We start from the raw sequence: 57,365 nt of genomic DNA, 5'->3' as shown, positions 1-57,365 counted from the left end.
GCCGCTACCAGCCGCTGCCGGAGGGGATCAAGCAGGCCATCAGCTTGCTCAATACCCTGTTGAGCAACCCGGCCGCCCCGCTGCCCCGCAACCCAGTCCCCATTGCCCAGCGCCACGATGCCCGTGTCACGCTGATCGTCGAGAAGGACCGGATGAGCGCCATCGCCCAGATAACCGCCGATTGGGGTGGCAAGTGTCTCACCACAGAACAGCTGGAGCTGGCAATCCAGGCCAGCGAGGCCAACCAGGGAATTCAGGATGCGCTCATTGCCGCAGCCATACAGACCGCCAGGGAGGCGGCACCGGGCTCCTTGCTCAAGTTGCCGGTGGCGCTGGGCCAGGCAGCGGTCAATGGCAAGGACACCCATCTGGAGCTGCTGGTGGAGACACCCGCCGAGCGGATACTCAAGCCCCAGGAACAAGATAATGGCCGGGTCGACATGCGGGATCTGGGCACCATAGTCACGGTCAAAGCCGGTGCCCAGTTGATGCGGCGCCACCCTGCGACCAAGGGGGTACCCGGTTTTACCGTCACGGGCCAGGATCTGCCCGCCAAAGATGGCAAAGACAGCGCCATGAGCGCAGGCGATGGCACTTGTCTCTCCCCTGACGATCCGGATTTGCTGCTTGCCAGCCGGGCCGGCCTCCCCTGCAAGGAAAAAGCGGGCATGAAGGTAGATGAGGTCTTGAGCGTCAAGCAGGTGGATGCTCGCCACGGCCATATCACCTTTGAAGGGGGGCTCATCGTCAATGCCGACGTCCAGCCCGGCATGAAGGTCAAGGTCAGTGGCGACATCGTCATCGGTGGTTTTATCGAAGGGGCCGAGATCGAAGCCGGCGGCAGCATAACGGTACGCCATGGCATCATAGGTCGGCGCAACGAGCAGGGGGAATACCTGTGCCGCCTCAGTGCCCAGGGCGAGATCCACGCCAGTTATGCCCAGTACGCCAAGCTGGAAGCAGGGGGCGACATCCAGATCCAGAGCCAGCTCAACCATTGTTACAGTTGCAGCGGGCAAGACATCAAAGTGGGCGACACCAATATGCGCAAAGGGCATCTGCTCGGCGGCACCAGCATTGCCAATCGCCTCATCATGGCCCCCATTCTGGGCGCCTCAGCGGCCAACCACACCAAGTTGCAGATCCTTGGCGGCTACTTCACCCACAAGGAGCAGGAGCTGGCCCTGCGCCAGCGCAAGCAGGAGTGCCGGGATCAGTTGGACAAGCTGCAGGATCTGCTGCTCAAGTTGCTGCAGTTGCCCACCGACAAACGCAACCCCGAGACCCTGCAGAAGATAAAGCTGATCCGTACCAAGCATCTCGAGGAGAGCAAGCTGCTGGATGAGCAGCTGGAGGCAGCCCAGGAGGAGCTGCAAAAGCTGATGGCGGAGATGGATATCATCGCCACCCAACGGGTCTTCTCCGGGGTCGAGGTGGAAATGGCCCACTATCACTGTCGGGTCGATATCGAGCATGGCCCCATCCACTTTGCCATTCGCGAAGATCAGGTGCAACTGACCCCTTACGTACCGCAAAAATGACCCTGGCCGGAGACAACCGGCCCTCTCCTCATTGCCCTTCCACCTTGCGAGCAGGCGCCCAATACTCGGAATCCATCCCGTCAATCCGTGATCCAGACGGCGATTTTCGCTACACTCGGCCTCCCATTGGCCCCATAGGGCGGGCCAGCCAGACTTCAGGTAGTGAGAGATGTACAAGCTGATCGCATTGGATATGGATGGCACCCTGCTGAACCCCCAGGGCCAGATTTCACCCCGCACCCACGCCGCCATTGCCGCCGCCCGCGCCAAGGGAGTGACAGTGGTGCTTGCCTCGGGCCGCCCCCTGGAAGGGATGAGCCGCTATCTGGTAGAGCTCGGCCTCACGGGTCAGGATGACTACGTCATCTGTTACAACGGCGCTCTGGTGCAGCAGGTTGCCGACCAGCGCATCATCCGCAGCCAGCTGCTGACCGGAAGCGACGCCAGCGCCATCGCCAGACTGGCCGACGAGCTGGAGGTGAACGTACACGGCTTCTCGGTCAGTCAGGGCCTCATCAGTCCCAGAGTCAGCACCTATACAGAGCACGAATCCCGCCTCATCGGCATGCCCATCAATCTGATCGATTTTGCCACTCTGGCGGCCGACGAACAGATCATGAAGGTGATGATGATCGACGAGCCACCCCGGCTCTCCCGCGCCATCGAACGCCTGCCAGCCGAACTGTACGAGCGCTACACTGTGGTGCAGAGCGCCCCCTTCTTCCTCGAATTCATGAACAAGCAGAGCAACAAGGGCACAGGAGTCGCCGCACTGGCCGAACATCTGGGCCTTGACGCCTCCCAGGTCATCACAGTGGGGGATGCAGGCAACGATCATCACATGATTGAATACGCAGGACTGGGGGTGGCCATGGGCAACGCCACCGATGAAATCAAGGCGCTGGCCCAACACATCACGGGCTGCAACGACGAGGATGGTGTCGCCCAGGTGATCGAGCGGTTCATCCTGAACGCCTGAGCCAAACAAGGGGCCTCCACCAGGGCCCCTTCTGCTATCCGGCCAACCTGATCAAATGTTTAATATATCCACCACGAGTGTCCCTTCCATACCCACTGCATCCCGTCAAGGCCCCTATAAAAGGGACTCAAGCCTGTGTGTCGCTCATGGCGATTAACATTTCAGTATCATTTCGTTTGACATATTGAACGGCCTTGGCAGACTGAGATCAGGATCCAGGCCGTCATTGCCCAGGCTGACCGACGATTCTGGTACTGCGGCACGACCCTGATCCCACGACCATGTCTTGAGGCATGCCCTTGCCTTCTCGCTGGCAGCAAGGGCCTTCCCAAGGCGCAGGACCGCAAAGGATAGCCAAGGTGAATCATGACTCGCATCCCCCACACCCCGCGTAAACCCGTCGTACTGATGACAATGGGCGCCCAACCCCGCAACGGTCATGCCTATCAGGTAATGACCCACAAATACATCACGCCCCTGGTGGACATCAGTGGCTGCGTGCCACTATTGGTCCCCACCTGCTGCGGAACAGAAGACCTGGCGCAGTATCTGGATCTGGCCGATGGCGTCTATCTGAGCGGCGCCGGATCCAATATAGATCCTGCCCTCTATGGCCAGGAGAACCTTACCCCGGAGAAGCAGCAGGACAGAGACAGGGATCTGTTCGACATTCCGCTGGTACGTGCCGCTCTCGATCGCGGTCTGCCAATCCTCGGGATCTGTCGCGGCATGCAGGAGATCAACGTGGCCCTCGGGGGCGACATACACCAGAAGGTCTACAGCGAACCCGGCTTTGACGACCACAGGGAAGATTCAGACGATCCGGTCGATGAACAGTACGGGGAGAGTCACCAGATTAAACTGGTGCCCGGCAGCTGGTTTGCAGATCTGATGGGGCAACCTGCTATCCCCGTCAACTCGCTGCATGGACAGGGGATCAAGACGCTGGCAAAGGGGCTTGAGCCGCTGGCCCATGCCGAAGACGAGCTGGTCGAGGCCATTCATGCCCCCACCCTCTCCCCCTTCCTGCTGGCGGTACAGTGGCATCCTGAGTGGAAGGCGACCGAAAATCCCCACTCCATCAAGATCTTCCAGGCCTTTGGTGACGCCTGCCGCCAACGCCGTGATGCCACTCCCGACAGCTAGTCACCGAACCCACGCGGCTTGAGCTTGGGCAAGCCACCGCGCTCGGGACGCATAGTGCTGCACACATCCATGCCCTTGAGCCCACGCTGGATATGATCCGGCGTGTGGCCAAACACCATGCCGTTGCTGCGATAAAGATTGTCATCGTCGAGCTCGAACAGCTCGCCACCAATGAGCATCTGTTCACGACCATCCACCACCTTGCCCCGCTTCAGTGGCAGCGTCATGTCGGTCAGCACCTCGCCGGTGGCACACCCCTCAAGCCAGCGGGCCTCGTCGGAGAAAGGGGTAATGGCAATCTCGCGCCAGGATCCATCCCTGAACTCGACCCTGTATCTGTCAGTGAACAGATCGCATCCAGCCAGTGGCAACAATGCCACCAAGCAGATGATTTTCTTTGTTAATTGCACCAAGTCACACTCTCCTGTCGAGACTGACAACAGCATAAATAAATCGTGTCGCCAGCGCACCCTTTACCCTTGTCTAACCAGCTATGCTGGAAATATCCAACGATAAGGGGCTGTTATGTTTAGCGATAATTTCGTTGCCCTACCTACCTTGCAATGGATTGGCGAACACCCGTTCTGGACCCTGCTTACCCTGTTCTTGCTCATCACCCATTTTTTGCGCAGCCCGGGGCGGCGGCGCGAGCTGATTTCCGAGCTCGGCTTCGTCATGATGAGCATGGTCGTGATCCTGCTGATCCAGTTCGAGGGAGGCTGGTTCCGCCTGCCTCTTCCTCACCGCTGGCTGGTGGAGATCTCCAGTCTGCTGGCCGGTCTGGTGCTGGTGAAGATCTGGGGCATACTGCTGTTCCAGTTTCTGCTGCCCCTGTGCCAGATCCGCATACCGCGCATCATAGCGGACATCGTCATCACCATCGGCTACATCAGCTGGTGCCTGTTCAGGCTATACGCTTCCGGCATGGCCCTTGGCGAAATAGTCACCACCTCGGCCGTCATCACCGCCATCATCGCCTTCTCCATGCAGGACACACTGGGCAACCTGCTGGCTGGAGTCTCCATCCAGCTGGACAACTCCATCGCCATCGGTGACTGGTTGCAGGTGGAAGCCATCCAGGGCCGGGTGGTGGAGATCAACTGGCGCGCCACCACCATGGAGACCCGCAACTGGGAAACCGTGGTGATCCCCAACAGCCACTTGCTCAAGCAGCGTTTCACCGTGCTGGGACGGCGACAAAATGCCCCCCTCCAATGGCGGCGCTGGGTCTGGTTCGATCTGACCCTGGATACATTGCCGACCCAGATCATCGCCCTGATCGAGAAGTCCTTGCGGGAAACCAATCTGCCCTGTGTGGCCAAATATCCTCAACCCGACTGTCTGTTGATGAATGTGGAAGGGGGAATTGCCCGTTATGCCGTTCGCTACTGGCTGACCGACCTGGCGCGGGACGACCCGACCGATTCCATGGTGCGCAGCCTGATCGATGCCGCCCTGCGCCGTAACGACCGGCGTCTCACCCCCCCCATTTTCAATGTCTTCATGGCCAAGGAGAAACAGCATCAGGATGCCCGCCACAAGCGCCACACCGTCGAGCGCACCGCCACCCTGCGCAAGTTGCCGCTGTTTGCCATGTTGCAGGAGGATGAGCTGATCCAGCTCGCCGATCAGGTCAAATTCGCCCCCTTCGTCAGTGGCGACATCATGCTGGAGCAGGGGGAGGTTTCCAGCTGGCTGTTCGTGCTGGTCAAAGGAGAAGCTGAAATGCTGGTCAAGGTGGAGGGGCGTGAATTGCCGCTCGGCACCCTCAACACCGGCGACTTCTTCGGCGAGCTGAGCCTGCTCACCGGCGACCCCAGTCCATTCACGGTGCGGGCACTCGGCACCGTTGAAACCTACCGCATCAATCAGGCCATGTTCCAGGAGCTGGTGATGCACAGGGAGTCTCTGGTCGAGCCGCTATATCGGGTGCTGAGCAGTCGCGAGCAGGAGCAGCAGACACTGTTGGCAAGGGAGGCGGAGTCCATGAAGCAGCCGCCGCAACAGCGTGATCTGCTCAATAAACTGATGAAGCTGTTCAGTGGAGGATGACGTAGCATGGGGCACCACATGATGCCGGGAGACCCCACACAATGTTACTGACCGCACTGGCTTTGAGCGCCAGTTTGCAATTTGACTGCCCGCCAGCCATAGACACCCGCCAGCAGCTGTTGAGCCAGCCTCGGGGCTGGCAAGCCGTGGCCCGGAACAACCAGGGAGAAGCGGGCCAGACCCTGAGCCACAGGCTGGATAACCTGGCCCTGTTCGATGGTGATCCGGGCGAGCTTGCCCAGCTCAAACCGGACAATGGTGACAACGACGAGACTCACTACTGGAGTCTGGACAGCCGCAATCCGCGACTATTTTATCTGGTCTGCCACTATGGGGGCACAGCCATCACCTTGCAGCAGGCGCTCCCCCCGGGCATCAACTACTGCCGCGTCAACCAGACCGACCATGACCAGCTGCTCGGACTGATTTGCCGTCAATAAGGGCCGCAAACAGCAGCCGGCAAAAACGTTCAGAGCAGCAGGTCTGCCAACTCTCCCAGTCCGTTCAGTTCCACATCCGGCAACAATGGCAACTGCCGCCAGGAGCGCTGGCGGTCATTGAGCCAGGCGGCGCGAAAGCCGTGCAGGCGGGCGCCCAGCACATCCGTCACTGGATGATCCCCCACGTGCAGTATCCGGTCTGGTACCAGCTTGAGGGCGGCCTGCGCCTGGACAAACATGTCCGGCGCCGGTTTCATCCTGGCACCCGCCCCCGCCTTGCAGACCAGGGTGAAGTAATCATTCAGCCCGGCCTGGGCCAGGTCCAGATTGCCATTGGTGATCACCACCAGCGGATAGCGATCGGCGAGTCGTGCCAGCAAGTCATGGGTCGCGTCACTCACCTCAATCTTTGAGCGTTCGACGAGAAAGCTGGCGAACACCTGCTCCGCCTCGCGACTGGCGATGGCTGCCGCCATGCCTCCCTGCAACATGGCCTCATGAATGGTGCGCTGGCACGCCAGACTGACATCCTGGCGCAGTTCGGGCTGGGCGATCAGCACGGTGCGTTTGAGCTCCAGCCAGCGCGGCTTGTCCAGCATGGCGGTCGCCAGGTATTCGCTGCGCAGATGCTCAAGCATCCACTGCTCGGCCCGTTCAATGGCCGGGCCGTTGTTGTAGAGGGTGTCATCGAGGTCGAACGAGATGGCAGCAACCGGCTGCCAACGGCGATAAAAATGCATTCATGCTCCTTCACGGCGATATAATCAGGTCCCCTTGTTCATCTTCCGGCATATCTGGGTACCCTGGCGGTTTGGATGCTCAGATAACCCCAGACACTCCTTCACAGAGGTCAAGGTCACTCATCTTCCGGCGTGGCAGGATCCCGCTTTGCTCTTGGGTGGGCATTGTCATAGACCTTGGCCAGATGCTGAAAATCGAGATGGGTATAGATCTGGGTAGTGGAGAGATCCGCATGACCCAGCAGCTCCTGCACGGCACGCAGATCGCCGGAGGACTCCAGCATGTGAGTAGCGAAGCTGTGGCGCAGCTTGTGGGGATGGACGTGGGCATTGAGCGCCTGCTTGTTGCCCCAACCATCGAGCCGCTCCTGTACGGAACGGGCCGACAGCCGCTGTTTGCGCTTGGAGACGAACAAGGCGTCAGCCTCGTCCCCCGCCAGCAGAGGGCGTACCTTGAGCCACTTGTGCAGCCACTCCACCGCCATTCTTCCCATGGGCAGCACCCGCTCCCGCGAGCCCTTGCCGGTCACCTTGAGCTGACGGTCATCGAGCTTGATGTCACCCAGATTGAGCCCCACCAGCTCGGCCAGCCGCAGGCCGGAAGAGTACATCAGCTCCATGATGGCCCGATCCCGTACCGCCAGGGGATCCTGCTCGTCTGTGATGTTGAGCAACTGGTACATCTCGTCCACATCCAGATTTTTCGGCAGCGGTCGCCCCTGCTTGGGGGTCACTATGCCGCGGGCCGGGTTGGCGGTGAGCCGTCCCTGGCGCACCTGCCAGTCGCAGAAACTGCGCAAGGCGGAGATCTTGGTAGAAAGGGAGCGGGGAGCGAGCCCGGCCTTGTGCATCCGGGTCACCAGACTGCGCACCTGGCTCGCCTCGAGCCGGGCCCAGTCGCTTACACCCAGCCTGACCAGCTCGGCGGCCATGGCCTGCAGATGGGATTCATAGTTGCTGCGAGTGTGAGGGCTGAGCTGGCGCTCGACCCTCAGGTATTCGATAAAGGCCGCCAGCTCATCGGCCAGAGAGGCTGGCAGAGGCTCGGTGGCAGGGGCAGACGCTTTGGCCGGTTCCCTAGCCATGGGTCAGTTCAGGCAGACGCAACTGCAACAAGCGACCCAGCTGACCCAGCAGCAGGGTATCGTTATGGGGGCTGAAGTGGCTGGGATCGGAACTGGCAAAGGCCAGCACGCCGAGATCGCCGAGCCGCATCAGGGCCACGGAGTTGACCAGCACATCGTGGCCAAACAAGGCCTGTTTCTCACTCTGGTTGAGGCGGCCAAAATAGTAATCCTGCCCCGGCAGCCGTTGACCCAGCAGTTGCTCGAGTTGCTTGCCGTCCGCCATGAAGCGCAGCTGGGGACCGTTCAACTGGAATTTTTTCGGGCTGAGCCAGAGCCGCAGGCCGGTCAGCCGCAGCCGCTGCACGAACGCCTTGCCCATCACGGCGCTCACCTCGAACAGAGACTGGCAACCATAGAGCTCGCCGTAGAGGTCGGCATAGACCCGGAAGATCCGCTCGTTCTCGCTGGCAATCCCCATCAACTCGGTGATCTCCTGCTCCAGCTGCTCGATGCGCTCCCGCTGCCTGTCCATCTGGCGTTCAACCAGAGAGACCGAGCCTTTGCGTTCATGGGGAATGCGGATCCGGTCCAGCATGGCCGCGTGGCGCTGGAAAAACTCGGGATAACGGGCCAGGTACTCCAGCACTGTGGCTTCATCCACCAGTGGCTCCTGCCGCTTGAGTTCGCTCATAAATTGGTTGGTCCATTACAGAAAAAGGGCACTGGGCCCTGACATTATCGCGCAGCAGAGAGGGCTTGCGCCCTCGTCATGCCTATAACTCTATCTGGCCGTCGAATACATGCTCGGCCGGGCCCGTCATATAGACCGGCTGACCCGGCCCCTTCCAGGCGATGGTCAGCTTGCCACCCGGCAGACTGACGGTGACCCGCTCCTTGAGCTTGCCCTGACTGATGCCAATCACCGCCGCCGCACAGGCTCCAGTACCGCAGGCCAGGGTCTCACCCACACCGCGCTCGAATACCCGCAAGCGGATCTCGGTGGCGTTGACCATCTCCATGAAGCCGACGTTGACCCGTTCAGGGAAACGCTCGTGCCGCTCCATGATGGCACCCAGAGTCTCCACAGGCGCATCGGCCACCGACGGAACTTCAATGACGCAGTGGGGGTTCCCCATCGAGACCACACCACACATCACAGTATGCTCTTGTGCCCGCAACAGATAGGTTTTTTCCGCCTTCTGAGCCCGAAACGGGATCTTGCCCGGCTCAAACTGGGGAACCCCCATGTTGACCGTGACCTGATTCTCCCCTTCCAGCTGCAGGCTAATGCGGCCACGGGCCGTGCTGACCGCGATGCGATCCCGGTTGATCAGCCCCTTGAGGCGCACGAAACGGGCGAAACAGCGGGCACCATTGCCGCACTGCTCCACCTCGCTGCCATCGGCATTGAAGATGCGATAGTGGAAGTCGAGTTCAGGGTCATAGGGCGGCTCCACCAGCAACAGCTGGTCAAAACCGATCCCGAAGTGGCGATCCGCCAGCTTCTTGATGACGTCATTGCTGAAAAACACCTTCTGGGTGACACCATCCACCACCATGAAGTCGTTGCCCAGCCCATGCATCTTGGAAAAATCTATCAACATAGTGCGTTCCTGTACCCTTTAGGCAGTAAATGCTCGGCGCACCAGCGATCCGCTCAATCGTGCGTTCCCCTGCTATCAGGGCCGTCAATGCTCGCAACACCGGCAATCGGTCAACTGCTCGCGCGTTCAACGCACACAGAGACGCGTCTGGAAAATCCAGTCGCCGTGGTGCCTTCCTGTGTTCAGGGCAGTAGATGCTCACCACGCCAGAGATCGGCCAACTGCTCGCGCTCTCTGATGAGGAAGGATTGGGTGCCATCCACCAGCACCTCGGCCGCACGCGGACGAGTGTTGTAGTTGGATGACATGGTAAAGCCATAGGCACCAGCGGAGCGTACCGCCAGCAGGGAGCCCTCGGCGATGGCCAGGGTGCGCTCCTTGCCGAGGAAGTCACCTGTCTCGCAGACCGGGCCGACCACGTCATACAGCGCCTTCTCATGGGCCGTGCGGCTGTCCACCTCTATGATGTTCATCCAGGCGCCGTAAAGAGAGGGGCGCAGCAGGTCGTTCATGCCGGCATCGATCAGGGCAAAGTTGCGGGTTTCACCCGGCTTCAGGTACTCCACCCGGGTCAGCAGCACACCGGCGTTGGCGACGATGGCTCGGCCCGGTTCGAACAGCAGGGTCAGATCCCGACCCGCCAGCTTCTGCTTGAGCGCCTCGGCATACTCGGTGGGATGAGGTGGCTGCTCGGCACCATAGTTGACCCCGAGGCCGCCGCCCACGTCCAGGTGATGGATGTGAATACCTTCCGCCGCCAGGGTGTCGATCAGGCGCAGCAGCTTGTCGGCCGCCTCCATGAAGGGGTTGAGTTCGGTCAGCTGGGAACCGATGTGGCAATCCACCCCCTTGATCTCTATGTTGGCCATGGCCGCCGCCTTGCGATAGATGGCAGGCGCCTGCTCGATGGGGATGCCGAATTTGTTCTGCTTGAGGCCGGTGGAGATATAAGGGTGAGTGCCGGCATCGATATCCGGATTGACCCGCACCGAGACCCGGGCCTTCTTGCCCATACTGCCCGCCACCCGGTTCAGACGCTCCAGTTCGGCTTCCGACTCCAGGTTGAAACAGAGGATCTCTTTATCCAGCGCCAGCCGCATCTCGGCTTCGCTCTTGGCCACGCCGGAGAAAACCACCTTGGCCGGATCACCGCCCGCCGCCAGCACCCGCGACAACTCGCCGCCGGAGACGATGTCAAAACCCGAGCCCAGACGGGCCAGCAGGTTGAGCAGCGCCAGATTGGAGTTGGCCTTGACCGCATAGCAGATCAGATGGGGAATATCGCCCGCTGCCTGATCGAAGGCATGCCAGTGGCGTTCCAGGGTCGCACGGGAGTATACGTACAGCGGGGTGCCGTATTGCTCGGCAAGGTGTTGCAGCGAGGTTTGCTCGGCCTGAAGCTGGCCGTCGGCATCGTAGTTAAAGTGATCCAAGGGGGCGGTTCCTTCCTAAATTATTGCGGCGCGGCCTCTGGGGCAGCTTCGACGGTCGCAGGCGTCTGTGCTTGCGGTGTACTCTCGGTCTGGGGCTGCTCGGGAGGCGGCATGTAAAGCGGTCCCGTCAGGCCACACGCGGCCAAACCAAGAGACAGAAGAGTGGCGAGCAGACACTTGGTAAGCTGGGTAATCATAATGGTTCGCTGCGAAAAAATTTTTGGCCCTCTATAATCGCACTCACATTGTTAAAAGCAACAGGATAAACCGATGAAGGATCACGAGTATCACGCCCTGACCGACGCCTTTTTCCAATATGTGGAAGACACTGTCGACGCAGGATATCCGGATATTGACTGTGAACGTGCCGGTGGGGTCTTGACCCTGTCGTTCGAGAACAAGACCAAGGTCATCATCAACAAGCAGGAGCCCCTGCACCAGATCTGGGTCGCCACCCGCGAGAACGGTTTCCACTTCGAGCTGCAAGGGGAAACCTGGATCGACAACCGCTTCGGCCATGAGCTCAAGGCGCTGCTGACCAAGGCCTGTACCACACAGGCAGGTGAGTCAGTGGTATTCCCATGATTGACATTCATCCACAGGACGCCCGCCACGCCGTGATCTGGCTGCACGGGCTGGGGGATTCCGGGGCCGGGCTGGCCCCGCTGGTGGACGCGCTGGACTTGCCTGCCGACCTGCCGGTTCGTCATCTGCTGCCCGACGCGCCCGAGCGGCCCATCACCATCAACATGGGCTACAAGATGCGCGGCTGGTACGACATCAAGAGCTTCGACGATCCAGCGGACCGCGCCGTTGAGTCCCATGTGCGTGAATCCGCCACTCGTATCGCCGCCCTGCTGGACCAGCTGGTGGCCGAAGGGTTTGCCCCAGAGCACATCCTGCTGGCCGGTTTCTCCCAGGGCGGAGTGATCGCCTCCTTCACCGCCCTGCGCCATCCGGTTCGGCTGGCTGGCCTGCTCTGCATGTCCACCTATCTGGCGGCGCCAGATGCCCTGCTGGCCGAGATGAGCGAGGCCGCCCGCAGCCTGCCCATCTGCTACATGCACGGCATCTATGACGACGTGGTGAATCTCTCCATGGGCTGGGATGCCAAGAACCGGCTGGAAGCGGTGGGGCTCACCCTCGAGTGGCACGAATATCCGATGCGCCACGAGATCTGCCGCCCCCAGCTGGATGACATCCGTCACTGGCTGCTGGCTCGCCTCAGTGCCTGATCGGGTTCACGAAGGATAAAACAACGGCCTGCTTCTGCAGGCCGCTTTATATTCGATTTGTTGAGGATGTTCGTGAGGCTGCCTGCCTCCCTTGCGACCCTTCGCCGGGCCACATGAGCTAGCCAGTGGCAGACCCCAGCTCGCGGGCCGGACTGGCGTTGTCACGCATCTGCCCCTGACTGCGGTAGGGGATCACCTCCAGCTCGCCGTTGATCTGCACTATCTCGTAGTACTGGGGCAAGTTGAAGTTGCTGAACTGGCCCGCATCACTGAAACGCTCGTGACTGGAGGCATAGAAACGGTTCACCCCCTGCACCAGCTCATCCTTGTTGCCGGCAAAATGCTGGTAGATCTCCACCCGGTTCGCCTCATCCAGAATATAGATGTTGGTGCCCGCATCCCGGGTATCAAAGAAGAACTGCACCAGCCCTTCACTGGCGTAGGCATCGACTATGTCGGGCAGATGCTGGCTGTGGGTCTTGTCGAGCCGCAGCGGCAGGTGATCCAGCTTGTTGTGGGAAATATGGCGGTAGAAGTCGATGGCGTTTTCCAGCTTCTTGACCGACACCCCGCGCCGTTCGAAGAAGATGCCGTACTTCTCACGACCCAGCGCCAGCGTCTTGACCAGTTGCAGCTTGTCGCGCGCGAGACGCAACTCGATGCACTCGGCCACCAGTTGCTGGAAGCGGGTCCGAATCAGAGAGCGGAAGTGCTGGCTGTAACAGAACACTTCGATCATCTCGGGAGCCGCCGCATCCTGATGCATCTTGCCGAGAATGGTGGTGAGAGCATCCACCACGGCTTCGTCGCCCTGGAAGTGCAGGGTGCGGATCTCGCTCCAGGAGTTGCGATAGACCAGATCCACCGAGCCCACCAGACACTCCTGATTGCGACCGAACGAGAACACATCGGCAGCATTGGCGTCGAACTCGATCACCTGACCCATCCAGTGGCTGGTCGGGTCCGTCTCCAGGTTGAGGAAAATGGAGAGCTGACGGATCTCGCACGGACGGCTGAGGGCCAGGTTGGTGGCGCGGGGATACTTGACCGGGAAGGTACCGGACAGGTCGCGGCAGAACTGGTGCAGATTGTCGATGTGCAGATCCGACCCCTGATTGAACAGGTGCACCCGGGACTGGGGCGTCAGCAGGCCGTTGAAGTAGGCCCAGGAGACCAGCTTGCTGATGTAGCCGTTATATTCGAGCGGCGCCCGGCCAATGATGTCCACCGGATCCAGTGAATGTTTGTAGAGATACCAGCCTGCGCGGTTGAGGCGACCATGGGGCACCTGCACCAGGCTGAGATCCGGCTCGCTCAGATCCGGCGCTATGGTCAGATTGATGCGCTGCACCTTGCCCGGCAGGCTCTCGAACGCGGCGTAGAGCTTGCGTGACAGTATGCCGATGTCTTCCGGGTTGATGGACTCGCTGATGTTGTTGCGCCGGGCAAACTGGATCAGGTTGCGATAGCTCTGCATCAGGGCTTCCAGCAACTCGGCGTGGGCCACCTTGACGTCTTCGACCTTCCACTCCTGGCGGTGATCCAGATGGTGGAGCCGCTCCGGGCTCCAGCCCCAGTAGGAGACCAGCTGGGTCATCTGCTCGCGGCGCCAGGCCGGGGAGTGCTCCTCCTTCGGATGGCTGAGGCCGTCACACACTTTCAGATAGAAGCAGCGGCGCACCAGATCGAGGCGCTGCATGTCACCAATGGACTTGAGGTAGTTGGTCACCTTGTCCAGCATCAGACAGTAGTTGTCGAGCCGGTAGTGCATGCCATCGTTGTGCTGGAACCAGTCGCGACTGGTGACTGACAGCAGACGGGTGTTGGGATACTCGTGAGAGTAAGCCTCCATCAGCACCGACTTGAGCACGGCTTTGTAAGGGGAGTCGATGCCCTTATAGAGCTGCCACAAGGCGGAACCGAAGTACTCCTCGGCAGGAATCCGGTTGAACCCACCCAGATCGAGCCAGTCATCCTGGCTCAGCTTGCCATCGGCAAACAGGCTGTCCACATACTCGTCGTAGTGATCGTCATACTCGGCAGGCACCAGATACCAGAGCAGGCGCTTGCCCGCGATCAGCATGGCACTGCGGTAGAACTCGTCGAGCAGCAGCAGGTGCTGGGCGCTGCCACAGCTCTCTCCCTGCATCTGGGCGTCGTTGCACTGGCGGAACTTGTCTTCGGGGATCAGGAAGAAGTTGAGATCCACTCCCCGCTGCTCGGCCCACTTGGAAAGTTGCTGACACTTGAGATCCAGCAACTCGAGCCGCGCCTGCGACAAGCCGGCCACGTGGCAGACCCAGATGTCGAGATCCGAGTGGCAGCACTGACCGATGGACGAAGTGCTGCCCATGGAGTAGAGCCCCTGGATCGACTTGTCATGGGTAGTGAGGCCGTTCTGGCAGTTGGCGTTCTGGCACAGATCCTGGATGAAGGCCTGCTGGGCCTCGTTGGCGGTAAAACTCCAGATGCCGTGGGGCACATCACCTGCCACATAACCGGGCAACAGGGGATGATTGAAGTGCAGCATGACAGGCAGCAGTTGAAAGACCTGCTGCCCATAGCGACTCATGAGACCTAACGCCCGTTGCGTCTTGAGACGATTGAGTTCGTCGTAGCGCGCCACCAGCGTATCGAGTTTTACCAGCAATGCCCTGCCTATACCAAGGTAAGAAATGACGCACCAAAACGGGGAGACGTCAAAAAAGTGTGATCATGTTAACAATGCAAACAGCGGTGGTAAACAAGCCCGCACTGAATCACCGGATTATTTCTGACAAGCCACTAAACAGTATCAATGGAAAGCAATAAAAATTAATGATTTCATGTAGTTAATAAATTAATCTACCTTAATGAAAATCATTTTCAGCAGCCCTTTTTGAGCTTGGCCCCGCTTTTGCGGGCTGCGCCATGAAAGCCCCTGCAAAGGGTGGTAAGATCGTTTTCCTTCTAAAGATGAAACAACTGATTGATATGGCAGCCCGAACCCTGAAAATTGCCACTCGCAAGAGCCCATTGGCCCTGTGGCAGGCCAACTTCGTCAAAGACCGGCTGGAAGCCCTGTACCCCGAGTTGCAGGTCGAGCTGGTGCCCATGAGCACTCAGGGTGACAAGATCCTGGATACCCCTCTCGCCAAAGTGGGTGGCAAGGGGTTGTTCGTCAAGGAGCTGGAAACCGCCATGCTGGAGGGCCGCGCCGACATCGCCGTCCACTCCATGAAGGATGTGCCGGTGGAGTTCCCGGAAGGGCTGGGCCTGCACACCATCTGTGAGCGCGAAGATCCGCGCGATGCCTTCGTTTCCAACCGTTTCAGCCAGATAGAAGCACTGCCGCAGGGTGCCGTGGTCGGTACCTCCAGCCTGCGCCGTCAGTGTCAGCTGCGGGCCGCCCGCCCGGATCTGGTGATCCGCGACCTGCGTGGTAACGTCAATACCCGTCTCGCCAAGCTGGATGCCGGTGAATATGACGCCATCATTCTCGCCGCCGCCGGCCTGAAGCGTCTGGAGATGGCACATCGCATCACCGCCTTCATCGAGCCGGAGCAGAGCCTGCCTGCCAACGGTCAGGGAGCGGTCGGCATCGAATGCCGCCTCGACGATCACGAGTTGCACACCCTGCTGGCACCGCTGGAGCACGCCGAGACCCGAATCCGGGTGCTGACCGAGCGAGCCATGAACCGCGCCCTGCAAGGGGGCTGCCAGGTGCCTATCGGTGCCTACGCCCTGGTGCAGGGGGATGAGGTCTGGTTGCGCGGTCTGGTGGGCAGCCCGGATGGCAGTCAGGTGATCCACGACGAGATCCGCGGTCCGCTGGCTGACGGTGAGGCCCTCGGCCACACCCTGGCCCAGCGTCTGCTGGCGGCCGGTGCCGACGTTATCCTGGCCGAGGTCTACCGGGCATGATACCCCTGGTGGTGCGCCCGGCCGCTCAGGCCGCCGAGCTGGTGCAACTGCTGCGCCAGCACGGCCACGCACCGCTCTGCTGTCCACTGCTTGAAACGGCAGCGGGCAGCGAACTCCCCCGCCTGCCCGAACTGCTGCCCCAGGCTGACATCGTCATCGCAGTCAGCGTGCATGCAGTTCATTTCACTCATCATTTTCTGTTGCAAACTGGTCAGACCTGGCCAAGTATTGACTACTTTGCGGTCGGCCAGGCCAGCGCGGATGCCTTCGCCGAAGTCGGTATAGAGGCGAGCTGCCCTGACGATCCCCGTAGCGAAGGGCTGCTGGCCCTGCCCGCCCTGCAACAGGTGAGCGGCAAGCGGGTATTGATACTCAGAGGCAACGGGGGCCGGGATCTTATCGCCCGGACGCTGGCCTCACGCGGTGCTCTGGTGCACTATTGTGCGGCCTATGAGCGCCACTACCCCGAACTCGACGGGGACACATTGACTCGCCATTGGCAGGCAGCCGGGCTCGACAGCCTGCTCATTACCAGTGGTGAACTGTTGCAACGGCTGCTGGAGCTGGTGCCAGGCCAGCAGCAGCCCTGGCTTTATGACCGCCTGTTGGTGGTGCCCAGCCCCCGCGTGGCCGACATGGCCAAGATGGCGGGCTTTACCCATATCACGATTGCCCAGGGTGCATCCAACCAGGCCCTGACGGCCGCTCTGGAACTGAGGAAGATGGAATGACTGAACAACAAGAATCCCAGGTCAAGCCCCAGCCGACCGCCGTGGTCAATGGCGGCAAGAGCCGCTCCGGCGTTCTGCTGGGTGGCGTTGCCATACTGCTGGCCCTCGGCCTGACTGGCGGTCTCTACCTGCATGGCCACCAGAGCGCCGTGGCTCAGCAGGGGGAACTGGATCAGCTCAAACAGCAACTGGCCGAGGCCATGAACAAGCTGGATCAGAGCAACAGCAAGGATAGCGAGCAACTGAGTGCGCTGGGCAAAACCCAGCAGCAACTGCAAGAAGAGCTCAAGGGTCTGCAGAATCGGGTGCTGGATCTCAACGACAAGCGTCCCAACGACTGGATGCTGGCCGAATCCGAATACCTGGTACGCATGGCGGGCCGCAAGTTGTGGCTGGAACATGACCTCATCTCCGCCATTACCTTGCTTGGCAATGCCGACGAGCGGATCAAGGCGCTCAACGATCCCAGCCTGATGCCCATTCGCAAGGCGCTGGCGGAAGACATAGCCCAGCTCAAGGGGATGCCGCGCATCGACCGTGAAGGATTGACTCTGAAACTGGCCGCCCTCTCTGACCAGATAGAGCTGCTGCCCCTCTCCACCGTCAGCATGCCGGAAGCCAAGACCGAGCCGGATCAAGCCGTCAGCACCAATCCGGACGAGTGGGAAAGCAACCTGAAGAAGAACTGGGTCAAGTTCACCGAGAACTTCATCACCATACGTCGCCGCGATGGCGCAGTGGAAGCCCTGCTCTCCCCGCAGCAGGAGATCTTCCTGCGCGAAAACCTCAAGACCAAGCTGCTGCAAGCCCAGCTCGCCGTCTACCGAGAGCAGCAGGCACTGTATGACGACAGCCTGGACAAGGCCCAGCGCTGGCTGACCCAGTATTTCGATACCGACAACAGCGCCACTCACTACATGCAGTCAGAGCTGGACAAGCTCAAGAGCGAGCAGATCCAGTTCACCTATCCGGATCGCTTCAAGACCCAAGCCATGCTGGAAGAGGTGCTGACCGAGCGCCTGCAACGCATTCTGGCCAGCAACTGAGGAGGGCACCATGATTCGTCTGATTGTTCTGGTGGCCGTGATGATAGCCGGGCTGATGTTTGGCCCTGAAACATCCGGCAACAAGGGGTATGTGCTGATCGCCCTTGGTAACTATACGGTAGAGTCCTCTGTCACCAGTGCCGTGATCCTGGCCGTGCTCTTCTACGGCGCCCTGCTTGTCATCGAATGGCTGCTGGGCCGGGTATTCGGTCTGCGCCGCAAGACACTGGGCTGGTACGGTTCGCGCCGGCGCCGCAAGGCCAACCAGCAGACGGTGGCAGCGACACTGGCCATGGCCGAAGGTCACTACAGCCAGGCCGAGAAGCTGATGCTCAAGGGCGCCAGCAACAGCGATACCCCGCTGCTCAACTATCTGAGTGCCGCCAAGGCCGCCCAGGCCCGTGGCGACGACGTACGCCGGGATCAATACCTGCAAAAGGCGCAGGAGGAGAACCCCAAGGCCGAGCTGGCACTGACCCTGACCCAGACCCAGCTGCAAATTGAGCAGGGCCAGTACGACACCGCGCTGGCCATGCTGGAATCCGTCTATGCCCTCAACCCGCGCCACCCCATGGTGCTGGATCAGCTGCGTCAGGTACATCTGGCGCGCGAGGACTGGGCGGCCCTCATTGACCTGATCCCAGTGCTGCACAAGGTGGGCAAGCTGACCCCCAAACAGGAAGAAGATTTGCTGCATCGGGCCTGGACCGGTCGGCTCAAGGCTGCCAGTGACGCCCTCGAAACCCTGCGCCCTGTCTGGCAGGATCTGCCCCGCAAGCTGCGCCAGGATCCGGATCTGCTGGCCGCCTACGGCGATCGCCTGCGTGAGCTCGGCGCCGACAGCGAAGCCGCCGAACTCTGGCTGGACGCGCTGCGCAAGCAGGTCTCCCCCCAGTTGCTGGCTCGCCTGCCCAAACTCAAGCTGGAGAGCTACCAGCCGGTGCTGACCCTGTTGCAGAAGATACAGGATCAACCGGGTGTCGAGGCGGCCCTGGCCCAGATCTATCTGCTGGCGGGTCAGCTGGACCAAGCCCAGCGCCTGCTGGAGCAGGAAGTGGCGAAGACACCGAGCGCCGCCATCTACCACGCCCTTGGCCAGGTAATGGACAAGCGCCGGCTCACCAACAAGGCCAACGAGTATTATCGTCAGGCCCTGGCGCTGGCCGACGTCTGACCCTGCTGCCGCTGACGGGTATCACCAAAAAAGAGAGGCCGCGATTGCGGCCTCTCTTTTTTCTGATCTGCTCTGATTCTACGCCGCGGCCGGTTTATGCCGTCTGTCGCTCCAGCTCACCGATGAGCCAGATGGCCTCTTCCCGATGAAAGCCGCACACATCCTGCATGGGTCGAAAACCCCCGCAGACCGCCGGCCGATCAGGCTGGTCGAAGATCTTGCAACCCAGCTGCATGTCGAGCTGTACGCAGGGTACACCGGCCGGCTTGCCGGCGGGCATACCCGGGATGGCACTGCTGATACTGGGGGCAATGCAGCAGGCACCACAACCTTGACGACATTCCATGTAACGCTTTCCTGTGCGTGGCGAACCAGTCTATCAAAGAGCCGTGATTCCCCTTAGCCTTATCCCGGCGCCCCCTGAAATAGCGACCTCCCAGACAACAAAAAGCCCGACGGCAACAGCCGTCGGGCTTTTTCAACAGCAGCGTCAGCGCATCACAGAATGATGTCGCGCACCACGCTGTCTTTGCGCTCCAGGAAGTGGATCGACTTGATGCGGCGAATCGTCCGCGACTTGCCACGGATCAACAGAGTCTCTGTGGTCGCCATGACACCATCGCTGGTGATGCCGTCCAGCAGATCACCCTTGGTGATGCCGGTCGCCGAGAAGATGACGTTGTCATTCTTGGCCAGATCTTCCAGCTTGAGCACCTTGGTCACATCGATGCCGAGCTCCACGCAGCGAGCAATTTCCTGCTCGCCCAGCGCACGCACTTCCGGGCTGTCGCCCTTGACCTGATGACGGGGCATCAGGCGAGCCTGCATGTCACCATCCAGCGCACGGATCACCGCCGCCGAGATCACCCCTTCCGGCGCGCCGCCGATGCCATACAGCATGTCGACTTCGCTGTCCGGCAGACAGGTCAGGATGGACGCTGCCACGTCGCCATCAGGGATGGCAAACACCCGCACGCCCAACCCCTGCATCTCCTTGATCGCCTTGTCGTGACGCGGCTTGGCCAGGGTGATCACAGTCAGGCGGGAGAGCGGCTTGCCCAGCGCCTTGGCCACGGCCTTGAGGTTCAGCTCGAGGGCCTGATCCAGGTCGATGGCCCCCTTGGCCTTGGGACCCACGATCAGTTTTTCCATGTACATGTCGGGCGCCTTGAGGAAGGAACCCTTGTCGCCGACCGCCAGCACGGCCAAGGCGTTGGCCTGGCCCATGGCGGTCATGCGGGTACCCTCGATAGGATCGACCGCGATATCCACGGCATCACCCAGCCCGGTCCCCACCTTCTCGCCTATGTAGAGCATGGGGGCTTCGTCGATTTCACCTTCACCGATCACAATCTCACCATCGATCTGGATCTGATTGAGGATATGGCGCATGGCCGCTACGGCCGCCCCATCGGCGATATTCTTGTCACCACGTCCGAGCCACTTGTAGCCAGCCAGTGCAGCCGCTTCCGTCACTCGGGAAAACTCGATTGCCAGTTCACGTCTCATCGCATATCCAACCTTTGGAGCTCGAAAACGGGCGGCATTCTATCACAAGGGCAAACCTTTGCGCGCAAAAGTGGCGGATGGTCACACAAATCCCGGACCGTCACCAAACTGACATCAAACCGCCATCGACACTTAACGGGATTGTCACCCCGCCGTCATTCCCCCTGCCTAGCATGGCCCCGTCTTTTAAAACAAAAGCTTGCAACAAGGGATCAAGATGAAAAAGCTGACTGTAGTGGCACTGGCTCTCACCGCGGCCTTCCAGGCTCAGGCCGTTGAAGTGTACAAAAACGACACCACGATGGTGGATTTGTATGGACGTATCTACGCTGGCCATTTCTTCGGTGACAAGAAGGAAGGGGTCGACACCGCAAACCCGAATGGCACTCATGACTACAGTGCCAAGCAGGGTGCAAACCAGTTTGTCCGCTTCGGCGCCAAGGTGGATAGCCAGATCAACAGCCAACTGAAGGCGCTGGCCCAGTACGAAGTGCAGATGTACATCAATGACAGCGAGAAAACCATCAGCGACAACTCTGACAACCTGCGTACCCGCCTGGCGTTCGCCGGTGTGGGCGCTGACTGGGGCAACATCACCTTCGGTCGCCAGAAGGGAGCCCCCGGCTTCCTGGCCGACTGGACTGACGTCTCCCTCTCCGATGGCTATGGCAACGAAGCCCTCGGCGCCAAGACCGACACCTTCGCCACCAACCGTGCCGGTTCAGTGCTGAAGTACTCCGGCCTGTTCAACGGCTTTCAGATAGACACCAGCTACAAGTTCGATGGCGGTGATACCGAAGAGACCACCAGCAAGGACAGCGATGCCGCCTACGGTGCCGCCGTGGCCTACACCTTCCCGTTCAATCTGGCACTGGGTACCGCCTACAACGTGGGGATCCGTGACAAGAACGGTGAAGAAGATGCCAAGCTGTGGCTCATCTCCGCCAAATACGACAACAAGGCCGTCTATGCTGCCCTGAGCTATGCCGACGGCACCGACTTCCTGGCCACCGGCACCGACCACACGGGTTGGGAAGCCGCGCTCGGTTACAACTTCGAGAACGGTTTCGGCCTGATGGCACTGTGGAACAAGCAGGAACAGGACAAGGCGGGTACCAAGAAAGACAATCTGGATTACTACACCCTGGGCGCACAGTACAAGTTCAACAAGAACCTGCGCGTCATCGGCGAGTACCGCATCAATAACCTGGACAGCGTTGCCGGTAAAGCAACAGCCAACAAGGATGACTTCCAGCTGGCGGCCCGTTACGACTTCTAAGTCGGGTTTTCAGCAAGAAAAACAACGCGCTGGCTTATGCCGGCGCGTTTTTTTGTGGCCCCCTGTCAACCCGGCATCCAGCCATGACCTAGGCTCAACAGAACCATGAAGAGGAGATCACCATGCTGTTACGCCTGCTTGTCTGCTGCTGCCTGTTGTTCACCTTTCCCGTTCAGGCGCTGACCATCGCCATGGTGCTGTGGCGCGGTGAAACCGATGCCGAGCGGGGCTTTCGTGCCGAACTGATCCGGCTGGGATACAACCCCACCTTCATCACCTTCAACGCCAATCAGGATCGCTCTGCCCTGGCGACACTGCTGCGCCAGCAACTGCTGCCCTCCCTCGCCCAATACGACTATATCTACAGCTTCGGGACCACGGCCACCACCATGGTCAAGAGTCTGATCGGTGAGCGCAAGCCGCTGATTTTCAATATAGTGTCTGACCCTGTCGGGGCCGGGATCCTGTCAGAAGAGCGAAGCGACAACCCCATGGTGGCCGGCTCCAGCAACCTGGTGCCCATGGCACTCCAGCTCGCCAACGCCCGCAAGCATCTGCCCAACAGCAAGGGGCTGCTGCTGCCCTTCAACCCCCGCGAGCAGAACACCTTGCTGACCGCTGAACTGCTGCTGCGTGAAGCCAAGCGCTACCAGTGGGACCTCACGACCTGGCGCATAGCACCGGACAAACGACGGCTCACAAACGAACTCAAGCGCCTGCAGCAAGATGCGAAACAGAGCATCGTCTTCCTTGCCGCCGACAGCTATCTGCTCTCCATCGCCCCCGAACTGCTGGCCGCCCTCAACGAGGCGGGCATCCCCACCATCTGCAGCGCCGAGCAGTTTGTCCAACACGACTGTACCGTCAGCACCATCAGCAGCTATGACACCCTGGGACGAATGACGGCCAGCATCATCCACCGCCACTTGCAGGGCACGCCGCTGCAAGAGATACCATTGCAGACGGATCCGGCTCCGCGACTGGTGCTGGGCAAGCAACTGGCGCCATAGCACCGGACTTTTCTGCCCATACCCTCAACCCCCAGTCACTCGTCCAGCCACACGGGCCTGACATCATGTGCGCTCCATCCGATCCCCCTGCATATTTGCATCACATCTTTATGTTGCAGAGCTAATGAAAATCAATATCATTAGCATCCTCTCAGATGAGAGAAACCAATAATTATAAATAAATCAATAAGTTCAGACCATCAGGTCGCTTCCTCAAGAGTCAACACGCAACATGTACACACCGAATCATCCACGCGCCCTGCTGGGCGTGGCTCTGCTGGCCCTGAGTGCCGGCGCCCGCGCCGAAGACGAGACCATGACGGTCGTCGGCAAACGCAGCCAGCATGAAGAGGTCGCCACCGCGACCCGCACCAACACCCCGGCCAAGCTTGTTCCCCAGGCCATCGACAGCGTCAAGGCCAGCGAACTGACCGCCTTCGGCCAACCCACCCTGAGCGAAGCCCTGACCGGCATTCCCGGGGTCAACGCCAGCGGTGACACCCGCTTCGATAGCGTCAATATCCGTGGCTTCAGTGCCAGCAATGACTTCTATCTGGACGGCTTTCGCGATGACATGCAGTACACCCGGGATCTCGGCAACATAGAGAGGGTCGAGGTGCTCAAGGGCCCGGCGGCGGTGCTGTACGGCCGTGGCAGCACGGGTGGCATCATCAACCGGGTCAGCAAGAAACCGCAGAAGGGCCAGGAGTCCAGCGTAACCGCCCTGGTGGGCAGTTTCGATACCAGGCGCGTGGCCGCCGACCTCAATGCCGAGGCGGGTGAACGGGTGCAGCTGCGCCTCAACCTGGCACAGGAAGACAAGGACAGTTTTCGCAACAACGTGACCAGCAAGCGCACCCTGCTGGCCCCCTCCGTCAACTGGGAGATCAGCGACAAGCTGAACTGGCTGGTACAGTACGAGCGCAATGCCCACGACCGCACCCCGGATCGCGGCATTCCCGGCGTCAATGGCCGTCCGGCCGACGTGCCGAAGGAATATGTCTACAGCGACACCCGCCGCGACTTTATCGACGACGTGGCGCAATCCACTCGCTCCCGCCTCTCCTGGGACATCAATGATCAGTGGCAACTGCGCCAGCAGCTGGGCTACAGCACCCTCGACAGCCAGTTCGACAACACCTATGTCACCAGCGTCAAAGGGGATCAGGTCACCCGTGCCCGCTGGCAGCAGGATCTCAAGGCCAACAGCCTGATCAGCAACACAGAGGCCGAAGGCCAGCTGCAGACAGGCCCCGTCGAGCATCGCCTGCTGATCGGGTTCGAGCAGAACTGGCAGGAGCGCACCCCCAAGCTCTACCAGAACGCCAGCCCCATCCCGGCCGGCAATCTTTACGACCCCGGCTCACTGCCCACCTATGATGGCGCCATGAAGTTATCCAGCGACGCCAACCACAAGGTGCGTGGTTACGGTCTCTATCTGCAGGATCAACTCAGCCTGGGTGACTGGCATCTGGTAGGCGGCTTGCGCCGCGACGACTTCACCGTCACCAGCCGCCGCAACGACCTCAACAAGGAAGAGACCCTCTCGGTCACCAGCCTGAGCCCGCGGCTGGGGCTGGTGTGGAATCCCCTCGAGGATCACGCCTTCTACACCTCCTACAGCAAGACCTTCACGCCGGTTGGCGGGGAGCTTATCGGCATCACACCGGGGGACAAGAACAACAGTCTGGATCCCCAGAACACCCGGCTGTACGAGGGGGGCGTGAAGAGCGACTGGCTGGATGGCCGCCTGGCGACCACCCTCTCTCTCTACCGGCTGGAGATGTACAACAAGCGCAGCAAGGACCCGCTGGATCCCACCAAGGTGACCCTCACCGGTCTGCAGCGCACAGATGGCATAGAGCTGAGTGCCCGCGCCCAGCTGACCGACGAGCTCTACCTGCGCGGCGGCATCGCCATTCAGGACGCCGAGCAGGTGAAGGCAGATGCGGATCTGCAGGGCAAGCGGCCGATGAACGTCTCCCGCCAGAACGGCCAGCTGTTTGCCGGCTATGAGAGCGGCCAGCAGGGTTGGTTCGGCGAAACCGGCGTGACTGCGGTAGGTGATCGCTTCGCCGACAACGCCAACACCACCACCTTGCCCGGCTATGCCCGCTTCGATGCCCGCGCAGGCTACCGCTGGCAGCAATGGGAAGCCCAGCTGAGCGCCGAGAACCTGACCGACCACGACTACTTCGTCAGCGCCACCAGTGCCTCCCAGATCCTGCCGGGCACGCCCCGCCAGCTGAATCTGAGCGCAGCCTACCGTTTCTGATCTTCCTTTCATCACAGATGACCCCTGGCCAGCGATTGCTGGCCAGATTTTTATGAAGCGCAAAATATGAAACGCAAAAAACTCCCCCTTCACAACAACAAATGGGTGCGCCGCATCCATGCCTGGGCCGGCTTTGCCACCCTCACTCTGATGCTGCTCTACGGCCTGACCGGCCTGTGGCTGCAACACAGGGCCGTGCTCCCCATTCCCGGCCCCCATACCGACAAGTCGAGCGAGGAGATAGGGCTGAGCGCGCCGCTGGCCAGCCCGGACGAGCTGAAAACCCTGCTGCAACAGCGCTATCCGGAGGGCTTTGAGGAGGGACGCGCCATGATCACCCCGGCCCAGACCCTGCCCACCCCGGCTGGCCCTCTCACACTGCCGGCCCGCTGGGAGATGCGCGGCGTCACCCTCAGCCAGAGCGTGGCGGCCAGCTATGTGGAGGGGACCCTGCTGGTTCGCACCGAATTGCAGCAGGCCAACTTCGCCGCCAGCCTGAACCGGCTGCATCGCGGCATGGGTACCGGCCTCTCCTGGCAGCTGTTTGGCGATCTGGCGGCGCTGGCCATGTTGCTGCTGGCTCTCACCAGTTTGCTGATGTGGAACAAGCTGCACGGCCCGGCCGGCAGAGGCATAGCCCTGCTGCTGACCGGCGCCGTCGCCACTGTGCTGGTCGCTCTGCTCTAGCCCATTTACCGACACCAAAGCGGGATCAGGCTCTCACGGGCGGTAACCCCGCTCGCCGCCGAAGTAACAAAGGGTAACCGGCTGCCGATGGGGGTCACACTTGTCGGCGCCGTGACTGGATGGGGGCCGCTCGCGACTGTTAGGGTGCGGCCTCGACTCCAGACGGCAGCAGGCATAATGCGCATCTCCAGCATAGAGTGCGGGCGAGTAGTGGCCATCATGGCCGTGATGACCATTCACCTCTCCCCCTTCAGCAATCCGTTCGACCCCACACTGTGGAATGACGCCCTCTACCTCTGGCTGGGGGGCGTCATCAACCAGCTGTGCCGCTTCGCGGTCCCGCTCTTCTTCCTCTGCGCCGGCTACTTCCTGCAACCAGCTCTCGTCGCAGGCAACCCCATGACGGCGGCACTGCGTTACTGCCGCCCCCTGCTGGGACTCTGGCTGGTGTGGAGCCTCATTTATCTGCTGATGCCCTTCAACCCGCTGGCGGCGATTGAGCAAGGCTACCTGCCGGCCATGGCGAGTCAGTGGCAGATGCAGCTGGGGGATCCCCTCAATGCCTGGTGGGTGGGTGGCATGATCCACCTCTGGTTCCTGCCCGCCCTGATGCTGGCCGTCTTGCTGCAGGCACTGTGTCACAGGATTGGGCTGCCCCGGCTGGCGCTGGTGCTCGGTGTCCTGCTCTACCTGCTGGCCCTGCTCGGCGGCTCCTATGGCCAGCCGCTGCTGGGGGGCGAGTGGGCACTGTTGACCCGCAACGGTCCCTTCTTCTCCTCGATTTTCGTGGCGCTGGGCGCCGAGCTGCGGGCCCGTCACTGGCGGCCGGACACCCGGCGCAGCGCCCTGCTGTTGGGCGTGGGAATGGGGATCTATGCACTGGAAGCCTGGGGCTTGCTGTACTTCGCCGATGTGCCCCTCAGTCGTCACGACTTCCTGCTCGGCTCGCTCCCCTGGGGCCTGGGCCTGTTCGGCCTGCTGCTGGCCAACCCTGGCTGGGGCAGGGGCAGCTGGCTGGAACGCCAGGCACCAAGGGTGCTGGGTCTCTACTGCCTGCACATGATGCTGGTGGTGTGGCTGATGATCTTTGGCCCGCAGGGGAAGTTGCTCTGGTGGGAACTGCTGAAGGTACCGGCCTTGATCACCCTCTCCCTGCTCGCCTACCGGCTGCTGGCGGCAACCCCGGCCAGCCGCAGCTTGCTGCGCGCCCGTTGAGGGGGGAAATGTGAGGCTGAGAGGAGAGGAGGCGGGAGCTATGCCGATCCCTCCCTACTCGCGACTGAACGGGTGGTTCAATTTTTATTCATCGCCGACAGATAAACTCCGGTCTCCTTAACGCGAAACCCAACCTGGAGTCATGACCGCATGAAGTTGCTCACCAAGAAGTCGTTTACCAAGCAATACGGCCTTGTCCTCGTTCTGCTCGCCGCCAGCGGCTCCCTCAGTGCCGCCGAGATCGCCAACAACAACATCACTGAAGCCGAGATCAAAGCCGCGCAGGATGCCTGGGGCAAGGCCCTGATCCAGATCAGCGACGACTACCGCTCCGGCGGCATAGAGAAGGCCAAAACGACGGCCACGACAGTGCTCGACAGCGCCTACGGCTACAACAATGGCCCTGTCCTGTTCAAGCCCACCCTGGCCGGAGGCGAACAGACCTTCCGCATCAATCAGGAAGGGGCGCTGGCCTACTTCGTCGGCAACAACAAGGCCTATCCCGCGGACACTGGCTTCGCCCTCAAGAACTGGAAAAGTTACAACTACGACAACGCTGCCATCTATATCAACGGCGACATGGCCCTGACCATGGGCAAGGTTCACCTGACAGACAGGGACAACAAGGAGACCACGGTCGACAAGACCTGGGGCTTCAAGAAGGGGGATGACGGCAAAGTCCGCATAGTGTTGCACCACTCTTCCCTCCCCTACGCCGGTTAAGCGGCAAAAGGCGACCCGCGGGTCGCCTTTTTGTTATGAGGGCGGCACTTTGGCCACCCACAAGGTGACGGCGAGACTGGCGCTGTTACCATGCTCCTTTTGTAACGAATCCAGACGAGACACCCATGCAGATCCACCCCTTCACTCCGTCCGACATGGAGGACGTCCTCACCATCTGGCTGGAGGCCTCTCTGCAGGCGCACCACTTCATCGACCCGGCCTACTGGCACGCCAACCTGGCGCCGATGCGGGAGCACTACCTGCCCGCCGCCGACTCTTATGTGCTCTGGCAAGATGGCACTGCGCTGGGTTTTTATTCCCTGTATGAAGAGACCCTGGCCGCCATCTTCGTTACCACGGCGCAGCAGGGACGGGGCTATGGCAAAGCTCTGCTGGCCCACGCCAAACAGCAACGGCCAGCGCTGCGCCTGCAGGTGTACCAGCAAAATCGTGCCAGCTGCGACTTCTATCTCGCTCAGGGCTTCCATATAGAGGCCGAACAGCAGGATCCCCACACCCACTGCGCCGAATGGGTAATGGCCTGGTCGGCAGCAGGCTAGCCCGGTTCGATAGCCGGTGAGCCCGGGCCATCCCCACTCTGCGCCAGCAGCTCGGCGTGGCTCAACGCCAAGTCGTGCATCTGCTGCAACAGCGGGAGCAGAGCAATACCAAGCGGGCTCAGGGCATATTCCACTCTGGGAGGCACCTGGGGATGGAGAGTGCGAGCGATGACGCCATCGGCCTCCAGCTCCTTGAGCTGTGCGGTGAGCACTTTCTGGCTCACCTCTGGCAAACAGCGTCGCAAGTCACCAAAGCGCAGGGTCTGCTCGCGCAGATGAAACAGGATGGCCGGTTTCCATTTACCGGCGAGCAGCCGCAGCACCCGATAGGCAGGGCAAGGAAGTGAGGACACGTGATGGCTCGTGAGTGGTTACTTTGCGGTAACTATGCCACGAAAAAGTGCCTTCTTGCAGCCAAGATGCCGGCTTCCTATGATGCGGACTCCGTCACTCAATCCGCACCAGAGGTTCATCATGTCCAGTTTGCTGCAAATCCATTTCAACTTTCCCGCCGAGCAGATGGGGGCGGCACTGACTGACGCCGCCATGTCGCTGGCCGAATCCATCACCCGGGAGCCTGGCTTTATCTCCAAGATCTGGACCGAGAACCCGCGCACCGGCGAGGCGGGTGGCATCTATCTGTTCGAGGATGAGGCAAGCGCCCTGAACTACGCCAAGATGCACGAGCAGCGGGTGCTCGCCATGGGCGCCAGCGCGGTACAGTACAAGCTGTTCGACGTCAACGAGCCCCTTAGCCGGATCACCCGCGGTATTGTCTGACACTGCACTCCACAGCGCTGGCAGGCATCAAAACCTCAGGGTCAGGCCGATATTGGCCTGCCACTGGGTCACCAGCTCGCCGCGCACCTTGAACACGCAGTCGTCCGGGTTGCAGAGAAACTGGCTGTTGTCGTTGACCAGGGTGCCGTAGCCGCGCACCTCGGCCCGCAGCGCCAGATACTCGGTCAGGCGTGGCTGCACCCCGAGCGCCAGCGACATGGAGGGAGCCACCTCGCTGTCGTAGGCGGCGAAGCGCGTCGCCCCTATGCCGGCGCCGATGTAGGGAGCCATCAGGTTGTCCGACAGGGTGAGGGCCCCGGCGAAGTGCAGGGTATCCACCGTCAGCCGCTCCGACTGATCCGGGGAGAGGCGGGTGGATTGGTGGCTGTAGAGCAGCTCTATCATGCCGGGGTCATCCACCTCCTTGCTGATGAACAGGCCCCAGCTGCCGGAACTATCCCCCTGCAATGACTCCAGCTTGGTGGAGACAGGCACGGGTTGGGGGTCATCGTTCGCCTCGAAGTCGATGGACGAGCTGTAGCCGAAAAACGGCGTCACCTGCCAGCCAAGTCCTGCCTCGCCGTCGGCGCTCCATGCCTGCCCCAGCGGCAGCAAGAGCCCCACCATCATGATCCCCGCTCGTTTCATCACAGTTCCTCTGCTTGTGCACCAGTGCCCACCAAGCATATCAGAGCCCCCTGACCCCCATCCTAAACCAGGCCTGTATCAACCCATTTTCGCAGGGAGGATCACACTCAGCTGCCGCGACCATATCCCGCCACCACGCCACTCATCGCTGCCGCCGTTATTCATCGGTGATTAACCTCTGCCACGTATGCTGGCGCGCAACCGGGTCATGGGGCCCGATTCCACTCATCAGAAGGAAACTCGGGAATGGTTGCCGCGCAACTCAAGGACCCACAACACAAGCTCTCCGACACATTGCGGGCAACCGCCCACGCCATAGAGGAGAGCCATATCAGCCTGCGTCAGATGCTGGCCCTGGTGGGTGAACAGGGCATGTTGCTGTTTTGCGTACTGCTCACTGTGCCCTTCCTGCTGCCGGTTTCCATCCCTGGCGTCAGCACCCCGTTTGGCCTGCTGATCCTGTTTATCGGTATCGGCATCACCCTCAACCGTGTGCCCTGGCTGCCCGCCATCCTGATGGAACGCCGCTTCGCCGCCGATCAGCTAAAGCCGACCCTGCACAAGGGCGCTGACTTGCTGGCCCGCATCGATCGCTTCATTCGTCCACGCTTCTTGCTGCTGACCGGCAGCAGTGCAATCAACCGCTGCAACGGTCTCTTGCTCATGCTGGCCGCCCTGTTGCTGATGCTGCCGCTGGGGGCAATTCCCTTCACCAACGCCATGCCCGCCTGGGCCATTCTGCTGCTGGCCATCGGCATGCTGCAGCGAGACGGCCTGTTCGTCGCCAGCGGTTACCTGCTGGTCAGCGCCACCCTGGTCTGGTTCAGCGCCCTGGCCATAGGCCTGCTGATGGCGGGGCAGAGCGTCTCGACCCTGCTGGGTTGACCCGTCACGCAGACGAAAAAGGGGCGACCAGGTGGTCGCCCCTTTTGTTTCACGCGGCATGCAGGCCGTCAGATCAGGTCATAGATCAGCGCAGAGATGGCGAGCAGACCCACCACCATCACGAACAGTGTGCTCGCGCCGCGATAGCCCTTGAGCGCCGGCAGACGATAGATGGCGTAGGCGGGCAGCAGGAACAGGATCACCGCTATCAGGGGGCCGCTCACCTTCTCTATGATATTCAGCACATTGGGGTTCAGATAGGTGATGACGCCGGTCACCACGAACAGGATGACGGATGAGACCCTGGCTATGGTGACCTCCCCGAGGGAGAGCCCCAGTCCCCGGCAAGCGCCGCTCACCATGCTCACAGTCCCCTCGTTCACTCCCATGGAAGTGCCGAGGAAGGATTTGGACATGGCCAGAATGGCAATGAGCGGACCCACATAGGCGATAAGCGGATTGGAAAATTTGTTCGCCAACGCCGACAGCACGGAAATATTGTCGGTGCGAGCCAGCGCCATTTCCGCCTGGCTCAGACTCATCACACAACTGATGACAAAAAACAGCACGCTGCCGCAGATCAGCAGGCTGCTCCACTTGATGATGCGCTGGCTGCGCATATGGGCGCTCACATGGCAGCGCTTTTTCTGGGCGGCGGTAAAGGAGGAGATAATGGGCGCATGGCTGAATGAAAACACCATCACTGGCACTATCAGCCAGAGGGATTTCCAGACGGCGGGATCACGCCAATCCACGGCCTGACTCTCGGTGAAATAGGAGAGGCTCCACTGGGGCAACAGGTAGAAAGAGATACCCAGCAGGAAGGCGATCATCGGCAGCGCCAGCACACTGATGGCAGAGACCACCACCTGTTTGCCGGTCAGCAAGATCAGGTGCAACCCCAGCATCACCGCCAGCACCAGCCAGCCACGGCTGACCATTGCGCCGCCCATCTGATGCACCATGAAGCTCTCGATGGCATTGGTGATGGAGATGCTGTAGACCAGAATGATGGGGTAGAAGGCCATCAGATAGACCAGCATCAGCAGCTTGCCTGCCCTGGGGCCAAAATGTTCCTCCACCACATGAGTAATATCCCCTTCCCGATGGGAACTGGATAACACGAAGCGACTCAAGGCTCGGTGGGAATAATAAGAGAGCGGAAATGCTGCCAATAAAATAAACAGCAGTATGATCGGAGCATTACTGCCGACTGTAATGGGGAGAAAAAGGGTTCCGGCACCGACGGCTGTGGCATACAAGCCCATGGTCCATACCGAATCACTTCTCTCCCATTTCAACTTTGAGACTGAATTATTCTTTTCAGCAATAGCTATACTCATTGCGATATACACCTTATTTATCTGTCACATTATTTTATTGGCCCGTGTAATAGGCAGGTGATATGTCTGCGCACATCGTACTCATTTTTTAGAAAACACAAACCCGTCAGCGGTCAACAGGACAGCCAATATGAAACGGATATGCCACGCTACCATCGTTGAAAACGCAATCAAGGTCAAGGTTAATAATTCATGACTGTTTGAATAACTTTGTTTGAAATGAAAACAGAATGTGTCATTTCGACCAGAATACAACCGCTTGATTTCAGAATCATAACATCACGGCAAACGATACATTAATCAGCCGATCATATAAACATGACCAACAATCCATCTGGTAATATCAAAAATATAGATAATGGTTTTGTGAAAAACAATTATGCCGTCTTCTTAATTAATTGACTTGAACAATAACAAGACTGCGTTCTGAATATCCTTCACCCCGGCCAGCAGGGCCTGCGGATTGTGATGCGGGGCCGAGCACTATCCCCGGAGAAGCCGATCCCGCTCACACTGCACACAGGCAAGTGATTGTTTCGCTGGGGCAGTTCCTTTAGGCTGACCATCTTGAGTCTATTGTCACCCCATCAGCCGCCCAGGGACGCCAGCTCAGCGCCAGCAAGCGAGGACGGCCGTCAACCGGAGAAGGAATATCCAGATGAAGAGAACCATAGTCACCGCCAAATTCGATGCCGTGAGCCTGGAGGGCGAACAAGTGACCCTGAAAATTGCCATCGACGCCCCGCAACCCGACCCCAAATCCACCAGTGGCGACTATCGCTGCAAAGTGAAGCTGGCCGGGCTTGGCGACAAGACCTTTATCCATGGCATAGACGCCTTGCAGGCCCTGAGCCTGGCCCTGAAATTTGTCGAAAGTGAGCTGCGCGCTTTCTCCGACGCCGGCTGGCACTTCTATCTGCCCGGCTGCCCGGATCAGCCCGTCGATATCGCCGCCTGCTATTTTCCAGAGATTTGACAATGCAACTGACTGCCCCTCAACCGCCAGACACAGCAGAGTTCGACGCCCTACGCTGCGGCCTGAATCAATTCAATGAAGCCATCACAGGCCCATTAACCCGTGAGCGAATTGCCAGCTTTATCAAGGATGAAGAGGGCCTGGTGCTGGGGGGGATTCTCGGCGAGATAAAATGGGGCTGGCTGCACATAGAAGGGCTCTGGGTCGAGGACACCATGCGCCGCGACGGTTGGGGCGCCCGCCTGCTCGCCACCATGGAGCAGTACGCCCGAAGCAAGGGCATCACCCACTTTAATCTGGAAACCACCAGCTTCCAGGCCCTGCCCTTCTATCAGAAGCAGGGTTATCAGGTCTTTGGCGAACTGCCGGACATGCCACCCGGGCATACCACCTACTTTCTGAAAAAGCAGGTATGAGGCCGCTGTCGCCACTCACCACCGAGCGCAAAGCCAAACCCAAGCTCCTCAGACCGGCCTTGGGTGCACTGTGTCTGTTGCTGACCACAAGCCAGAGCGCCGTGGCCCTGTCGTTGCACGATCTGGATCCGGCATTTGCGCGTTGCGAGGCAAGCAAGGCCCGCCACAAACCCGTGTTGCCTCCCAAGGAGGATCGCTTCTGGTCGCTGGAAAGGGAACAGCAGGTGACGGTGCTTGTCTACCTGCATGAGAAGAGCATGGAACGCTGCACCGCCGCAGAGGTAGATGCGCTGGCGATCAAGGCGTTCCATCAGGCAGTCGCCGGAGACCGCGCCTTGCTCGATGCCCTGATCAAGGCAAGATCCACGACGCTCACGCCAGCTCAGCAGGCACAGTTACAGCAAGTTGGACAGACAGAGCTGGACAGGCTGGCCAAGCTGACAGGCTTTGCACACCCTTTCTCGCTGCTCGATTACCTCAACCTGCTGGCCCCGCCCAAAGCGTGAAGGGCTGACAAACCTGTCAGCCCTTCGGCATCCTTAGTGGCTGGCGGAGCGGCTGCCGTTCCAGAGCAGCTCGCCACTGCGCAGCTCCATCAGGCTCATGGTGAGCCGATAGCGACTCCCCTCGGACACCAGATCCCCATAGAGCATGTAACCGGCCCCTGTCTGGCGGCCGAGCCGCACCAGGGATGCCGGGTTCATGCCACCCTGCTGATACTCGAGCTGCCCCGTGATGGCGGCCACCTGACCAGGATCGACGAAACGAAAACCGCTTTTGGACTGGATCCGCTTGCTCATGGCCGCCACCATGGTGCGGGTATCGATCTCGTCATTGGTACCGTCTCGGGGCGGGGTGAGCAGCAGCACGGGATTGCCGCTCTTCACCAGCTCCCGCACCTCGGGGGCCTGCACGAAGGCATCCGCCATGGCCAGCGCCAGCCCGGTCGGGGCCACCGGCTTGGGCAGGGGCGCCCCCGTATCCGGCTTGGTAACCGGTTTGTCCGGCTGGCTCACTGGCTGGTCCAGTTCACTGACCGGGGCCTGAGTGCCACCGTAGGGATTGACCGCACAGCCGCCCAGCAGCAGGGCCCCTACCATCAACAAGGAACGCAGCTTCATCTTTTCTCTCCGCCAAAAGTCCGTAGGACGGACTTCACCAAAAGCCCGTGGCGGAGCCCTTGCCCCGCATCGGCTCCATGCTAGAGACAAACCCGTCCCGGGTCGATACGCCAGATGACACGGGACGACAGAGCCTGGCCAACCCGCACCCGACCAGTGCTGCACTACAAAAAGGTGGCATGCCATCATCAACTTCCTTTACGGTAGTGTGCTGACAGATTCGAAAGGAGAGCACCTTGCACGGACCCGATCCCGCCAATCCACACCCCATGAAGGGCTTTCCCCAGGTGTGCTTTATCAAGAACACCATCAAGGGGCCCAATATCGAGGTGGGCGACTACAGCTATTACGACGACCCGGAAGACTCGGCAGGCTTTGAGCGCAACGTCCTCTATCACTTCCCCTTCATTGGCGACAAGCTGATCATCGGCAAGTTCTGCGCCATCGCCCGCGGGGTCAAGTTCATCATGAACGGCGCCAACCACCAGAGCTCCGGCTTCTCCACCTACCCCTTCTTTATCTTCGGCAATGGCTGGGAGAGCGCTGCCCCCGCACCGGGCACGCTGCCTTACAAGGGGGGTACGGTGATTGGCAACGACGTCTGGATTGGCTATGACGCGCTGATCATGCCGGGCGTAAACGTCGGCAACGGCGCCATTATCGCCGCCCGCTCGGTGGTCACCGCCGATGTACCCGCCTACGCCGTGGTCGGCGGCAACCCCGCCAAAGTGATCCGCTACCGCTTTGATGACGACACCATTGCCCGCCTCAATGCCCTCGCCTGGTGGGACTGGCCAGTAGAGCAAATCAGCCGGAATCTGCTGTTGATCGGTGGCGGGGAGATAGCAGCACTGGAAGCCGCGGCCCGATAAACACCATCAAGCAGGAAGTCAGATGCAAATAACCGCCCCCCTTGCCAACGCCAAGATAGTGATTCGCCCCTTTGAACCGGGCGATGCCGATGAGTTTGTTCGCGCAGCGCACGAATCAATCAAGACGGTCGGCACCTGGATGAGCTGGTGCTCCCACTCATTTACTCGGGACAGCGCGCTGGAGTGGTTTTCCAGCTGCGATCAAGATCGCGCGGCGGGACGCGCCTTTGACATGGGCATTTTCTGCGCCACCACCGGCCAACTGCTGGGTGGCGCCGGTATCAATCAGCTGGCCCCCCATCATCGTTACGGCAACATTGGCTATTGGGTGCGGCAATCCCGACAAGGCCAAGGCATAGCCCGGCAGGCAGTCGCCCTGCTGCGTGACTTTGGTTTTGAAGTTATATCTCTTTGGGCTGGAGTTGGGTGATAACTAGATCTATACATCATTATTACATCTGTAAGAACGCCTATCGTGCAGATGATGCCAAGCATTTTTATTTCATAGAAAGAAAAATGCTTTCAGAATGGCTTTTTATGGTAACAGATATGAGCTTGCTTTGGCTTACCATGTAATAACGAAGCTTCCATTAAGTTTAGCTTTCACTGAGGCTTCTTTTCCTTTTCTTCTGAGCCGCTCTATTTCTTCTTTAACTTTCTCTACATCTTCTGGATGAAGTCGTTCAAGCCGTACGGGATCAACCTTTTTCAATGCCTCTCTTTGCTTTTCATTTAGATAAACATTGAACTGAACTCTTCCTCGTTGAAAATCCGCAATGTAGTGATTGAAAACCGCTTTAACTAACTTATACCCTTTCTCGATTGAACCTGCGGAAAAACCTTCTTTACCATGTATCTTGCTCAATTCTGCTGAGATCTCAGTAAAACGTAATAATGTCGAAAGACCATCTTCATTTTTACCCCACGAAAATATCATAGGAGTAGATGACATATCGACACGAACAAAATGTCTATAGAGCACAATTAGACCACAAAGATATGCTTTAGCTTGGGATGGTGAATTAAGCTCAGGCAATGTTACTTTGTACAATCGTTTGAATTCTGTATGCTCCATACGTTTTAAATCTTTGGTATTATACGCCTGAATCAAATCAGCCTCACTTTCAGCGAGTATCATGCTTGAAGCCGAATTTAAAAATTGCCTATAAGATATAATTGCTCTCCAGTTAGCTAGTGTTCGATCTAAAATTTTATCCGTTAGAGGTTCCGATAGATCGATATGAAAGCAGATCTCATCTGTTTTTATAACTGACTCTCTTGGTTGTTCACCTAGATGAAAAAGCATTGAGAAAAGAGCCTGCACCGCATCATCACAACTACAATCAAATGAATTTCTTTTAGATAAAGCTGTCTCTGGAACATTAATCTTAGACTCAACATACTCTACTTTTTCTATCACTCTATCTTCGTAAGGAAGAAATGACTTATATGGTGCTTGATTAACTGAGATAGTATTTCCTTTTACTTGCGTTCGGTAATATAACCCATGAAAATATGCAAGCGCCTCACAATAATCATATTGATAACATAAAATTCTTGGCGGGAATTTATGTGGCATATCAACATCATTGTCAATATTATTTAAGAACAATTTGCGGGCTACATTCAGAGCAGCCGTCTTTATTTCAAGTTCATGTTGTTCAACATTGAATGATGCATTCGAATTGTCGTTGACATCTAAACTATCTATGGTGTTTTCAGATTTAGGCATATTAATATTGCTAATATACAAGGCTCTATTAACATATTCTTCAAACTCAGATTCATTTGCTTTGCTTGCAATTAAGTCTACCAAAGTATCTCTAAGCTCTTCTAACTCATAATCGAGACCTTGTCCAAATAGGTGCTCTAGACTACTTGTAATAGACCACGCCAGGGTGCAAATCCAACGACATTCATTAGGATATTGCCTGAGCAGTGCAAGTCTATAAATTTCTTGTGCGATAAAATTTGTGATCTCTGACAAGGCATTGCAAGACTCTTGCTCCGCTCTTAATGAATCAAGTTTTAGGCCCATGATGCCTCTGTCTGCTTCGATAGTTGAATTAAACTCGTAGTATACATGAGCAAAAATAAAATAACAGGTAGCGTTTTTGGATAATTTTTCTACCTACAATTGCATTTCGTCATAGGTATACTGGCTTTCGAAATGCGCACTTATCAATAAGCACCGATTGAAAGAGTCCGTTTCAGCTAACTAGCCTGTAATTTATATTATTTAGGAGATTGAGGTGGGCGAATCAATACAATGTCCCGTTTGCCGTGGGGAAGGTGAATGTAACTATACATGCCAAGCATGTGGTGGTTCTGGCTACGACCCGACAGAAGATAATGCATTTGCTCAGTGTCATACTTGCTACGGTGAAGGTGAAGCAACTCAAACCTGCTTTAAGTGTGGCGGCAGTGGCGAGATCTACGAAGACGAAGACGAAGACGAAGACGAAGACGAAGACGAAGACGAAGACGAAGACGAAGATTATAGTTAAATCCAAGTGAAGAGTTGAAAGGTCGTAATTTTATACCAACTTTATCATGGTACTATATCAAAAAGTAATGTTGCTTGAATGTAATTAACTGGGGGAGGTGGGTAGATGCTACCCACCATCCTCTCAAGTCAATATTACGGTAAAGGAATTTCACCTCATCTTAAATTCACATAAATCAAACCAACTTATGGGTAATAGTTATCCGCCCACTTTTTTAGTTAATGCAGACACCATGCTGCCTGCCCCAAAAAAACAACAATTAATAACACCTCGAATAAGTTCAACCATCAAAATGTTGTTCAGCACAATTAAAGAATCATGATGAAAAACTCCTTGCCTATAATCTCAGGAATATTAATTTATAGTGAGCCCGTGATCTCAAGATGAGTATTTTAGGTGACATCATATTAATTAAAATTAGTAAAAACTTTGACTCATCCGAAATTTTGGCGGCTCAGTCGAGACGACTCCTAGCCTAACTGATGGAACAGTCCAAGAACCTATTCCTGTGTTCTGCACAACTCTCTGTAGAGGCGCCTAGAAATTGGAACATTCAGCATTTTGAGTGCAGCCTAGCTGCCAGAAGCTCGATGCGTTTCCCCATCAAGTTCGAGTGAGTTCGGTCTTGGTTCCCCCTCCAATCCACCGAGGGGAAGGGCAAGGTCAGGAGCGCCATCAGGGATGATGGCGCAGACGCAGCCGGCACAGGGATGTGCCGTCTGCGGCGCTCCGTCCGACCTTGTACCTGACCCGAGGGAAACCGCGTAGCGGTCGGATTTGTGGGGGAGAAGACCTTTGGTGACTTTGGGTCTTTCCAAAGTCACTCGCCCCAGCCCGAAGGGCGGGCGAAACCCCGTCGAGGCCAGCGGCCTCGCGTCCTGCACGGCGAAGCCGTGCCACCACACAACGGCTCCTGCCGCCAACGCCATACATCGGAACGGACGATTACACCTGACGGCTAATCGACCCTACGATTGCGCGGCGCAGCCGTGCCTGCTCGCCACAGGCACAGCGTCTGGCTGGACGCCCGGATGCCACCGGCAAAGGGGGCGTGGCCGCCCCTATCGGCCCAAAAACGGTTCCCAATCCTTGAACACCGGCTGCAACCCCGCCTGCCTGACGGCATCGGCGACCTCACCCAGCGGGCGAGCGTCATGGATGGCGAACTGCTCCAGCTCCTCCTTGTCCCCTTCGGCATAGCCGCCCGGCTGAGTGCGCGACTCCGCCGACATCTGAGTGATGCCGAGGCGCAGGGCGCCGTTGCGAAACGCCGGGGATTCCCGGGTGGAGAGCGACAACTCCAGGGTCGGCGAGAAGAGGCGCCAGGCGCAGATAAGCTGCACCAGCTGCCTGTCCGACATCACCACCTCGGGCTGCAGGCCGCCGGTGCAGGGGCGCAGGCGCGGGAACGAGAGCGAGTAGCGGCTCTGCCAGTGATGGCGCTCGAGCCAGCTCAGGTGCTCGGCCACGAAATAGCTGTCGGCACGCCAATCCGAAGAGAGGCCAATCAGCGCCCCCAGCCCAATCTTGTCGATGCCGGCCCGGCCCAGCCGCTCCGGGGTGGCGAGCCGCCACGCAATATCCTGCTTGTTGCCACGCAGATGATGGCGGGCGTAACTGGGGGCGTGATAGGTCTCCTGATAGACCATGACGGCATCCAATCCCAGGGTTTTGAGCTCGGCGTAATCGGCCTGCGAGAGGGGCTGCACCTCCATCGCCAAGGCGCTGAAATGGCGGCGGATCTGCGGCAAGTGCTCACGAAAATAGGCCATACCCACCTTGCTCTCGTGCTCGCCGGTCACCAGCAACACGCTGTCGAAACCCCGCGCCTTGATGGCCAGACACTCGCGCTCAATTTCCTCTGCATCCAGCGTCTTGCGCTTGAGGCGGTTGCTCATGGAGAAGCCGCAGTAGGAGCAGTCGTTGGCACAGAGGTTCGACAGATAGAGGGGGACATAGAAGCCCACCGTATTGCCGAAACGCTGGCGGGTGAGGCGCTCGGCCTCAGCCGCCATCTGCGGCAGGAAAGGCTCGGCGGCTGGCGAGATCAGCGCCATAAAGTCGGCCAGGGTGCGGCGCGGACTGGCCAGCGCCCGCTCCACATCCCAGGTCGTCTTGGTGCGGATCTGCATGCCGATATCGTCCCACTCCAGCTCGCGCCAACGGCTGATAAAGGAGGGGGGTGCCTCCACGTCCCTCACCTCTGATACCCTCCCCCCCACCCCCTCTCCCAATCGGAGCGGGGCGCATACAGACGCCACATCTTGCCCCATGCCCTGAGTCATAGCGCCTCCAGAAAGTCGGTGAGCGGGCTGGAGGCGCTGGCTTGCAGGCCGCGCGCGCCGAGGCCCGCCTCATAGGCGCTGCGACCTGCCTCACAGGCGAGCGCGAAGGCACGGCCCATGGCGACCGGATCCCGGCTCACAGCGATGGCGGTGTTCACCAGCACGGCGTCGGCGCCCAGCTCAAAGGCGGCGGCGGCGTGACTCGGCGCACCTATCCCCGCATCCACCACCACGGGCACCCGCGCCTGTTCGATGATGATGGCGAGGAAATCCCGGGTCACCAGCCCCTGATTCGAACCAATCGGCGCACCGAGCGGCATCACGGCGGCGCAGCCCACCTCTTCGAGCCGCTTGCAGAGCACGGGATCGGCCCCGCAGTAGGGCAGCACCACGAAACCCTCTTTCACCAGCTGTTCGGCGGCCTTGAGGGTCTCTATGGGATCGGGCAGCAGGTATTTGGGATCGGGGTGGATCTCCAGCTTTAGCCAGTTTGTGCCGAGCGCCTCCCGGGCCAGATGGGCGGCAAACACCGCCTCGGCGGCCGTCTTGGCGCCCGAGGTGTTGGGCAGCAGCTTGACCCCGAGTGCCAGCAGCGGGGTGAGGATATCGTCGTGGCGCTTGCCGGGTTCGAGGCGCTTGATGGCCATGGTCACCAGCCGGGAGCCGCTTGCTTCGATGGCGGCCGCCATCAGATCCGGGTGGGCAAACTTGCCGGTGCCGGTAAAGAGACGGGACGAAAATTCATGGTCGGCTATGGTCAGCATCTCAGCCTCCGGCGATGGCAGTGAAAAGGTGGAGTTCGTCCCCGTCATTGAGTCGGGTGTCAGGCCAGCGGCTGCGCGGCAGCACGGCGCCGTTGAGGGCCACCGCTACCCCCTGCGGGGCAACCTCGCGGGCCGCCAGCAGCTCGGCCACGCTGATCTGGTTATCCGGGCTGGTCGTCAGCACCAGTTCGCTGTCGTTCAATCTGATCTTCATTGCGCATCCTCCATGGGATTGGCAAAGGTAGTGGCGCCGCACACGGAACAGGCTGGATCGGGGGACAACCCCAGGGTCTGCCACTCGTGGGTCAGGGCATCGAAACGGCGCAGGGTGCCCGCCACCGGACTGGGCTTGCCCAGCAGCAGCCGCAAGGCTTCCAGCGCCTGCAAGGCGCCCATCACGCCCACCAGAGGGCCGGTGACGCCGCTGCTCTGGCAGCTTTCTGTGATGTGGGTATCCAGCGGATAGAGGCAGGCATAGCAGGCATGTTCGGGGGCGGTTCTCACCATCAGCTGCCCCTGCCAGCCGACGGCGGCGGCGGAGATCCACGGCTTGCCCTGCCCTACACAGACGGCGTTGATGGCGTGGCGACTGGCCAGGTTGTCGCAGCAGTCGACAACCAGATCCACCTCGGTCACGAAGGCGGGCAGGCTCTGCTCATCGAGCCGCTGATTGATGGAAATCAGCTCCACATGGGGATTGTGGGCCGCCAGCCGCTCCCGGGCCAGCTCGGCCTTGGAGCGATTGACCGCCTCGGAATCGAACAGGATCTGGCGCGGCAGATTGCTGGAATCCACCACGTCGCCGTCGGCTAGCCAGAGGGTGCCCACCCCGGCCCCAGCCAGATAAAGGGCCAGCGGCGAGCCGAGCCCACCGAGGCCGACGATCAGCACGGATGCCTCTTTCAGCCTCGCCTGCCCCGCCTCGCCTATTTCGCTCAGCATCAGTTGCCTGCCGTAGCGCAGGTATTCCGCATCAGAGAGCATGATCGGCCTCCTGCTGCGTGATGACCTGATGGATAAGCGCAGAGCAAGGTTCATCCCCCGCCCCCACTGCCGCCAGCAATCGGGCTGTGGCCCCCTGCCAATCGTCACTGGCAGTGATGGCTGACACCAGGGCAATGCTACCCACGCCGCTTGCCTGCACCGCCGCAATACGATCCTCGCCGATACCGCCGATGGCGACCGTCGGCCAGTCGCATATGAGTGCCTGGTAGCGTTGCAGTCGCACCAGCCCCTGCGGGCGGGACGGCATCTGCTTGGTGTTGGTGGGGAAGATATGACCCAGCGCTATGTAGGAAGGGGCCAGTTCGCGGGCCCGCATCAGCTCGAAGTAGCCGTGGGTGGAGAGACCGAGGCGCAGGCCGGCGGCCTGGATGGCGGCGAGATCCGCCGTCTCCATGTCCTCCTGCCCCAGATGCACGCCATAGGCACCCGCGGCTATGGCCTGCTGCCAGTAGTCGTTGATAAAGAGCCGCGCACCAAAGCGGCGACCCAGCGTAACCGCCTCGGCAATGGCCGGTGCCACCTGGGCGGCGGGCAGGTTCTTGATGCGCAGCTGGATGGTCTTGACCCCGGCTCCCAGCAGACGCTTGAGCCACTTGACCGAATCCACCACAGGATAGAGACCCAGATGCTGTTCGGTCGCGGCAAAGGGGCCCTCGGGCAGGCGGGCCTCGCAGGCGGGATAGAGACCAAAGCGGCGATCCAGGTTCGACCCTGCCAGCACGGCGCGGGGGAAGTGGGCGAGACTGGTCGGCCAGCCGAGATGGGCGATGGGGCCAGGGCCAGCCCCCACCCCTTGCGCCCCTGCCAAGCCTTGTTGCAGGTAGGCGCGCGCCAGCGTGATGGCGTCATCGACCGGGTGATCCTGCGCCACCACGGCGGCGATGGCGCTGGCATAACAGCAACCGGTGCCGTGGCCGTGGCGGGTGTCGATACGCGGCGCCGCCAGCCAGAACTCGCGGTGCTCGTCCTGGTAGTAATCGAGGCAGAGCTCGTCGCTCCAGCCCAGATGCCCGCCCTTGACCAGCACGGCACGGGCGCCGAGTTCGCGCAGTCGCGCCGCCCCCGCCCGCACCAGCTCAGGGCTGCTGGCGGGAATGCCAGTCAGCGCCTCCAGTTCGGGGCCGTTCGGGGTGATGAGGGAGAGGCGCGGCAGCAGATATTCGCGCACCGCCGCCAGCATGTTGGCTTCGGCCATGGGGGTGCCTGTGCTGGCGATGGCCACCGGGTCATAGACCACGAAGGGGGCCGTCAGGGTATCAAGCCGCCGGGCCAGCACCTCCACATGGAGCCGGGTCGGCAGCAGGCCTATCTTGATGGCCGCCGGGGGCAAGTCGACGCCGAGGGCGTCGATCTGGGCGGTGAAAGTCTGCATCAGCACGGGATCGACCATCTTCACCGCCACCGAGTTCTGGGCAGTGATGGCGGTGATGACAGAGCAACCGTGCACACCGAGATCGTGCAAGGTATGCAGATCGGCCTGAATGCCGGCACCGCCCCCGGAATCTGAACCGGCTATGGTCCAGACGATGGGTCGGCTGTTCATGCCTCCTCCCGCGCCGGTTTGAGGGCCGCCGCCTGATGGTAGAGCTCGCTCCCCTTCTCTTTGAAGGTTTCGGCCATCTGCGCCATGCCGCTCTCGACCTCGGCCACTACCCGCTCCTGCTGGCCATCCATGCCCACCAGCTTCACCTCGACCGCCTCTAGGCTGGCCGCGTAATCGCGCACGTCCTGGGTGATCTTCATGGAGCAGAACTTGGGGCCGCACATGGAGCAGAAGTGCGCCACCTTGCCGGACTCCTGGGGCAGGGTCTCGTCGTGATAGGCGCGGGCGGTTTCGGGATCCAGCGCCAGGTTGAACTGATCCTCCCAGCGAAACTCGAAGCGCGCCTTGGACATGGCGTTGTCGCGGATCTGGGCGCCCGGATGACCCTTGGCCAGATCGGCTGCGTGGGCGGCGATTTTGTAGGTGATGAGGCCCTGCTTCACATCCTCCTTGTTGGGCAGCCCCAGGTGCTCCTTGGGAGTGACGTAGCAGAGCATGGCGCAGCCATACCAGCCGATCATGGCGGCGCCTATGCCGGAGGTGAAGTGATCATAACCGGGAGCTATGTCGGTGGTGAGCGGGCCCAGGGTATAGAAAGGCGCCTCGTGACAGTGCTCAAGCTGCTCCGTCATGTTGCGCTCTATCATGTGCATGGGCACATGGCCCGGCCCCTCTATCATCACCTGGACGTCGTACTCCCAGGCGATCTTGGTAAGCTCGCCCAGGGTGCGCAGCTCGGCAAACTGGGCCTCGTCGTTGGCGTCATAGACAGAGCCTGGACGCAGACCGTCCCCAAGCGACAGGGCCACGTCATAGGCGGCGCACAGCTCACAGATCTCGCGAAAATGCTGGTAGAGGAAGTTCTCTTTATGGTGCGACAGACACCACTTGGCCATGATGCTGCCGCCACGGGAGACGATGCCGGTGAGGCGCTTTGCGGTCATGGGCACATAGCGCAGCAAGACGCCGGCATGGATGGTGAAGTAATCCACCCCCTGCTCGGCCTGTTCGAGCAGGGTATCGCGGAACAGCTCCCAGGTGAGGTCTTCGGCGATACCGTTGGTTTTTTCCAGCGCCTGATAGATTGGCACTGTGCCGATGGGCACAGGGCTGTTGCGCAGGATCCACTCGCGGGTCTCGTGGATGTTGCGACCGGTGGAGAGATCCATGACGGTGTCGGCGCCCCAGCGGGTGGACCAGACCAGCTTCTCCACCTCCTCTTCGATGCTGGAGCTGACCGCCGAGTTGCCTATGTTGGCGTTGATCTTCACCAGGAAGTTGCGGCCTATGATCATGGGCTCGGTTTCCGGGTGGTTGACGTTGTTGGGGATGATGGCGCGGCCGGCGGCCACCTCATCGCGCACGAACTCGGGGGTGATATTCTCGGGCAGGCGGGCGCCGAAACCCTGACCCGGATGCTGGCGCAGCAGCAGCTCGGAGCGCACCCGCTCGCGGCCCATGTTCTCGCGGATGGCGATAAATTCCATCTCGGGGGTGACCAGCCCCTGGCGGGCATAGTGCAACTGGGTCACCCGGCGGCCCGGCTTGGCACGACGGGGCTTGGGCAAGTTATCGAAACGCAGGTGATCCAGCCCCTCATCGGCGAGGCGCTCCTGGGTGAAGGCTGAGCTGAGATCATCGAGCTCTTCGGTGTCACCGCGCTCCCGTACCCAGCTTTCCCGCAGGCGCGGCAGACCGAGACGCACATCGATGACCGCATGCTCATCACCGTAGGCACCCGAGGTGTCGTAGACAGGGACAGGCTCGTTGGCTTCGAACTGCGGGTTCTCCTTGCTGCCCCCCACCAGGGTGTCGGCCAGGGCAATTTCGCGCAGCCCCACCCGGATATCGGGGCGGGAACCTTCGATAAAGATGCGGCTGGAGTTGGGATGGGCCATCCCCTTGAGATTGTCGATAAAACGCTGGGCACTGGCACGCTGCTCGCGGCGGCCGACAGGGACTGACTTGGCATTTTCCGGCACGGAAGTTTTTGAGGTAGACATAGCAAAACTCACATTAACTGATTGAAGTTATGGGTGTTTGCTTGTCTGGAGTTCGAGGAGAAGTGATGAACCTGTGGGTGAGGTTTGCATTCAAGAGGGAGCAAAACTGAAGCCTTGGCTTCCTCCTGCGCATCTTCTGTACTCCCCCTGATGGACAAGGCGACAGAACAGGATGGCAGGCTCCCTCTTGTGCGCACTGGCTAGCCGGTCGGATCACTCCTATCGGCGAGCGGGGGAGCTTGTTCCTCCCCGGCGCGGCAACCCACTGGTTACCCTTGTTTCCCTTCGCAGGTGCTAGCCTGATCAGGTTCCACGGATCCCGAATTAACGGTCTCAGCCTTGCGTCGTTCGACGGTTGGCACTCCGACAAGATGGCGCCAGTATAAGTGGGGAAATGGAAAGCACAAGCCTTTAACAAGACCGACCAGTGCAAACAACAACCGGGCCATGGGCCCGGTTCTCTTACTGCAACACACTGCCATTATTGGTTGGCAGCAGGGGTCACGCTGAGGCTGACATTGTTGAAGCCAAGCCCGGAGAGCTCTTGTGTATCGAGCGGGATCTCCAGTCTCAGACCCTGACCGGCACCCAGGTTGCGCGCACGGCTCGACTGGCTGGCGGCAGCGACCGGCACGGGAGCGCCGATTTCGATGTTGCCGGCAAACTGGCTCTCGGCACTGAAATCACCTGTGATCCCGGCCCGCACCGGGCGCAGCACCCTGGCCAGGTTATTCTGCATGGTAGGCAGACCGTTCTGCTGTATGGTCCAGTTCCAATCCCACCACTTCACTTCACCCGGGATATAACGCTTGTCCCATTGGTAGCGGATACTGCTGGCCTTGTCCTTGTATGGCCCTATGACGAAGGTGTGGTTCCAGTTCGGACGGTTGTCCGGATGGGTATACCAGGCATTGCCGCCCCAACGCAGGAAACCGCTCAGGGTCAGGTCATAGCTGACATCGGCTTTGAACTCGTAGGGGTAGGAGATGTCGGCCTTGTAGAGCTCTATCTTCACCGGGATCTTGGAGTGGGCCGGCACTGTCGGACGCACGGACTGGGACAAAGAGGTGGTGGTCGAGCCCCCGTTCTGGGAGGCCCAGGACTGGTTGGCAGCAATCTCGATGGAGAGCTCGGTTTCCCCCACCAGCGGCCACTTGAACTTGTTCTTGGTGGTCACCTTCTCGCTCAGGCCATAGGTGTTGGTCTTGGACCAGTTGGTGGCGGTGTCGTAGCGCAGTGTGACGTCATAACCGGATTGAGGGGTGTCGCTGTCGTTGATAGCCCACCCCACCACAGTCTTGACCAGTTGGCGGTCGGACTGGGTCACATCGCCATGCTTGAAACTGTCAGGATCCAGGTTGTAGGCAAAATTGCTCACCTTGATGGAGGTCTTGTCACCACAGCGATAACCATCGCAGCCACCGTCATTGTTGCCACGGATCACCCAGCCATCGCCATCACGGGTCACATCCATGTCTTCGCCGACATATTGACTGTGATTTCCCCCTACCCAGGCATAGCCGAGATAATGGGCCAGATAACTGGTTGGTTTGATGAAATTCGCACTGTCATGTACCAGCCGCCATTGCACATCTACTTCATCACCATCTGGAATATCCAGGGCAGACAGAGTCGGTATTTCTCCGGTAGCAGGATTGGTCGGATAGCACCAAGTGCTGGACGCTGATCCTGGTTTTATTTCACCATTATACCCCGGCCCCATAATTACCCAGCCGTTGGCGAGCCCGCTTATTTGCCACTGCCCCATCATATTGACAATATTACTTTTAACGCTCTGGGCTTCCTCTCGCGTCACGGGACGATACTTGTCGCCACAGACCTCTTGACCCAATGAAAACAGGCGAAGCTGGTCTGGATAGACGGGCTCTGCCGCTTGCGCCTGTGCCATCAGCAGGCCGGATATGATTAATGACAAGCCAGTTATTTTTAGCTTTTTCATAGCAACCCCAATATATTAAACACTGACATGCATTCACCCGATTTATATATCAACGGGCAGCATGTGAGTATGACAGTATCAGTCGCATTAATCTCATTATGCGATCAAGTCCACACTTTAATATATAAACAAATTTAACCAGAGGATTAATTCAGAATTATTTTATATTGAGCAATATAATATCAGAGCATGCACTCTATTATTTTATTCGTCACTTAATCATATTTAAGAACATCTTAAAAAAGAGAACTCTAATTTAGCAATTTAAATATTCCCCAATTAAGTGAGCAAGGCCTCGGCATTATTTCGGCTCATCCTCCGGATTCGGGATCAGTATCTCGGTCACGCGGCCCGTCTCGTCACGGGTCAGCACCAGGGTACGCCCCGGTTGCAGATCGGCGGGGCTGCCGTTGAGCCAGCGGGTACCGGCATCAAATGTCATTGTGCCCAGCCCCTGCAATTGCAGCGCATGGCCCGTCACGGCGAGCAAGGTTCCCTCCGCCCGGCGCCACTGGGCAGCCGGTTCTGACTCAGGTGCGTGTCCATAAAGGCGAATATGTTCGGCGACGCCGTTGCGACTCAGGATGGCGAGCTTCATACCGGGCTTGAGGTCGGAGAACTGACGCACCCCGGCCAGTGCGGCACTGCCAAGCTCCAGCTCGGCCCCTTGAAATTGCAGCCGAATGCCATCGTTGTGTTCCAGCTCCACCTGCCAGAGCTCGCCATCGATGGCAAGGGTGCAGAACGGCAGAGCCAGCAGCAGGAGGGAGGTGCGTGTCATGACAGAAGGCCCATGGTCAAACCCTGATGAGGTTTAACTATGGGCCTGGGCGGGCAATTTTTCCGGTCGCCAGAAGCGCCTGCTGCTCAATCATCCTGGCGGCAACGACTCAACCGCATGCCGTCGAACTTGCACTCCAGCTCCAGCCAGCGCCCTTCGAAGGGAGCCAGGCTGTTATCCGAGGTGACATAGCCCCAGATCCGTCCTTGCGCCACCGGTCCCTCCAGCTCCATCTCGTCCTCTTCGTCCAGCGCCTCAACCTCGCGGATCACCCTCAGCCCCTCCTCAACCACCCCTTCCAGATCGACCCAGCGGCCACCGAGATCGTCCTCGCTCAGCCCATCCTTGAAGCGGGTCTCTTCGTCGAGCACGAAGGGGATGCCGTTGACCATCAGCTGGCCCAGTTGCCAGGTGGTGCGGCCGGTCAACTTGAACTCGGCCGACTGCGCAGTGCCAAGTGGCAACAATATAAACAGCAGCAGAGCGCACAGAGACTTCTTCATCAGGGATCCTCGGGGTTACACTGCCACACAGGATGCCTCGTCCAGTGTGAGATGACCGTGAAATATCGGTCAAAACCAGGAGATCAAAACATGAAAATACTGGTGGTGGAAGACAATCCCCAGGTAGCGGAAACCATCATGGATTACCTGGAGCTGGCCGGGCACAGGCTGGACTGCGCCTATCACGGTCAGGCTGCCCTGCAACTGCTGGCCGAGCAGCGCTTCGACGTCATCATCATGGATGTCATGATGCCGCGTCTGGATGGCCTCTCCACGGTTGAGCGACTGCGGGCCGATGGCATTGCAACCCCTGTGCTGTTTCTCACCGCCCGCGACAGTCTGGATGACAAGCTGGCGGGCTTTCGGGCCGGGGGCGATGACTATCTGGTCAAGCCGTTCGCCATGGAAGAGCTGGAAGTACGGCTGCAGGCACTGGCCCTGCGTGGCCCCCGCAGCGACATGGGGGCCCTCAGCGTGGGCGAGCTGACGCTGGATCCCGCCAGTGGCCGCGCCACCCGCGCCGGAGTCGAGCTCAAGCTCGGCAAGATCCCGTTCCAGATCCTCACCCTGCTGGTGCGCCGCGCCCCCCATCTGGTGAGCCGGCAAGAAGTGCTGGAGACAGTCTGGGGGGACGAGGAGCCTGACTCCGACGCCCTGCGCAGCCACATCTATGCCCTGCGCAACGCCCTCGACAAACCCTTCCCTACCCCCATGCTGGAAACCCTCCACGGTCAGGGCTATCGACTGGTGACATCATGACCACACCCGGAGGCCATGACAGACCAGAGACGGGTGACCCCATGACCAAACCCGGAGGCCTTGACCAGGCACAGCCGGATATCCAGGCCAGCCTGCCCAGTTTGCGCCATCGCCTGATCCTGACCCTGAGCGGGGCGGGCATGCTGCTGCTGATCATCATCAGCCTGTTGATGGTGGTGGCCGAAGACAAGATGGAAGAGTTGAGCCTGCGTCACTGGCTGGAAGCCGAGGTCACCCGCTACAACGATGACTGGCTGCAGCTCGGCATGGCGGCCCCCGCCCCCAGTCCGCGCCAGTTCTCCAGTTACTGGACCGAAGCGGGCCGACTGCCAGCCTGGCTCAAGCCCTATCAGAGCCCGGGCTTCTTCGAGCACCAGCTTGGCGAGGAGGACAAGCACTTCCTGGTGCGGCCCCATCCCTCCGGCCAGGGGCTGCTCTATCTGGTGTTCAACGACGACGCCGACGACTATCTGGATCCTTACGAAGATCAGCTGCATCTGGCTACCAGGCTGATAGGCTTGACCCTGCTGATCGCGTGCATCGGTTTCGGCATCTGGCTGGTGCGTCACATCACGGGGCCACTGCAGCGGTTGCAGCAAAGGGTCACCCACCTCACCCCCGATCAGGCGGATTTCGTGCCCGATGCCCCCTGGCAGGAGTTGCGGGAGATCGAGCTGGCACTGCTGACCGGCAAACACGAGGTGGCCGCCGTGTTCGCCCGCGAGCAGGAGTTCAGCCGTTTTGCCAGCCATGAGCTGCGCACCCCCAACATGGTGATCCAGGGGTCGGCAGCGCTGCTCGGCAAGGTAACGGACTTGCCCGCCCCCGCCGCCCGCGCCACCACCCGTATTCGCGCCGCTGCAGACGAAATGGCACTGCTCACAGAGACCTTCCTGCTGCTGGGTCGCAAGGAGGCGGTGGAGCGTTCGTTGCAACGGGTAGAACCACTGATCCGGCAGGAGCTGGTGCGCCTCGCCCCGCTGTTGCAGCGAGAGACGCTCGATATCAGGCTCACCCTGGACGAGGCAAGCGAGGTCAATGCCCCCCTCTCCTTGCTCGCCATTGCCCTCGGCAACCTGCTGAAAAATGCCTTGAGCTATGCCGAGGGGCATATCGAGATCGAGCTGTGCGGGCCCGTGCTCACCATCAGCAACCCGACTGCGGCCGCGCCGGATCAGATCCTCGGCTACGGCTGTGGCCTCACCATCATACAGCGCATCTGCGAGAAGCTCGGCTGGCAGATAGAGACCCGGCTGGAGGCTGGCATCTTCAGCGCCAGGCTGGAAATGCGGGAATAACCGACTCGCAAACAACACAAGGCGCCCGAGGGCGCCTTGTGTTTATACCGCTATGCAAGCCGTCAGCGGCTTATTCGGCGGGCTTGTTCTTGCGGCTCGCCTTGAGCTCCAGGAACTCGATGATCTTGCAAGCCACATCCTTGCCGGAGGCGGCTTCCACTCCTTGCAAACCGGGGGAGGAGTTCACCTCCAGCACCAGAGGACCGCGGGCAGAGCGCAGAATATCCACACCGGCCACATCCAGCCCCATGATCTTGGCCGCCTGCACTGCGGTTGCCCGCTCTTCGGGGCTTATCTTGATCGCCTCGGCGGTGCCGCCACGGTGCAGATTGGAGCGAAACTCCCCCGGCTGGGCCTGACGGCGCATGGCCGCAACCACCTTGCCATTGACCACCAGACAGCGAATGTCGGCGCCGTTGGCCTCACGGATGTACTCCTGCACCAATATGTTGTTATTGGTCTGGATAAAGGCCTCGATCACGCTCTCGGCCGCCTTGTGGGTCTCGCACAACACAACGCCAATTCCCTGGGTGCCTTCCAGCAGCTTCACTACCAGAGGGGCGCCCCCCACCATGGTGATGAGATCCGGCACATCATGGGTGCTGTGGGCATAGCCGGTGATGGGCAGACCTATGCCGTGGCGCGACAACAACTGCATGGCCCGCAGCTTGTCGCGGGAACGGGAGATGGCCACAGAGCTGTTGAGGGCCATGGTGTTCATCATCTCGAACTGGCGCAGCACGGCGGTGCCGTAAAAGGTGATGCTGGCGCCGATACGCGGGATCACGGCGTCGTAACTCTCCAGCTCTCGTCCTTCGTAATGAATGGAGGGGCTGTGGGAGGCGATATTCATGTAGCAGCGCAGGGTGTCGAGCACCTCTACCTGATGACCGCGCGCCTGCGCCACCTCGACCAGACGGCGGGTGGAATAGTTTCTGGGCTCACGGGATAAAATGGCGATCTTCATGACAATTCCGCTAGAAGGCAGTGCCTGGGCAGGATGGGGCGGGAGAGTATAAGGTGCCACAGCGCCAAGACAACGCCAATTGTTTCTCCTGACAACAAGACAAACCACGCAGAACTGCACACTGCAATCCCGTTGTCACCGATATGTCAAGCGGCGGCCCTAAGCTGGTCTGTCCACCAGCCCAAGGATGCCGCCGTTTCTCGTCAAAGATCAACCAATGTCACTCGGGAGATCGGGATTCAGTTCAGGTTCGGCCCCAGCCAGCGTTCTGCTTCCGCCAGGGTCATCCCCTTGCGGGCAGCGTAATCTTCCACCTGATCCTGCTGGATCTGCGCCACCGCGAAGTATTTGCTGTCGGGGTGGGAGAAGTACCAGCCTGACACGGCCGCGCCCGGCCACATGGCGTAGGATTCCGTCAGCTTCATGCCGATGGCCTGCTCCACGCCCAGCAGCTCCCAGATGCTGCCCTTCTCGGTGTGCTCGGGACAGGCGGGGTAACCGGGCGCCGGGCGTATGCCGCGGTAGTTCTCGCGGATCAGATCCTCATTGCTGAGGGCCTCGTCGGCTGCATAGCCCCAGTGAACCTTGCGCACCTGTTCGTGCAGATACTCGGCGAAGGCCTCGGCGAGACGGTCGCACACCGCCTGGATCAGGATGGCATTGTAGTCGTCATGATCCGCCTTGTAGGCAGTGGCGATGGCCTCTTCCCCGATACCGCCAGTCACCGCGAAGGCACCGATCCAGTCCGGCTTGCCGCTCTCTTTCGGTGCCACATAGTCCGCCAGACAGTAGTTGGGGAAGCCCTGCTTCTCGCTCTGCTGGCGCAGATGGTGCAGCACCTTGCGCACCTTGCTGCGCGACTCGTCGGTATAGACCTCTATGCTGTCGCCGATCGTGTTGGCCGGAAACAGACCTATGATACCGGCGCAGCGCACGCTCTCGTCCTGCTCCAGCTTGTCCAGCATGGCGTTGGCATCGGCAAACAGCTTGGTCGCCTCCTCACCTATGATCTCGTCTTCGAGAATGCGCGGATACTTGCCCGCCAACTCCCAGCTGAGGAAAAACGGCGTCCAGTCGATATAGGGACGCAGCACCGAGACAGGCACGTTCTCAAACGTCTGTACGCCCGGCTCACGGGGGGGCGGCGGTTGATAGTTCACCCAGTCCAGCTGCTGCCGGTTGGCGCGGGCATGGGCCAGGCTGACCGGCTTGGATCTCGGCTGCTTGCGGGCATGCTGATCCCGGGCGACCTCGTACTCCTTGTCGATGCGGGCAACAAACGCAGGCTTGAGTTCAGGGTTGAGCAGGCTCTGGGCCACCCCGACGGCGCGCGACGCGTTCGACACATAGACCACGGGTTCGCTGTAGTTCTGCTCTATCTTGACCGCTGTGTGGGCCTTGGAAGTGGTGGCACCACCGATCAGCAGCGGCAGCTTGAAGCCCTGACGCTCCATCTCCTTGGCCACGTGCACCATCTCGTCGAGAGACGGTGTGATCAGGCCCGACAGCCCTATGATGTCCGCTCCCACTTCACGGGCAGTCTTGAGAATGGTCTCGCAGGAGACCATAACGCCGAGATCCACTATCTCGTAGTTGTTGCACTGCAACACAACGCCGACGATGTTCTTGCCGATGTCGTGCACGTCACCCTTGACGGTGGCGAGCACTATCTTGCCGTTGCTGTAGCCGCCCTGTTTCTCGGCTTCGATGTAGGGTTGCAGATAGGCCACAGCCCGCTTCATCACCCGGGCGGATTTGACTACCTGGGGCAGGAACATCTTGCCTGCGCCAAACAGATCGCCGACCACGTTCATACCGTCCATCAGGGGCCCTTCGATCACGTGCAGCGGCTTCTCGGCGCCGGCCCGCGCCTCTTCAGTATCCTCCTCGATAAAGTCGGTGATCCCCTTGACCAGAGCGTGTTCCAGCCGCTTGCCCACCGGCCAGCTGCGCCACTCCTGATCCCGCGGATCCTCCGCCTGGGCTCCGGCACCACGATACTTCTCGGCGATGGCCAGCAGATCCTCGGTGGCGCTGTCACTCAAGTTGAGCACCACGGCCTCGACCTTGGCCTTCAGCTCTGCCGGTATGTCTTCATAGATGGCGAGCTGACCGGCGTTGACTATACCTAAGTCCATGCCGTTCTGGATGGCGTGGTAGAGGAAGACAGCGTGGATGGCTTCGCGCACCGGTTCATTGCCGCGAAACGAGAAAGAGACGTTGGAGACACCGCCGGAGATCATGGCATGGGGCAAATGGGTCTTGATGTCCTTCACCGCCTCGATGAAGTCCACCGCATAGTTGTTGTGCTCGTCGATGCCGGTCGCCACCGCGAAGATATTGGGATCGAAGATGATGTCTTCCGGCGGGAAACCCACCTGATCCACCAGGATCCGGTAGGCGCGCTGGCAGATCTCGAACTTGCGGGTGCGAGTGTCAGCCTGGCCCACCTCATCGAACGCCATGACGATGACGGCGGCGCCATAGCGACGTAGCAGTTTGGCCTGCTGGATGAATTTCTCCTCCCCCTCCTTCATGGAGATGGAGTTGACCACAGGCTTGCCCTGCACGCACTTGAGGCCGGCTTCCAGCACCTCCCACTTGGAGGAGTCGATCATCACCGGCACCCGGGCGATATCAGGCTCACCGGCGATCAGGTTCAGGAAGCGCACCATGGCCGCTTCGGCGTCCAGCATCCCCTCGTCCATGTTGATGTCGATGATCTGGGCACCGCTCTCCACCTGCTGCTTGGCCACATCGAGGGCTTCGTCGTAGAGCCCCTCCTTGATGAGACGCTTGAACTTGGCGGAACCTGTGACGTTGGTACGCTCACCCACGTTCACAAACATGGAGTCCGCCGTGATGATGAGGGGCTCGAGACCCGACAGGCGGCAGGCGACCGGCAACGTGGGCAAGGTGCGCGGCTTGATGCCGGCCACGGCATCAGCCATGGCGCGAATATGGGTCGGGGTAGTGCCGCAGCAGCCGCCCACCATGTTGAGAAAACCGCTTTGGGCCCACTCGCGGATATGGTCCGCCATCTCACCCGCGTCAAGATCGTACTCGCCGAACGCATTGGGCAGACCGGCATTGGGGTGGGCGCTCACAAAGGTCTCGCTGATGCGCGACAGCTCCTCCACGTACTGACGCAACTCGTCAGGCCCCAGCGCACAGTTGAGACCGAACGAGATGGGTTTGACATGGCGCAGGGAGTGATAGAAGGCTTCGGTGGTCTGACCGGAGAGAGTACGCCCCGAGGCATCGGTGATGGTGCCGGAGATCATCACGGGCAGCGCATAGCCCAGCGCCTCGAACACCCCTTCCACCGCGAAGGCAGCCGCCTTGGCGTTGAGGGTATCGAAGATGGTCTCGATCAGAATGAGGTCGGCGCCCCCCTCGATCAGGGCATGGGTCGACTCCGTATACGCAGCCACCAGCTGGTCATAGGTGACGTTGCGCTTGCCGGGATCGTTCACGTCCGGCGAGATGGAGCAGGTGCGGTTGGTGGGGCCCAGCACACCGGCGACAAAGCGGGGCTTGTGGGGCTCTTTCGCCGTCCACTCGTCAGCCACGGCACGGGCCAGCCGGGCCGCCTCGCGGTTGATCTCGGCCGAAAGTTCTTCCATCTCGTAATCGGCCATGGCGATGCGAGTGGCGTTGAAAGTGTTGGTTTCGAGGATGTCGGCACCGGCGGCACAATACTGGCCGTGGATCTCGCGAATGATCCCGGGCCTGGTCAGCACCAGCAGGTCGTTGTTGCCCTTGATGTCGGTATGCCAGTCAGCAAACCGCTCACCGCGATAATCCGCCTCGCCCAGCTTGTAGCCTTGGATCATGGTGCCCATGGCCCCGTCGATGATCAGAATCCGTTCCTTGAGACAGGATTCCAGTTTCTTTGTTGGGTCCGACTTTATGCTCGGCTTTTCGTTCAACACCGCTCGCTCCTCTTACATCCATGCAACTGCGTGAAGGTCATCCTAGCAGCAAACAAATCAAATGGAAATCTAGCCGTCTATCTGTCCACAGTGGAGTCCACAATAACCACCGGATACTCATAAATAGGTAATGAGTAACATGTGACCCCAGAGTACCCTATGCCGGTCCTCAGCGAAGGATACGTGCTTGCTGTTTACTAACGAGAAAAATAACCATGAGCGTCTACTACACACTCTGCTTTTTGGCAGCGTTGGCGATCCTGATCGCCTTTGCCAACCAGTATGTCGTGAAGATCCAGACCACCATCGCCATCACTGCCGGATCCATGCTGATCTCCGCCCTGATGGTGCTGTTTGGCAAACTGGGTTGGTTCAACCTTGAGCCCCTGGCCATCGAAACCATGAAGAGCATCGACTTCCAGAATTTCCTGCTGAAGGGGATCCTGGGCTTCCTGCTGTTCGCTGGCGGCATTGGCATCAACCTCAAGGCCTTGCGCAGCCAGAAGTGGGAAATCACCATACTGGCGATCTTCTCCACCCTTCTCTCCACCTTCCTGATCGGTTACGGCTTCTGGTTCATCGCCAAGCTGCTGGGCTGGGAACTGCCGCTGGTCTATTGCCTGCTGTTCGGGGCCCTGATCACCCCCACCGACCCTATTGCCGTGCTGGCCATCGTCAAGAAGATGCAGGCTCCCCCCCAGATCGCCATCCAGATCGAAGGGGAATCCCTGTTCAACGACGGTACCGGTCTGGTGATCTTCGCCACCGTCTTTGCCGTCGCCTTTGGTGGCGTTGAACCGACCTTCGGCAGCGTCGCCGGTCTGTTCCTGCACGAGGCCCTCGGCGGCATCTTGTTCGGCGCCGTGCTGGGGCTGCTCGCCCACGTGATGATCAGTGCCACCGACGATGGTTCCCTGGAGCTGCTGCTGACCCTCTGCATCCCGACGGCCGGCTTTGCCCTTGCCAACATGATGGGAGTCTCCGGTGCCCTGGCCATGGTGGTGACTGGCATCATGATCGGCAACTGGACCCGTCACTCCGGCTTCTCCGAGCAGAGCAGCCACTATCTGGATCACTTCTGGGAGTTGATGGACCAGTTCCTCAACGCGCTCTTGTTCCTGCTGATCGGCCTGGCGCTGGTGCTGCTGGATCTCGCCTGGCGTGACTGGATCCTGCTGGTTATCGCGGTACCACTCTGCCTGGCCGCGCGCTTCATCAGCGTTTCTGTCCCCTTCATGGCCTTCCGCCGTTTTCGCACCTACAACCGCTTCACCATCCGCATCCTTACCTGGGGCGGCTTGCGTGGCGGTCTGGCCATGGCCATGGCGCTGGCACTGCCTTCCGGTGTCATGATGATACCCGGGCACAACGTCGATCTGCGTCAGGTCATACTGGTGATGACCTACTCTGTGGTGATGTTCTCCATCGTGGTGCAGGGCATGACCATTACCCCCATGATCACCGCCGCCAAGAAGGCCAGCGGCGACTACTGAGTCACCGTCTGACAGTGATTGACCTGCTGAAAAAGGGCTCCCGACGGGCTGTCTCTTGATCACATCTGTTGATGCTCAAGAGACAGTGCCAGTTCATAGCCTTCAAGGAGGGTCTGTAACCTAAACCAGCCCTCCCATAACACCGCTATCGAGGCTCGCCCCGTTCTCTTGG

General features: G+C 59.8%; 53 protein-coding genes, 1 pseudogene and 1 riboswitch (1 of these 55 running past the window's edge). Of the genes and pseudogenes, 28 read left to right on the top strand and 26 right to left on the bottom strand.

Features of this window, described 5'->3' with window-relative positions; all coding sequences use genetic code 11:
* The 3 genes from GWQ31_RS14040 to GWQ31_RS14030 all read left to right on the top strand — a co-directional run.
* Positions 1–1,541, top strand: the 3' portion of a protein-coding gene (locus GWQ31_RS14040) for a FapA family protein (RefSeq protein WP_338144690.1). 127 nt of this gene lie to the left of the window's left edge; only the last 1,541 of its 1,668 coding nucleotides appear in the window; the start codon falls outside the window, past its left edge; the stop codon is at positions 1,539–1,541.
* Between the two features lie 169 nt (positions 1,542–1,710).
* A complete protein-coding gene (gene yidA, locus GWQ31_RS14035) occupies positions 1,711–2,520 on the top strand; it encodes a sugar-phosphatase (RefSeq protein WP_275909626.1) in 810 nt (269 codons plus the stop codon).
* A 366-nt stretch (positions 2,521–2,886) separates the two neighbouring features.
* Positions 2,887–3,666: a gamma-glutamyl-gamma-aminobutyrate hydrolase family protein gene (locus tag GWQ31_RS14030; RefSeq protein ID WP_219598288.1), complete on the top strand. Its 780-nt coding sequence runs from the start codon at positions 2,887–2,889 to the stop codon at positions 3,664–3,666.
* Here the strand turns inward: GWQ31_RS14030 and GWQ31_RS14025 are convergent.
* The gene (locus tag GWQ31_RS14025) at positions 3,663–4,076 is read right to left on the bottom strand and encodes a hypothetical protein (protein ID WP_192873393.1); all 414 of its coding nucleotides are present in this window, start codon (positions 4,074–4,076) and stop codon (positions 3,663–3,665) included. The genes GWQ31_RS14030 and GWQ31_RS14025 overlap by 4 nt on opposite strands.
* 115 nt (positions 4,077–4,191) lie before the next feature.
* Between GWQ31_RS14025 and GWQ31_RS14020 the strand changes: the two genes are divergently transcribed.
* Entirely contained in the window at positions 4,192–5,718 is a 1,527-nt protein-coding gene (locus GWQ31_RS14020) for a mechanosensitive ion channel family protein (protein WP_275909625.1), read from the top strand.
* Between the two features lie 41 nt (positions 5,719–5,759).
* Complete coding sequence (locus tag GWQ31_RS14015) at positions 5,760–6,158, top strand: STY0301 family protein (protein ID WP_275909624.1); 399 nt, start codon at positions 5,760–5,762, stop codon at positions 6,156–6,158.
* Between the two features lie 29 nt (positions 6,159–6,187).
* On the opposite strand, the gene GWQ31_RS14010 is transcribed toward GWQ31_RS14015, so the two are convergent.
* From GWQ31_RS14010 to GWQ31_RS13985, 6 genes are all read right to left on the bottom strand, one after another.
* Complete coding sequence (locus tag GWQ31_RS14010; protein WP_275909623.1) at positions 6,188–6,898, bottom strand: HAD-IA family hydrolase; 711 nt, start codon at positions 6,896–6,898, stop codon at positions 6,188–6,190.
* Positions 6,899–7,014: 116 nt separating this feature from the next.
* Positions 7,015–7,983, bottom strand: a complete 969-nt coding sequence (xerC, locus tag GWQ31_RS14005) for a tyrosine recombinase XerC (protein WP_265451545.1) — start codon at positions 7,981–7,983, stop codon at positions 7,015–7,017.
* Positions 7,976–8,656 (bottom strand): DUF484 family protein, encoded by a 681-nt coding sequence (locus GWQ31_RS14000; protein WP_275909622.1) that lies wholly within the window; start codon positions 8,654–8,656, stop codon positions 7,976–7,978. The genes xerC and GWQ31_RS14000 overlap by 8 nt, the downstream gene beginning before the upstream one ends.
* 82 nt (positions 8,657–8,738) lie before the next feature.
* The gene (gene dapF / locus GWQ31_RS13995; protein WP_011899114.1) at positions 8,739–9,569 is read right to left on the bottom strand and encodes a diaminopimelate epimerase; all 831 of its coding nucleotides are present in this window, start codon (positions 9,567–9,569) and stop codon (positions 8,739–8,741) included.
* A 182-nt stretch (positions 9,570–9,751) separates the two neighbouring features.
* Positions 9,752–11,002 (bottom strand): diaminopimelate decarboxylase, encoded by a 1,251-nt coding sequence (gene lysA, locus GWQ31_RS13990; RefSeq protein ID WP_005316164.1) that lies wholly within the window; start codon positions 11,000–11,002, stop codon positions 9,752–9,754.
* 20 nt (positions 11,003–11,022) lie between these two features.
* Complete coding sequence (locus GWQ31_RS13985; RefSeq protein WP_073531790.1) at positions 11,023–11,199, bottom strand: lipoprotein; 177 nt, start codon at positions 11,197–11,199, stop codon at positions 11,023–11,025.
* 73 nt (positions 11,200–11,272) lie between these two features.
* Between GWQ31_RS13985 and cyaY the strand changes: the two genes are divergently transcribed.
* Together cyaY and GWQ31_RS13975 are read left to right on the top strand one after the other, a co-directional pair.
* Positions 11,273–11,587 carry an iron donor protein CyaY gene (gene cyaY / locus GWQ31_RS13980; protein WP_005316166.1) on the top strand — a complete coding sequence of 105 codons (315 nt, stop codon included), beginning with the start codon at positions 11,273–11,275 and terminating at the stop codon, positions 11,585–11,587.
* Positions 11,584–12,237, top strand: coding sequence for a carboxylesterase (locus tag GWQ31_RS13975; protein ID WP_265463051.1), 654 nt, complete (start codon positions 11,584–11,586; stop codon positions 12,235–12,237). Before cyaY ends, GWQ31_RS13975 begins: the two co-directional genes overlap by 4 nt.
* Before the next feature lie 118 nt (positions 12,238–12,355).
* Here the strand turns inward: GWQ31_RS13975 and GWQ31_RS13970 are convergent, their stop codons facing one another.
* Positions 12,356–14,887, bottom strand: coding sequence for a class I adenylate cyclase (locus GWQ31_RS13970; RefSeq protein WP_058394812.1), 2,532 nt, complete (start codon positions 14,885–14,887; stop codon positions 12,356–12,358).
* A gap of 323 nt (positions 14,888–15,210) precedes the next feature.
* On the opposite strand from GWQ31_RS13970, the gene hemC reads away from it, so the two are divergent.
* The 4 genes from hemC to GWQ31_RS13950 are packed head-to-tail and all read left to right on the top strand — an operon-like array spanning position 15,211 to position 19,091.
* The gene (gene hemC, locus GWQ31_RS13965) at positions 15,211–16,140 is read left to right on the top strand and encodes a hydroxymethylbilane synthase (protein ID WP_005316194.1); all 930 of its coding nucleotides are present in this window, start codon (positions 15,211–15,213) and stop codon (positions 16,138–16,140) included.
* The gene (locus GWQ31_RS13960) at positions 16,137–16,871 is read left to right on the top strand and encodes a uroporphyrinogen-III synthase (protein ID WP_099991503.1); all 735 of its coding nucleotides are present in this window, start codon (positions 16,137–16,139) and stop codon (positions 16,869–16,871) included. Before hemC ends, GWQ31_RS13960 begins: the two co-directional genes overlap by 4 nt.
* Positions 16,868–17,917, top strand: coding sequence for a uroporphyrinogen-III C-methyltransferase (locus GWQ31_RS13955; RefSeq protein ID WP_275909621.1), 1,050 nt, complete (start codon positions 16,868–16,870; stop codon positions 17,915–17,917). The genes GWQ31_RS13960 and GWQ31_RS13955 overlap by 4 nt, the downstream gene beginning before the upstream one ends.
* Before the next feature lie 10 nt (positions 17,918–17,927).
* On the top strand, positions 17,928–19,091 hold the full coding sequence (locus tag GWQ31_RS13950) for a heme biosynthesis HemY N-terminal domain-containing protein (RefSeq protein WP_275909620.1): 1,164 nt from the start codon (positions 17,928–17,930) through the stop codon (positions 19,089–19,091).
* 94 nt (positions 19,092–19,185) lie between these two features.
* Here GWQ31_RS13950 and GWQ31_RS13945 read toward each other — a convergent pair whose 3' ends face one another.
* Entirely contained in the window at positions 19,186–19,437 is a 252-nt protein-coding gene (locus tag GWQ31_RS13945; protein ID WP_005316205.1) for a YkgJ family cysteine cluster protein, read from the bottom strand.
* A 152-nt stretch (positions 19,438–19,589) separates the two neighbouring features.
* Positions 19,590–20,600: a class II fructose-bisphosphatase gene (gene glpX, locus GWQ31_RS13940; protein ID WP_005316208.1), complete on the bottom strand. Its 1,011-nt coding sequence runs from the start codon at positions 20,598–20,600 to the stop codon at positions 19,590–19,592.
* 217 nt (positions 20,601–20,817) lie between these two features.
* On the opposite strand from glpX, the gene GWQ31_RS13935 reads away from it, so the two are divergent.
* From GWQ31_RS13935 to GWQ31_RS13905, 7 genes are all read left to right on the top strand, one after another.
* On the top strand, positions 20,818–21,879 hold the full coding sequence (locus tag GWQ31_RS13935; RefSeq protein WP_021138938.1) for a porin: 1,062 nt from the start codon (positions 20,818–20,820) through the stop codon (positions 21,877–21,879).
* A gap of 122 nt (positions 21,880–22,001) precedes the next feature.
* Positions 22,002–22,889, top strand: a complete 888-nt coding sequence (locus tag GWQ31_RS13930; RefSeq protein WP_275909619.1) for an ABC transporter substrate binding protein — start codon at positions 22,002–22,004, stop codon at positions 22,887–22,889.
* A gap of 232 nt (positions 22,890–23,121) precedes the next feature.
* Positions 23,122–25,164, top strand: a complete 2,043-nt coding sequence (locus tag GWQ31_RS13925) for a TonB-dependent siderophore receptor (RefSeq protein WP_275909618.1) — start codon at positions 23,122–23,124, stop codon at positions 25,162–25,164.
* 66 nt (positions 25,165–25,230) lie between these two features.
* Positions 25,231–25,851, top strand: a complete 621-nt coding sequence (locus tag GWQ31_RS13920; protein WP_113720749.1) for a PepSY-associated TM helix domain-containing protein — start codon at positions 25,231–25,233, stop codon at positions 25,849–25,851.
* 177 nt (positions 25,852–26,028) lie between these two features.
* A complete protein-coding gene (locus GWQ31_RS13915; protein WP_265451553.1) occupies positions 26,029–27,066 on the top strand; it encodes an acyltransferase family protein in 1,038 nt (345 codons plus the stop codon).
* 150 nt (positions 27,067–27,216) lie between these two features.
* On the top strand, positions 27,217–27,789 hold the full coding sequence (locus GWQ31_RS13910; protein ID WP_275909617.1) for a hypothetical protein: 573 nt from the start codon (positions 27,217–27,219) through the stop codon (positions 27,787–27,789).
* A gap of 125 nt (positions 27,790–27,914) precedes the next feature.
* The gene (locus GWQ31_RS13905; RefSeq protein ID WP_275909616.1) at positions 27,915–28,349 is read left to right on the top strand and encodes an N-acetyltransferase; all 435 of its coding nucleotides are present in this window, start codon (positions 27,915–27,917) and stop codon (positions 28,347–28,349) included.
* Here the strand turns inward: GWQ31_RS13905 and GWQ31_RS13900 are convergent.
* Positions 28,346–28,702, bottom strand: coding sequence for a helix-turn-helix domain-containing protein (locus tag GWQ31_RS13900; RefSeq protein WP_058394803.1), 357 nt, complete (start codon positions 28,700–28,702; stop codon positions 28,346–28,348). The two genes, GWQ31_RS13905 and GWQ31_RS13900, sit on opposite strands and share 4 nt — an antisense overlap.
* A gap of 121 nt (positions 28,703–28,823) precedes the next feature.
* Between GWQ31_RS13900 and GWQ31_RS13895 the strand changes: the two genes are divergently transcribed.
* Positions 28,824–29,129 (top strand): monooxygenase, encoded by a 306-nt coding sequence (locus GWQ31_RS13895; protein ID WP_271773763.1) that lies wholly within the window; start codon positions 28,824–28,826, stop codon positions 29,127–29,129.
* 27 nt (positions 29,130–29,156) lie between these two features.
* Here the strand turns inward: GWQ31_RS13895 and GWQ31_RS13890 are convergent, their stop codons facing one another.
* On the bottom strand, positions 29,157–29,777 hold the full coding sequence (locus GWQ31_RS13890; RefSeq protein ID WP_271773764.1) for an outer membrane beta-barrel protein: 621 nt from the start codon (positions 29,775–29,777) through the stop codon (positions 29,157–29,159).
* Between the two features lie 246 nt (positions 29,778–30,023).
* Between GWQ31_RS13890 and GWQ31_RS13885 the strand changes: the two genes are divergently transcribed.
* Positions 30,024–30,662, top strand: a complete 639-nt coding sequence (locus GWQ31_RS13885; protein ID WP_005316240.1) for an exopolysaccharide biosynthesis protein — start codon at positions 30,024–30,026, stop codon at positions 30,660–30,662.
* Positions 30,663–30,730: 68 nt separating this feature from the next.
* Here the strand turns inward: GWQ31_RS13885 and GWQ31_RS13880 are convergent, their stop codons facing one another.
* Positions 30,731–31,786, bottom strand: a complete 1,056-nt coding sequence (locus GWQ31_RS13880) for an HAAAP family serine/threonine permease (protein ID WP_225854312.1) — start codon at positions 31,784–31,786, stop codon at positions 30,731–30,733.
* 877 nt (positions 31,787–32,663) lie between these two features.
* Between GWQ31_RS13880 and GWQ31_RS13875 the strand changes: the two genes are divergently transcribed.
* From GWQ31_RS13875 to GWQ31_RS13865, 3 genes are read left to right on the top strand one after another with little or no spacing between them, the layout of a single operon-like run.
* Positions 32,664–32,981 (top strand): hypothetical protein, encoded by a 318-nt coding sequence (locus GWQ31_RS13875; RefSeq protein ID WP_275909615.1) that lies wholly within the window; start codon positions 32,664–32,666, stop codon positions 32,979–32,981.
* A gap of 2 nt (positions 32,982–32,983) precedes the next feature.
* Positions 32,984–33,397 (top strand): GNAT family N-acetyltransferase, encoded by a 414-nt coding sequence (locus tag GWQ31_RS13870; RefSeq protein WP_275909614.1) that lies wholly within the window; start codon positions 32,984–32,986, stop codon positions 33,395–33,397.
* Positions 33,394–33,903, top strand: coding sequence for a hypothetical protein (locus tag GWQ31_RS13865; protein WP_275909613.1), 510 nt, complete (start codon positions 33,394–33,396; stop codon positions 33,901–33,903). Before GWQ31_RS13870 ends, GWQ31_RS13865 begins: the two co-directional genes overlap by 4 nt.
* Before the next feature lie 33 nt (positions 33,904–33,936).
* On the opposite strand, the gene GWQ31_RS13860 is transcribed toward GWQ31_RS13865, so the two are convergent.
* On the bottom strand, positions 33,937–34,518 hold the full coding sequence (locus tag GWQ31_RS13860) for a penicillin-binding protein activator LpoB (protein WP_275909612.1): 582 nt from the start codon (positions 34,516–34,518) through the stop codon (positions 33,937–33,939).
* Between the two features lie 236 nt (positions 34,519–34,754).
* Between GWQ31_RS13860 and GWQ31_RS13855 the strand changes: the two genes are divergently transcribed.
* A complete protein-coding gene (locus GWQ31_RS13855) occupies positions 34,755–35,390 on the top strand; it encodes a Vat family streptogramin A O-acetyltransferase (RefSeq protein WP_275909611.1) in 636 nt (211 codons plus the stop codon).
* Positions 35,391–35,412: 22 nt separating this feature from the next.
* Positions 35,413–35,805, top strand: a pseudogene (locus GWQ31_RS13850) (GNAT family N-acetyltransferase); the annotation flags it as partial.
* Between the two features lie 150 nt (positions 35,806–35,955).
* On the opposite strand, the gene GWQ31_RS13845 reads toward GWQ31_RS13850, so the two are convergent.
* The 10 genes from GWQ31_RS13845 to GWQ31_RS13800 all read right to left on the bottom strand — a co-directional run bounded on the left by GWQ31_RS13845 (position 35,956) and on the right by GWQ31_RS13800 (position 48,741).
* Entirely contained in the window at positions 35,956–37,428 is a 1,473-nt protein-coding gene (locus GWQ31_RS13845; RefSeq protein ID WP_275909610.1) for a hypothetical protein, read from the bottom strand.
* A gap of 1,530 nt (positions 37,429–38,958) precedes the next feature.
* A complete protein-coding gene (gene thiH, locus GWQ31_RS13840; RefSeq protein ID WP_275909609.1) occupies positions 38,959–40,089 on the bottom strand; it encodes a 2-iminoacetate synthase ThiH in 1,131 nt (376 codons plus the stop codon).
* 89 nt (positions 40,090–40,178) lie between these two features.
* Positions 40,179–40,946: a thiazole synthase gene (locus GWQ31_RS13835; RefSeq protein ID WP_275909608.1), complete on the bottom strand. Its 768-nt coding sequence runs from the start codon at positions 40,944–40,946 to the stop codon at positions 40,179–40,181.
* Position 40,947: 1 nt separating this feature from the next.
* Complete coding sequence (gene thiS, locus GWQ31_RS13830) at positions 40,948–41,160, bottom strand: sulfur carrier protein ThiS (RefSeq protein WP_125608607.1); 213 nt, start codon at positions 41,158–41,160, stop codon at positions 40,948–40,950.
* Positions 41,157–41,930, bottom strand: coding sequence for a HesA/MoeB/ThiF family protein (locus GWQ31_RS13825; protein ID WP_275909607.1), 774 nt, complete (start codon positions 41,928–41,930; stop codon positions 41,157–41,159). The genes thiS and GWQ31_RS13825 overlap by 4 nt, the downstream gene beginning before the upstream one ends.
* Positions 41,920–43,494 carry a thiamine phosphate synthase gene (gene thiE / locus GWQ31_RS13820; protein ID WP_275909606.1) on the bottom strand — a complete coding sequence of 525 codons (1,575 nt, stop codon included), beginning with the start codon at positions 43,492–43,494 and terminating at the stop codon, positions 41,920–41,922. Before thiE ends, GWQ31_RS13825 begins: the two co-directional genes overlap by 11 nt.
* A complete protein-coding gene (thiC, locus tag GWQ31_RS13815; protein WP_275909605.1) occupies positions 43,491–45,497 on the bottom strand; it encodes a phosphomethylpyrimidine synthase ThiC in 2,007 nt (668 codons plus the stop codon). The genes thiE and thiC overlap by 4 nt, the downstream gene beginning before the upstream one ends.
* Positions 45,498–45,759: 262 nt before the next feature.
* Positions 45,760–45,873, bottom strand: a riboswitch (TPP riboswitch).
* Positions 45,874–45,978: 105 nt separating this feature from the next.
* Positions 45,979–47,457 carry a beta-barrel pore-forming toxin aerolysin gene (gene aerA / locus GWQ31_RS13810; protein ID WP_275909604.1) on the bottom strand — a complete coding sequence of 493 codons (1,479 nt, stop codon included), beginning with the start codon at positions 47,455–47,457 and terminating at the stop codon, positions 45,979–45,981.
* Positions 47,458–47,758: 301 nt separating this feature from the next.
* The gene (locus GWQ31_RS13805; RefSeq protein WP_159165214.1) at positions 47,759–48,238 is read right to left on the bottom strand and encodes a hypothetical protein; all 480 of its coding nucleotides are present in this window, start codon (positions 48,236–48,238) and stop codon (positions 47,759–47,761) included.
* A gap of 86 nt (positions 48,239–48,324) precedes the next feature.
* Entirely contained in the window at positions 48,325–48,741 is a 417-nt protein-coding gene (locus GWQ31_RS13800) for a hypothetical protein (protein WP_275909603.1), read from the bottom strand.
* Positions 48,742–48,831: 90 nt separating this feature from the next.
* Here GWQ31_RS13800 and GWQ31_RS13795 point away from each other — a divergent pair, with 90 nt between their 5' ends.
* Positions 48,832–49,500, top strand: a complete 669-nt coding sequence (locus tag GWQ31_RS13795) for a response regulator transcription factor (RefSeq protein WP_005316294.1) — start codon at positions 48,832–48,834, stop codon at positions 49,498–49,500.
* Positions 49,501–49,541: 41 nt separating this feature from the next.
* Entirely contained in the window at positions 49,542–50,798 is a 1,257-nt protein-coding gene (locus GWQ31_RS13790) for a HAMP domain-containing sensor histidine kinase (protein ID WP_275909602.1), read from the top strand.
* A gap of 70 nt (positions 50,799–50,868) precedes the next feature.
* Here the strand turns inward: GWQ31_RS13790 and rimK are convergent, their stop codons facing one another.
* Positions 50,869–51,765, bottom strand: a complete 897-nt coding sequence (gene rimK, locus GWQ31_RS13785; protein WP_275909601.1) for a 30S ribosomal protein S6--L-glutamate ligase — start codon at positions 51,763–51,765, stop codon at positions 50,869–50,871.
* Positions 51,766–52,004: 239 nt separating this feature from the next.
* Positions 52,005–55,700 (bottom strand): methionine synthase, encoded by a 3,696-nt coding sequence (metH, locus tag GWQ31_RS13780; protein WP_275909600.1) that lies wholly within the window; start codon positions 55,698–55,700, stop codon positions 52,005–52,007.
* Between the two features lie 215 nt (positions 55,701–55,915).
* Between metH and GWQ31_RS13775 the strand changes: the two genes are divergently transcribed.
* Positions 55,916–57,193, top strand: coding sequence for a sodium:proton antiporter (locus GWQ31_RS13775; RefSeq protein WP_275909599.1), 1,278 nt, complete (start codon positions 55,916–55,918; stop codon positions 57,191–57,193).
* Positions 57,194–57,365: the final 172 nt, after the last annotated feature.

Source organism: Aeromonas sp. 2MA4 (assembly GCF_029237305.1).
Classification (GTDB): Bacteria; Pseudomonadota; Gammaproteobacteria; order Enterobacterales; family Aeromonadaceae; genus Aeromonas; species Aeromonas salmonicida.
Note: the sequence above shows the minus strand (reverse complement) of the source record. Positions and strands in the feature narration are given on the sequence as shown.

Bases quoted from the DNA above. Each gene is read 5' to 3' on its own strand.
- yidA (WP_275909626.1), top strand. From the start codon at position 1,711: ATGTACAAGCTGATCGCATTGGATATGGATGGCACCCTGCTGAACCCC.
- GWQ31_RS14030 (WP_219598288.1), top strand. From the start codon at position 2,887: ATGACTCGCATCCCCCACACCCCGCGTAAACCCGTCGTACTGATGACA.
- GWQ31_RS14020 (WP_275909625.1), top strand. From the start codon at position 4,192: ATGTTTAGCGATAATTTCGTTGCCCTACCTACCTTGCAATGGATTGGC.
- GWQ31_RS14015 (WP_275909624.1), top strand. From the start codon at position 5,760: ATGTTACTGACCGCACTGGCTTTGAGCGCCAGTTTGCAATTTGACTGC.
- GWQ31_RS14010 (WP_275909623.1), bottom strand. From the start codon at position 6,898: ATGCATTTTTATCGCCGTTGGCAGCCGGTTGCTGCCATCTCGTTCGAC.
- xerC (WP_265451545.1), bottom strand. From the start codon at position 7,983: ATGGCTAGGGAACCGGCCAAAGCGTCTGCCCCTGCCACCGAGCCTCTG.
- GWQ31_RS14000 (WP_275909622.1), bottom strand. From the start codon at position 8,656: ATGAGCGAACTCAAGCGGCAGGAGCCACTGGTGGATGAAGCCACAGTG.
- dapF (WP_011899114.1), bottom strand. From the start codon at position 9,569: ATGTTGATAGATTTTTCCAAGATGCATGGGCTGGGCAACGACTTCATG.
- GWQ31_RS13985 (WP_073531790.1), bottom strand. From the start codon at position 11,199: ATGATTACCCAGCTTACCAAGTGTCTGCTCGCCACTCTTCTGTCTCTT.
- cyaY (WP_005316166.1), top strand. From the start codon at position 11,273: ATGAAGGATCACGAGTATCACGCCCTGACCGACGCCTTTTTCCAATAT.
- GWQ31_RS13975 (WP_265463051.1), top strand. From the start codon at position 11,584: ATGATTGACATTCATCCACAGGACGCCCGCCACGCCGTGATCTGGCTG.
- hemC (WP_005316194.1), top strand. From the start codon at position 15,211: ATGGCAGCCCGAACCCTGAAAATTGCCACTCGCAAGAGCCCATTGGCC.
- GWQ31_RS13960 (WP_099991503.1), top strand. From the start codon at position 16,137: ATGATACCCCTGGTGGTGCGCCCGGCCGCTCAGGCCGCCGAGCTGGTG.
- GWQ31_RS13955 (WP_275909621.1), top strand. From the start codon at position 16,868: ATGACTGAACAACAAGAATCCCAGGTCAAGCCCCAGCCGACCGCCGTG.
- GWQ31_RS13950 (WP_275909620.1), top strand. From the start codon at position 17,928: ATGATTCGTCTGATTGTTCTGGTGGCCGTGATGATAGCCGGGCTGATG.
- GWQ31_RS13945 (WP_005316205.1), bottom strand. From the start codon at position 19,437: ATGGAATGTCGTCAAGGTTGTGGTGCCTGCTGCATTGCCCCCAGTATC.
- glpX (WP_005316208.1), bottom strand. From the start codon at position 20,600: ATGAGACGTGAACTGGCAATCGAGTTTTCCCGAGTGACGGAAGCGGCT.
- GWQ31_RS13935 (WP_021138938.1), top strand. From the start codon at position 20,818: ATGAAAAAGCTGACTGTAGTGGCACTGGCTCTCACCGCGGCCTTCCAG.
- GWQ31_RS13930 (WP_275909619.1), top strand. From the start codon at position 22,002: ATGCTGTTACGCCTGCTTGTCTGCTGCTGCCTGTTGTTCACCTTTCCC.
- GWQ31_RS13925 (WP_275909618.1), top strand. From the start codon at position 23,122: ATGTACACACCGAATCATCCACGCGCCCTGCTGGGCGTGGCTCTGCTG.
- GWQ31_RS13920 (WP_113720749.1), top strand. From the start codon at position 25,231: ATGAAACGCAAAAAACTCCCCCTTCACAACAACAAATGGGTGCGCCGC.
- GWQ31_RS13915 (WP_265451553.1), top strand. From the start codon at position 26,029: ATGCGCATCTCCAGCATAGAGTGCGGGCGAGTAGTGGCCATCATGGCC.
- GWQ31_RS13910 (WP_275909617.1), top strand. From the start codon at position 27,217: ATGAAGTTGCTCACCAAGAAGTCGTTTACCAAGCAATACGGCCTTGTC.
- GWQ31_RS13905 (WP_275909616.1), top strand. From the start codon at position 27,915: ATGCAGATCCACCCCTTCACTCCGTCCGACATGGAGGACGTCCTCACC.
- GWQ31_RS13895 (WP_271773763.1), top strand. From the start codon at position 28,824: ATGTCCAGTTTGCTGCAAATCCATTTCAACTTTCCCGCCGAGCAGATG.
- GWQ31_RS13890 (WP_271773764.1), bottom strand. From the start codon at position 29,777: ATGAAACGAGCGGGGATCATGATGGTGGGGCTCTTGCTGCCGCTGGGG.
- GWQ31_RS13885 (WP_005316240.1), top strand. From the start codon at position 30,024: ATGGTTGCCGCGCAACTCAAGGACCCACAACACAAGCTCTCCGACACA.
- GWQ31_RS13875 (WP_275909615.1), top strand. From the start codon at position 32,664: ATGAAGAGAACCATAGTCACCGCCAAATTCGATGCCGTGAGCCTGGAG.
- GWQ31_RS13870 (WP_275909614.1), top strand. From the start codon at position 32,984: ATGCAACTGACTGCCCCTCAACCGCCAGACACAGCAGAGTTCGACGCC.
- GWQ31_RS13865 (WP_275909613.1), top strand. From the start codon at position 33,394: ATGAGGCCGCTGTCGCCACTCACCACCGAGCGCAAAGCCAAACCCAAG.
- GWQ31_RS13860 (WP_275909612.1), bottom strand. From the start codon at position 34,518: ATGAAGCTGCGTTCCTTGTTGATGGTAGGGGCCCTGCTGCTGGGCGGC.
- GWQ31_RS13845 (WP_275909610.1), bottom strand. From the start codon at position 37,428: ATGGGCCTAAAACTTGATTCATTAAGAGCGGAGCAAGAGTCTTGCAAT.
- GWQ31_RS13835 (WP_275909608.1), bottom strand. From the start codon at position 40,946: ATGCTGACCATAGCCGACCATGAATTTTCGTCCCGTCTCTTTACCGGC.
- thiS (WP_125608607.1), bottom strand. From the start codon at position 41,160: ATGAAGATCAGATTGAACGACAGCGAACTGGTGCTGACGACCAGCCCG.
- GWQ31_RS13825 (WP_275909607.1), bottom strand. From the start codon at position 41,930: ATGCTCTCTGATGCGGAATACCTGCGCTACGGCAGGCAACTGATGCTG.
- thiE (WP_275909606.1), bottom strand. From the start codon at position 43,494: ATGAACAGCCGACCCATCGTCTGGACCATAGCCGGTTCAGATTCCGGG.
- thiC (WP_275909605.1), bottom strand. From the start codon at position 45,497: ATGTCTACCTCAAAAACTTCCGTGCCGGAAAATGCCAAGTCAGTCCCT.
- aerA (WP_275909604.1), bottom strand. From the start codon at position 47,457: ATGAAAAAGCTAAAAATAACTGGCTTGTCATTAATCATATCCGGCCTG.
- GWQ31_RS13805 (WP_159165214.1), bottom strand. From the start codon at position 48,238: ATGACACGCACCTCCCTCCTGCTGCTGGCTCTGCCGTTCTGCACCCTT.
- GWQ31_RS13800 (WP_275909603.1), bottom strand. From the start codon at position 48,741: ATGAAGAAGTCTCTGTGCGCTCTGCTGCTGTTTATATTGTTGCCACTT.
- GWQ31_RS13795 (WP_005316294.1), top strand. From the start codon at position 48,832: ATGAAAATACTGGTGGTGGAAGACAATCCCCAGGTAGCGGAAACCATC.
- GWQ31_RS13790 (WP_275909602.1), top strand. From the start codon at position 49,542: ATGACCAAACCCGGAGGCCTTGACCAGGCACAGCCGGATATCCAGGCC.
- rimK (WP_275909601.1), bottom strand. From the start codon at position 51,765: ATGAAGATCGCCATTTTATCCCGTGAGCCCAGAAACTATTCCACCCGC.
- GWQ31_RS13775 (WP_275909599.1), top strand. From the start codon at position 55,916: ATGAGCGTCTACTACACACTCTGCTTTTTGGCAGCGTTGGCGATCCTG.